Source organism: Flavobacterium cheonanense (assembly GCF_039539185.1).
Classification (GTDB): domain Bacteria; phylum Bacteroidota; class Bacteroidia; order Flavobacteriales; family Flavobacteriaceae; genus Flavobacterium; species Flavobacterium cheonanense.
Window position 1 is genome coordinate 634,387 of the sequence record NZ_BAABCT010000001.1, and the last position, 57,671, is coordinate 692,057.

The window sequence follows — 57,671 nt, forward strand, 5'->3', positions numbered from 1 at the left end:
ATCAAACAATATTTATTATAGTTTTAAGGATGGCGAATTTACAAGAAACGCACTCAATACTACTACAAATTTTAATCAAAATACTTCCATTGTAAATAACACTATTTGGATTTGCACTACCAATGGAATTATCAAAAATGATTTAGACTCTAAAGAAACTATAAGCTATTTTGCAGACCAAAATATCTCTTACCTTTTTAGAGATAATCACAAAAATTATTGGATTTCAACATTAAATAAAGGAATTTTATTTATTGAAGATTTCGAAAATAATTACATTGACATACAACCAAGACCGTTAACATTATCTCTTGGTAAAAACGAAATTTATATTGGAGCTGAGAAAGATTTAGTTTACAAATTGAATTTAAAAAAACTTGTAACAGAAAAAGTTTTTGAAACGGAAAACAATCATGCTACAGGTCAAATTTTTGCTGACACCATAACAAATAATCTTTTTTTTACTTCTTTTAAATTCAATATTTTAAAGAATAACAAAATAATAAGTGACTATGCTGTCGCTATTAAAGATGTTAAAAAAGTAGATCATAAATATTTTTCATTTGCAGCTAGCGGAATTTCTGGACTCTTTTATATTGATGAAAATTTAAAAAGTGATTGGGACATTATTTATAATAAAAATAAATCTAAAGAATCTTCTGGTTTTGGACAATCCATGTTAATAAAAAGAGTTAATGGAAAATCAACAGAGTATAATGCTGTAAATAAAACAATTTATTACGCTACAAATAACGGATTAATAGCTGTTACAAATGATGGAAAAAACGAAGAAATAAAATACAAAAACAAAACATTACATTTAATTAAAATTCAAAAATATAAAGACCAACTATATGGGCTTTCAACTTCTGAAAAAATGTATGTCATAAATTCATCTAATGAAGTTTCATCATTAAAATTACCCTATTTTTTATCTAACGAGAATTTCAATAAATTTTTTATTTGTAATCAATATTGCTATTTATTTACTTCTCATAGCGTTTATGAATTTAATTTTATCTCGGGTGAAGTTCAAAAGGTTTTGTCTTTAAGTAGTGACATTGAAGCCACAGATATAATTTTAAAAAACAACAAACTTTTTTTTGCTACTTCTAAAGGAATTGTAATTAAAAACAGAAAAGAAATTGGCAATTATCCAAAACCTAAATTATTCATAAATGAATTTCAAGTTAATGGAAAGCACAGAGAAGTTAATAAGTTTTTATTATTGCAACCCGATGAAAATGATATTAGTATTAACTTTTCAACACTTTCATTTATTCCTAACGAAAGTTATTCTGTATTTTACAAAATAAATGATTCTGATTGGAAAATACTTGATGCAGCTACCAAAAACTTAAAACTTTCTGCCTTATCATCTGGAAATTATACAATTCTATTAGCTTTAAATTACAATAACCAAAAAATTGATTTTCAGCAAATAAAGTTTGAAATTAAAAAACCCTTTTGGTTGAGTTATTTCTTTATTTTCATATCAAGTCTTCTATTGTTATTACTTTTCTTTACTTTTTATAAGTATCAGATTAGAAAAATTGAGAAACAAAATGAAATCTTATTACAAAAAAACGAGCTAGAAAAAAACCTTAACTTGTCGACATTAAAAGCCATAAAGTCTCAGATGAATCCGCATTTCTTTTACAATGCTTTAAACACGATTCAATCCTATATTTTAGCAAATGATAAAAAGCAAGCGGTTAATTATTTGTCAAAGTTTTCTTCTCTTACCAGAAATATCTTAGAAATGACTGAAAAAGAATTTATTTCTATAAATGAAGAAATTTTTACAATGAGTTTGTATCTAGATATTGAAAAAGCAAGATTTGATAAGGATTTTGAATACGAAATTAATACCGAAAATATTTCCGATTTAGAGCACAAAATTCCTTCTATGTTGTTGCAACCTTATATAGAAAATGCTGTTAAACACGGATTACTTCACAAAAATGGTTTGAAAAAACTATTAATTACTTTTTCTAAAAATGGCGATAAAATAAGAATTGAAATCGATGACAATGGTATTGGAAGACAAAAAAGTACCGAATTAAATGCCATAAAAAATAAAAATCATAATTCGTTTGCAACAAACGCCATGCAAAACAGAATTGACCTATTAAACAAGAATAATAAAAACAAAATAACAATTGATTTCATTGATAAGATGAACCAAAGTAAACAATCACAAGGAACAACAGTTGTTATTGAAATTCCAATAAATTAATATATTATGAAGGCTATTATAATTGATGATGAAAAAAGAGCTCGTGTGTCGCTTTCACTACTTCTACAAGAATATTGTCCAGAAGTTGAACTTGTTGCTGAATGCGAAAATTTACCTGAAGGAATAAAAGCTATTCGAAAATTTAATCCAGATTTAGTACTTCTTGATATTGAAATGCCCGGACATAGTGGATTGGAATTGGTAGATTTTTTTGATGAAAAAGAAATCAATTTTTCTATAATTTTTACAACTGCTTACAATGAATATGCTATACAAGCATTTAAACTATCAGCTTTAGATTATCTTTTAAAACCTATCATTCCTGAAGAATTAATAAATGCGATTTCAAGAATGGAACGTCAAAAATCACTTCAATTTAAAGCATTAGCAGAAAATATTCAAAACGAATTCTTTGAAAAAATTGCTGTTCCATCAGGAAATACTTTAATACTTATAAATATTTCAGACATTGTTTATATTAAAGGTGAAGGTTCTTACTCAGAGATTTATATGCAAAGTAAAATCAAGCATATGGTAAGTCGGAACTTGAAAAATTTTGAAGAGATATTATTAAAAGATAAACGTTTTTTAAGAACTCATAAATCTTACATTGTCAATTTTGATGAAGTTGTTTCGTTCAATAAATCGGATGGTGGCTGGTTGGATATGAAAAACGGCAATTCTATTCCAATTTCTTCAGAAAAAAGTAATTTAATTATGGAACGAATTCAAATTGTAAAACGTTAATTACACTTCTTCTAATTGAAAACCTATACTTTTTAAATCGTCCCAAAAAGTTGGATAAGATTTAGAAACGACTTCAGCATCTTGAATAATCAATGATGTTTTTAAGGCTAAAGGTGCGAATGCCATTGCCATTCTATGATCTTGATAGGTTGCAATTGCTATATTAGAATTTAGAGTGTTAGATTGTTGGATTATTAGAGAATCATCTGTCACAGAAATGTTTGCTCCTAACTTAGAAAGTTCTGTTTTTAACGCTTCTAATCTATCGGTTTCTTTAATTTTTAGTGTGTGCAAGCCTGTTAGATTGCAGCCAATTCCTAATCCAAAACAAGTTACTGCAATGGTTTGTGCGATGTCTGGAGAGTTGTTTAAATTACAAATTAAAGATTGCAGATTGCAGATTGCAGACTTTAAAATTGTAATTGATTTATTTTTATTGAAAATGGTTTCAACTCCGAAGTCTTTGTATATCTTCGATAATACCGAATCGCCTTGCAAACTATTTTGCTTGTAACTTGAAAGTGTAATTTGTGTTCCAATTTCTGAAAGTGCGACAATAGAATACCAATAGGAGGCTGATGACCAATCGGATTCAACAGATTGCAGATTGCAGATTGCGGATTGCAGCGGTTTTACAATTATTTTATTTTCTACAAATGAAGTTGTTGCGCCGATTTCATTTAGCAATGCTAAAGTCATTTTGATGTATGGAATAGATGTAATTTCTCCTTCTAAGATCAATTCCAATCCATTTTCTAATTTCGGAGCGATTAGTAATAATGCTGAAATGTATTGACTACTAACATTTGCTGGAAGTGAAACTTTACTTTTCGTTAATTTTTTTCCTTGAATTTTTATTGGAGGAAATCCCTCATTCTCTTCATAAGTTATTTCTGCTCCAAGTTGTTTAAGTGCTTCAACCAAAATCTTAATTGGACGTTCTTTCATTCTCGAAGAACCAGTTAAAACTACTTCTTTACCTTCTTGAATAGCAAAAAAAGCTGTAAGAAAACGCATGGCTGTTCCAGCGTGATGCACATCTATGATTAACGATTTTTGATTTTTGATTTTTGATTTAAGAAGTGCTTCAACCATAACTTCAGAATCATCGGAATTTGAGGTGTTTTCTAATGAAATATTTGGATACAAAGCTTGCAGCAATAATAACCTGTTGGTTTCCGATTTGGAACCAGTGATTTGAATTTGAAATTCGAAATTTGAAATTCGAGATTTTTGAAGTTTTAAATTCACAAATAAAAATATCTTAATACTATCTCAATTTATCATTATTATGATGTCTATCGTGATCGCGATTGGTTTTTAAATCCATTTTTTTATCAAAAGCGGCTTGAAGGTCTATTCCTGTTTGGTTGGCAAGACATAAGACTACGAAAACCACATCGGCAAGTTCTTCGCCTAAGTCTTTGTTTTTATCACTTTCCTTTTCGGATTGTTCTCCGTAGCGACGTGCAATAATACGTGCTACTTCACCAACTTCTTCGGTAAGTTGTGCCATATTAGTTAGTTCATTAAAATAGCGAACTCCATGGTTTTTAATCCAGTTGTCGACTTCTAGTTGGGAGTTTTTTAGGTTCATGGTTAAGCTTTTTTCATGATTATTTTTTCATTTTCTTTTTTAATAATTTCATCAAAAATAGCTTTTAATTCTTCGTAATATTCTGCAGAAATCATTGATTCATTTATATTTATTGAATAAATTAATTGAACTCGATTATCAGCACCACTAATTAAGTATTTAACATCTATTACTTTATCTGTCATTGGAATTGAAACTGAATTTGGAATTGACTCAAAAACATAACCTTCTGGAGTTGATATATTTACGATATATTTTAATTGTTTAGGATATATAAAGTCTATAGGGTATTTTCTATTTTCTTGTTTAAATGGATTTTCATTAGTTACAAAAAATAATAAGGGAGAAAAAATTAATTTATCACCAATTATTTCAACACTATTTGTGCTTTTAAAAGAATAATTTTCTACCACAGGTTTATCTAACTCTTTTTTATTAAGTATTTCATAATCATTAATTTCAATATTTTCCCTTCTCTTTTCTAATCCTTCCAAATAACTTTCTTTTGATAAATCACCATATTTTGTTCTAAAACGAAATGCATTATAATCAAAATGTTGCTCTCTAACTGAACCCTCAACTGATCCATCTTCAGCAATGGTCACCATAATGTTTGTATATAAATTTGAAATTTTCTTAGGAAATAAACTTATTTCTGCTGAAGATTCATTTTTTCTAATTATTCTACCTGTCCAATTTATTGCTCTTGTAGGTAATTGTCCAGAAACTGAATTTTTATCAGTTGCATCAAGAAGAATTACTTCATTTGCAATTTCAATACCGCAAATTACATAATCATAAGAAGTTCTACTTGGAAAAACTGTAACGCCGTTTTGTCTAGTACTCACTAAAATCGGGTTAGCCTCGATTTGTGCAAACCTCAACATAGAAGTTAACATAAGATTAATTTCAGCAACATTCCCAACACCATCTTTATATGCTCCTTTAACCCCATTACTTGAACAATAAACACCTCTATATTCATTCCACTTCACCTTAGATTTTACGAAATTGAATATTGTGTTAATTTTTTCTTCTTGAGTAGTTAGGTCTTTTAAAATCAATTTTAAATCTTCTTCATAATAACCATTTTTATTTAGTTCATTACCAAATCTATCGTTTGAATAAATGTTTTTAACAACACCTTCCCAATCCATTGCAAAATTTTCTAAAGGTTGATTTGGATATTGAATTGCCGCTAATTCATATTTAAGAATTGTAGAATAATTATCTATATTGTCAACATACTCCTCATCTTTCATTGCTGGAATATCTGCTTTAAAATATGATGATTTTATTTCTTCATAAGAACCAGATGATAATATTTCTGATTTGTTATTTATTTGCTCATAACCCGTAATTACTGTGTTATAATTAAAATATTTTGGTATGTAAGTGTAATATTCCACATAATCAGTAGGTATAGTAGTTTGAAATCTCCAATCGTCAAATGTTGAAATTAAAGAAGACTCTGAATCATAAGAAAATTCTATAATAGATCCAACCTTAACATTTGGTAATGTAATTTTCTTTTTTGACCAATTTTCATTAATTTTTTCTTTAAATTCTCCTTCAGATTTTAATTTAGTTTTTTCAATTTTACCATCAACTAAGTTATAAGTATATGCATTAGAAAAAAATACATTTTCATTATTACTTGCACTATAATAAGGCACGGAAAAATCTGCGAATTTTAATCCTTCTTTTTTATAAATTTTGATTTTGTATTTTACTGTAGTTCTAATAACCCATTTATCACCAGTTAGTGTTAATTTTGATACTCCACTTTTAAAAATAATTGAGGCACTAGCAGAAGAATCAACAGCATGAACTTTTTGATTTAGTTCTTCGATAGTAACTTTTCCTAATTCGCATTTTTTTTGAGCAAATGAAATTTGAAATAAAAAAACAATTAAAATAATTAGATAATTTTTCATGCGAATTATAGTTTTTTAGTTATTAATATTTTTGAAGCATCAGCTTTTGCTATTTGCTCTGCAAATTTTCTGTATGCTTCATATTCTGACTTATCGTAAATTCCTTTTTTCAATAAAAATGTTCTTTTGTATTTTAGAGTTGTTGAGTTTAAAACAATTAATTCTAATTTATATTCGCCAAACTTGTCATTAATAATTACATTATTTGGTTTAGCATCTATTATATAGTTTTCTGGCATTGTAATTTCTATTTCATCTTCATCAAAAAATCCTCTTTGAATTTCAAAAGGATTTTTTCTATCTCTATATCGCTGTGGCACATTTTGAAATTTATTGAACACATTAAGAGTAAACATTAAACTATTTCCTGAAATTTTAGCATAACTTGTTGCATTGCAATTAATTGTTTCTACAAATTCTAGTCTATCTTTATTGTTTTGAAATTTATAATTATCTATTTTTAAATATAACATTTCACTAAATACATTTTTATAATGTTCAATAATTTTATCTTTTTCTTTTAACTCAATTGGATATGCATTATCATAATAAATCCCTTTAGATACTGCTGTTATATTTGCAGAAATATCGCCATTTTCTTTAATTATGTAGGATGCATTTATTTTTTGATTGTTATTTTTTTCATTGTAGCTATTTGTTTTTACAATTTCTCCACCATCAGGTTTTATTACAAGAGCAAATCGATCGTCTGTAAAATCGCCTTCAAATCCAAAAGGTGAAGTTTGATTTGTACATTCTAAAAACTTATACTTTTCATTAATTGGATAAGCTAAAATTGCATGATTCCCTTGCATAGAAACAAAATCTGAGTCAATATTTCTTTTATCATTACCAGCATAAATTATTGTGTAATAAGCAGGAATGTTAAAATATTTTAATAAAGATCTGGTGTAATTAGAAAGCGCTTTACAATCTCCGTAACCTAGTCTATCTACGTCTTTAGCTAACATTGGTTTCCAACCGCCAATACCTAATTGCACACTAACATATCTTGTTTTATCTTGTAAATACTTATAAATTATTTTAGCTTTTGTTTCAGGATTTGTTTCTGTTCCAATTAATTTACTTACTTTTTCAATGGTTTCTGAATTAATTTCTTCCGTTTCTTTCAATAAATTATTATACATCCATAAACCAAAATCTTTCCAATTTGTTGCAACTCCATCATAACCTTCTAAATGAAATTTTTCTAATCCACATATTAACATGGGCGAAATAGAATTAAATGTAGGCGACATATCTTCATATCTATATGCTTTTATGTTTTCTGCCTGAAATGTCAAGCTACTCGTAGATTCTTTTTTAATAATATTTTCAGTAAAATTTTGTGTTTTATATTTAAATCCTAAATCATTAGGATAAGTTATTTTAATTGAGTTTTTCAAAACACTTTCATATGGATTTTCTACAGCAAACCATCTTGGTAAAAATGCGGTATTTGAAGATTCTGTTTCACTATAATAAATTAAAGTAAAAGGATATTCTGTTGGTGTATAATCTAAATAAACCATTCTATTATCTGTTAATACAGAAAATCCATCGGCTACACTAGTATCTTTGAAGTCTTTTTGTTTAAATGTTTTTATTTCTTTCCCCAAAAAATTATAAACAGTTACGTCAAGCCATTTTATTTTTAAAGATTTATTATAGTACTCAACAGCATCGATATTTTTCAATCCTAATTCATTAAAAACTCTAATAACTTTATAGATTTTTTTTGTGTAAGATTTTTGAGAATTAATAATTATTTCAACTTCTTGATTTAAGATTACAGAATTTGAATTTTCTTTTAAACTATCAGGTATTTGAAGTAGCGAATAATTTACAGATTGACTAAATGAAATTGAAGTGGATAAAACTAAATAAATAAATATAAGAGATTTCATGCAGTTACTTTTATTCAAATATAAAAAAAATTATTACTCTTTATTTTTTGTATCAATAATTATTGTCACTGGACCATCGTTTATAAGTGCTACTTTCATGTCGGCTCCAAACTGTCCTGTTTGTACTTTTTTACCTATTTCTAGTTCCATTTGAGCTATGAAATTTTCGTAAATTGGAATTGCAATTTCAGGTTTTGCGGCTTTTATGTAAGATGGTCGGTTTCCTTTTTTGGTTAAGGCATGAAGGGTAAATTGACTAACAATGATTACATCACCATCGATATCCTTAATGGATAAATTCATCACATCATTTTCGTCATTAAAAATGCGAAGATTGGCAATTTTGGAAGTTAACCAATTAATGTCTTCAATTGAATCTGCTTCTTCAATTCCGATTAAAACGAGAAGTCCATTTTGGATATTAGCAACTACTTTAGAATCAATTGAAACAAAAGATTGTAAGACTCTTTGAATAACAGTTTTCATTAAATACAACAAGTTTTAAAAAAAATTACTCATCAAAGGTAAAAGTTATCTTTTAGAATTCCTTACGGTTTTCCTCATTTTGAAAACTTTTTTTCTTTTTATGAAACTTTTGATTTTTGAAAACAAAAATAGGAAGTTAAGTTATTAACAGTTAGATAATTATTGCGTTTTTGGAGTTTTGTAAAATAAATAGATTATTACTTATTCCTAGTTGCATCACTTGCAATTCGGTCGTCATTATAAATATCAGTTCGATAATGTTCATCATCACCTTCTAATATTTTTAGGTAACTATTATAACGAGTCCAAGAGATTTCATCTTTTTCTAATGCATCTTTGATGGCGCATTTTGGTTCTTCTTTGTGTAAGCAATTATTGAATTTGCATTGATCTTTTAATTTAAAAAATTCTGGAAAATAGCCACTTATTTCCTCTTTTTCCATATCAACAATTCCGAAACCTTTGATTCCTGGTGTATCAATTATTTTTGCTCCAAAAGATAAATCATACATTTCAGCAAAAGTGGTTGTATGTTGACCTTGCATACTTTGCTCTGAAATAGTTTTTGTTTTTAAATTTAAACTAGGTTCCAATGCATTTACTAAAGTTGATTTGCCAACGCCCGAATGACCTGAAAACATTGTGGTTTTTCCAATCATTAAATTCTTAAGTTCTTCAATTCCTTTTCCTTCTGTTGATGAAACGCGCAAACATTTGTATCCAATTTGTTGATACACATGTTGCATATATAATTGTTCGTCTAATGTTTCGTCTTTTAAAGTATCAATTTTATTAAAAACTAAAATCGTTTCAATACCATAAGCTTCGGCTGTTACCAAAAATCTATCAATAAAATTGAAAGTTGTTGGCGGATTATTTACAGTGATTAACAGAAAAACATAATCTAAATTGGAAGCAATAATATGCATTTGATGCGACAAATTGACTGACTTCCTAACGATATAATTTTTTCTATCATGGATGTTGTTTATAACTCCAGTTGTAGTGTCTGATGATTCATCAAGTTCATAATCTACTACATCGCCAACAGCAATTGGATTGGTACTTTTAATACCTTTAATTCGGAATTTTCCTTTAATACGACATTCCATGAAATCTCCTTGTTCAGATTTTACGGTGTACCAACTTCCTGTAGATTTATAAACGATTCCTGTCATTTCAGTTTTCAGTTTTCAGTTTTCAGTTTTCAGCCAATTGCTGAAACATAAACCTTAATTAGTTACAAAAGTAGAAAAAAGAGTTTAGAAGTTTGATTTTACATGAACTGATTTTGTAACCTTTAACCACTTAAACTTCTAAACTAAATTATGAATTAAATATTTTCTCTTGATGCGTAATACTCTCTTGGTGAATGGCTTTGAAAAACTGAATGATAAATTCTTCACTTAATCCTTTTTGGCTTCCGTCATTTACCATTTTTTCTAGAATTTCGTTCCAACGTTTGTTTTGCAAAACAGCTACGTTTTTTTCTTTTTTTAAAGCTCCAATATCCTCAGCAACTTTCATTCTTTTTCCGATAACATCTAATAATTTAGCATCAAATTCATCTATTTTACTTCTCATTTTTGCTAATCTAGTTTGATAATCATCGGCATCATCAGTTTCTTTTCTGATGGTTAAATCAAAAATTATCTGTTTCAAACGCGTTGGTGTAACTTGTTGTGCCGCATCACTCCATGCGTTATCTGGGTCAATATGTGTTTCGATTATCATGCCGTCATAATTCAAATCCAATGCTTCTTGCGTAACTTGAAAAATCATGTCGCGATTTCCAGTAATATGAGATGGATCAATAATCAATGGTATATCTGGAAATTTATTCTGAAAATCAATAGCAATTTGCCATTCGGGATTATTACGATATTTTGTTTTTTCATAAGTAGAAAATCCTCTGTGAATCACTCCAAGATTCTTGATATTGGCATTGTACAAACGTTCCACACCACCAATCCACAAAGCCAAATCAGGATTTACAGGATTTTTTACCAATACAATTTTATCAGTATTTTGTAAAGCATCGGCAATTTCTTGCACTGCAAACGGATTTACTGTTGTACGCGCACCAATCCATAATACATCAATATCATGTTCTAACGCCAATTTTACGTGAGCAGCAGTTGCTACTTCGGTAGCCATTAATAAACCTGTTTCTGCTTTTGCTTTTTGCAACCATTTTAGTCCGATTTCGCCCACACCTTCAAATCCACCTGGACGCGTTCTTGGTTTCCAAATTCCAGCTCTATAAACTGAAACTTTAGAATCCTTCAATTCACGTGCAATTTTCAAAACTTGCTCTTCGGTCTCTGCGCTACAAGGTCCAGCGATTACTAGTGGATGTGGTAAATTGAAATTATTTAACCACGTTCTCATTTCTTTTTTATTTTCCATTTTTTCCTTTTTGAGAAAATAGAGAATAGAATAAAGAAAATAGACTTTAAAAGTGTCTATATTATTTTCTCTTTTTTCTATGTTCTATTTCAATATTTCTTTAATTCTATTCGTGTTTTGCATTTCGTTATAAACTTCTTCGTAATTATCATCTTCTAACAATTTCTTGAAATTAGATAAATTCTGAATGTATTCTTCTAACGATTTTATAACTTGTTTTTTATTTTGTTTAAAAATTGGTGTCCACATAGCTGGCGAACTTTTGGCTAATCTTACAGTACTTTCAAATCCGGAACCAGCCATGTCAAAAATATCTTGTTCATCTTTTTCTTTTTCAATAACAGTTTTTCCAAGCATGAACGAACTTATATGCGACAAATGTGAAACATAAGCTATATGTTTATCATGCGATTTTGGATCCATATATCGAATGCGCATTCCGAGTTTTTTGAACAAATCCTTTGCTTTTTCTTGTAATTTGAAAGTCGTTTTTTCAACTTCACAAATGATGTTTGTTTTGCCTTCATACAAACCTTTAATTGCTGCTTTAGGTCCTGAAAATTCTGTTCCTGCAATTGGATGACAAGCCATGAAATTTCTTCTTTTTGGATGATTTTCAATTGCTTCACAAATTGGATTTTTGGTTGAACCAACATCAAAAACCAAGGTTTGTTCTCCAATTTTATTCAAAATCTCTGGCAAAATTACTAAAGCAACATCAACTGGCACAGCAACGATTACTAAATCTGCGTTAATTAAATCATTCTCGGTTGCTTTTTGGTCGATGATTCCGAGATTTATTGCTTCTTCAAGATGTTTTTCGTTGGCATCAATTCCGAAAATCGTGGCATCATCATAAATAGATTTGATGTCCAATGCCATTGAACCGCCGATTAATCCAGTTCCGATTATGTAAATATTCATAAATTCCAATATTTAAATTCCAAATTCCAATTGTTTGATTAGAATTTTCAAAATGACAATTAACTAAATCTTTTTATTGCTTCAACTATATTTTCTTCTTTTACACACAATGAAAATCGAATATATCCATCACCGTTGCTGCCAAAAATGGTTCCTGGTGTTAGAAAAATATGTTTTTCGTATAATAAATTATCTATGAATTCTTCCGATTGAATTCCGGCTGGTAATTTTGCCCAAACAAACATTCCTACAGCGTTTTTATCGAAAGTACATATCATTTTTTCTGCTAATTCAAAAATCAAATTTCTTCTTTTGGTGTAAATTTCATTTTGACTTTCAAACCAATCTCTTCCTAATTTTAAAGCTGCAATAGCTCCTTTTTGGATTCCATAAAACATTCCCGAATCCATGTTACTTTTTACTTTTAGAACAGCATCAATTAAAATTGCATTTCCTGAAACCATTCCGACACGCCAACCAGCCATATTGAATGTTTTACTCAATGAATTTAATTCTAAGGCAATATCTTTAGAACCTTCAATTTGAAAAATGGACAACGGATTTTCGTTTAAAACAAAGCTGTACGGATTGTCATTCACAATTAAAATGTTATGCTTTTTTCCAAAAGCAATTAATTTTTGATACAATTCTAAAGTTCCGTTTGCACCAGTTGGCATATGTGGATACGAAACCCACATCAATTTCACTTTTGATAAATCGGTTTTTTCTAATGTTTCAAAATCTGGTTGCCAATTGTTGACTGCTTTTAAATCGTAATAAACTGCTTTTGCGTGAACCAATTCGGTCACAGAAGCATAAGTTGGATAGCCAGGATTCGGAATTAAAACTTCGTCGCCTTCGTTTAAAAACGCTAATGAAATATGCATAATTCCTTCTTTCGAACCCATTAATGGCAGAATTTCTGTATTTGTATTTAATTCTACGCTGAAATTGTTCTTATAAAAATCAGCAAAACCTTGACGCAATTCTGGCAAACCTTGATAGCTTTGATACTCATGTGCTTTTTCATCAAACATAGCCTTTTGAATGGCTTCAATTACAGAAGAATGTGGCGCCAAATCTGGACTTCCAATTCCCATATTGATGATTGGTTTTCCTTCAGACATGAGTTGTCGCACTTCTTTCAATTTTCTTGAGAAGTAGTACTCTTGAACGGTTTCTAGTCTTTTTGCTGTTGTAATCATATTTTAACACGAATTGCACAAATTTTCACGAATTCATACTTTTTAAAATTTCACTAATTGATTATTGCTATTGCTTTTTGTTTCTGTATTCTCCCAAAACCTTGAATTTATTGGTCATTATTTCTAAAACTTTAACCGCTTTTTCATAATGTTTGTATTTTTCAAAAACTACATCTACAAAGAATGAATATTGAAAAGGTGTTTCAATTATGGGCATGGATTGGATTTTGGTTAGATTTAATTTGCAATTGGTCATTACATTTAAAACTGTTGCCAAACTTCCTGGTGTGTCGTCTAACTCAAACTTTATGGATGCTTTATTAATTTCTTCTTTATTTACTTGACTTTTTTCTTTACTAATGATAAAAAAACGAGTCATATTATTGTTTACCTTTTGAATTTCTGGTGCGATTATGTTTAAATCGTATAATTCTGCTGCAACTTTACTTCCTATTGCTGCGATTCCTTTTATTTGATTTTGATGAATTCTTCGAGCTGTTTCGGCAGTATCTTTATCTTCAACTAATTTAATATTCGGATGTTTTTTTAAGAAATCCATACATTGTAACAATGCCATTGGATGGGAATGAACTTCTTGAATTTCTTCTAAATTTTGTCCGTTTAAAACCATTAAATTCTGAATAATATCTAAATAATATTCTCCAATAATGTGAAAATTATTCTTATCAATTAAAGCATAATTTGGAATAATCGAACCTGCAATAGAATTTTCAATTGCAATTACAGCTAATTGCGATTGATTGTTAATCAAACTATCCGCAAGTGCTTCAAATGACAAGCATTCATCAATAGCAACATTCTCTTGAAAATACTCCAAAGCTACTTGATGGTGAAATGATCCTTTAATTCCTTGTATGGCTATTTTTTCTTTCATTTTTGTTTTTTGAACCATTAAGGAATTAAGAAAAGTTAAGTTTTGAGCCACTTAATGAAACTTAATATCTTAATGGTTTAATTTAATTATAGTCAAAAAAAAATCCCGATTTGCATCGGGATTACTATTTATGTTTTCTATATAAATTACTTTTTTACATAACACAATAACAATCCCTGTCTCTTCCAAAAGAAGAAATAAGAAAAATTGTTATAATATGTTGCGAAAATTGTGCTCATTGTTGTTTTTATGTTTTGCTAAAGTAATAAATTTTCCTAAACCTTGACAAAAAATTTAAAAAAGTTACGGAAACGTTTTCGTGAATTTGTTTTAGCCACGAATTACTAAAATTAGCACGAATATATCTTAAAATAATATTAGCACGAAGTTTAAAATCATAAAAGTTTAATTTAAACGTTATTAACCTTATTGGTTTTAGATTTCCTTTAGTATTTATTACATTTGCTTCAAATATCAAATTATGTCAATAGAAGTTCAAAATATTTCAAAAAGTTATGGTGCTCAAAAAGCATTAGACAATGTTTCATTTTCGGTAAAAAAAGGAGAAATTGTTGGTTTTCTTGGTCCAAATGGTGCTGGAAAATCTACTTTAATGAAAATTTTGACGACTTATATCAATTCTGATGAGGGAAAAGCATCAGTAAATGGAAACGATGTAAACGAAAATCAGAAAGCTGTTCAGCAATCGGTTGGGTATTTGCCTGAGCATAATCCGTTGTATTTGGATTTGTATGTTCGTGAGTATTTAGAATTTAATGCTGATGTATACAAAGTTGCTAAATCTAGAATTGAAGAAGTAATCCAATTGACTGGTTTATCTTCTGAAAGCCATAAAAAAATCGGACAATTATCTAAAGGTTATCGTCAACGTGTTGGTTTGGCAACCGCTTTATTACATAATCCAGATGTCTTAATTTTGGACGAACCAACAACTGGATTAGATCCAAATCAGTTGGTTGAGATTAGAAATGTGATTAAAAACGTTGGTAAAAACAAAACCGTTTTTCTTTCTACACATATTATGCAAGAAGTAGAAGCGATTTGCGACAGAGTAATTATCATTAATAACGGAAAAATTGTTACAGATAAAACATTAGATAAATTGGTTTCAGATATTGTTGAACAAATTATTGAAGTAGAATTTGATAAAGAAATTAACGAAGCTTTATTTTCAAAAATATCAGATTTAAAATCATTCAAGAATACACACGATAAAGTTTGGGAATTAACTTTTGAAACTGAAGAAGACAAGCGTTCATCAGTTTTTGACTTTGCTCAAGAAAATGGATTACGTGCACTTCAATTGACCTTGAAAAGTAAAAATTTAGAACAGATTTTTAGAGAAAAAACAGCTAAGAAATAGGTTAATTATAAATAACTTGTCCTTGATATAATTCTTCTACATCGACAATTGGCGGATTATTTTTTAGAATTATATCTCCTGTACTTACCATTTTTCCAACAATACTTTGTATTGGTTTTACAATCATATCATTAGAACCTCTATGAAAAACTTTGATAGTTTGTGCTGTTAAATTTGGAGCCTCAATTCTTCCATCTCCAGCATAGAAATTAAAGAATGCTTGGTTTGTACTTCCTGAAATAAAATATCTAGCAACATTATTGTTTTCAATAACTAACTGGCTATTATTTATATTAATATAAAAATCACTTGTCCCTGCGCCTTCTTTTCCATCACCATCTTTATCTAGTGCATACAATCTTAAAATAGGATAAGTAAGTACACCATTGGATGAAATTTTTCGATCACTTTTAGAGTAAATATCTTCAATATTAGGCGCCGTGATATATACTTTGGTTTGTCCGTATTCTCTAACCCAATTGCAAGACGAATTTTCTTTTAGCTTCAAAACACTACCTTCTTGCTTAACCTCAACGTTTTCTATTATATTTTCACCAGTAACAATTTCTACTTTGTATTCCGTTCCTTGAGTTATGATAAGTTCAATACCAGTGTAAACTTCTACTCTTGTGAATGGTGTTACTTCTACAATTTTTGTAATAGTATTTCCAGCAGATTCTATACAATCACTTGGCTTTTCGCAGGAGATTAATGTTATAAATAATACTGTTGCAATTATTATTTTCTTCATGTTATAGTTATTTTATAAACGTACTCCAACTCCAAACTCCAATGCTTCGGCAAGAAACAGGTGGGTTTTTATTGTAAATCCGGCAAAAAATTTTTTGGTGATGTAATATTTCATTCCTACTCTATCATAAATAGGTATTTCATTTTTGAATGGATCATAAACATAATATCCTATTTGAGCTTCGAGTGAAATTCTATTAACAAACAATTCGTGACCAATAAAAACTCCAACTCTTTTGTAATCTGTATTTGGATCTAAATTTAAGTCAGGATAAGCAATAGATTTATATTTAATAAAATCTTTAAAGCTAGTAGTAAGAAATATTTCAGAACCAAATTGAATTGCGCTTTTTCTATTTAGTCTTTTATCAGCATAAACACCTATATGATAAAACGGATGTTGACCACTTCCAATAACAGCACTTTCATTAACACCAGATCTAAAAACTATATTATATTTTATTGGTTCTTTATATGTCTTTTTAATCATAGTTGAATCAACACTATTGGTTTTTGACTCCTCAAGATTGTAATTGATTCCTAGATTTAAACCATAAGTATTTATTCCACTATTAGGAGATTTTGTTCTTCCATTTGAATAATGCGTGAAAAGAATTCCTGCTTCAATTCCAAACCTATCAATAATATTTTCTTTTTTGTAGAAAAGCCCAAGATTAGTATTCGCCATTATCTTAGAACCAAAAGCTTTATTTTTACTGTTTTCTACTTTATCATAAGGTGTAGTTGTAAGCGCAACTCCTTGTGACAAAAGCAACTTTAAATTTCTATTCAAAAAATAAAAGTTATATAAAGCTCCAACTGAATAATTACTTCCTATGTAGGGATTATTAAAATTTTGATAAAGAAAAAAAGCACCGTACTCTGGATAATTGTAAGCTGCATGCCATTCGCTGTTGCCATGAGTTTGTTTTACAAAGTCAACCATCACCCCAGTTGGATGCCCTTTAAGATGTTCTAAATCTGGAGTATGCGGAAGAACATTACCTCTAAAATAAGTTACGCTTACAGAAGGTGTGTCTTGATTATTTTGCGAAAAACAACCTAAAGAAATCAATAAAAATAGATAGTAAAATCTCCTCATTTCAAAAAATTAATTCGCACAAATATAACAGAATAAGTTAAAGAATTAAATCTTTTTGATTTAGAGTAATTGTTGATTTCTTGATTATTCTATCTATTTTTAAAAAATCTCCTTAGCAATAGCTTTGATGTTTTCTGCTTTTCCCATAGAATAATAGTGTAAAACAGGAATTCCTGCCGCAACTAATTCTTTACTTTGGGCAATACACCATTCAATACCAATTTGTTTTACATGGTCGTTGTCTTTTGCTTTTACAACTGCCATAATCAAATCGTCTGGCAATTCTAAAGAAAAACGATGCGGAATTAAATTCAGCTGCTTCTTGGTTGCAATAGGTTTCAAACCTGGAATAATTGGAACTGTAATTCCTGCAGCTCGACATTTAGCCACAAAATCAAAGAATTTTTTGTTGTCAAAAAACATTTGCGTAATTATGTAATCGGCTCCATTTTTAATTTTTTGCTTTAAAAAGTGAATATCACTATCTAAACTTGGTGCTTCCATGTGTTTTTCTGGATAACCTGCAACTCCAATACAAAAATTAGTACAAGCTGAATTTTGCAAATCTTCATCCAAATAAATTCCGTTATTTAAATTATTGATTTGTAAAACCAAATCGGTTGCATATTCATTACCTTCTTTTTCAGGTTTAAAATAAGTTTCGTTTTTTAAAGCGTCTCCACGAAGTGCAACCACATTGTCAATTCCGAGAAAATCTAAATCGATTAGAAGATTTTCAGTATCTTCTTTGGTAAATCCGCCACACAAAATATGCGGAATAGCATCAACTGAATACTTATTTTGAATTCCGGCACAAATACCAACTGTACCTGGACGTTTTTTTACAATTTTCTTTTGCAAAAGTCCACTTGGTAATTCTTTAAATTCATATTCTTCACGATGATAGGTTACATCAATAAATGGTGGTTTAAATTCCATTAAAGGATCAATTCCATCATAAATAAATTGAATATTTTGCCCTTTCAATGGTGGAAGAATCTCAAAAGAGAATAAGGGTTTTCCTTTGGCGTTTTCTATGTGTTGGGTTACTTTCATTTTAATATGTTTATGGTTTTTGGTTCATTGTTTATGGTTGTAGAACTACAAACAATAAACTATAAACTTTCTAGTCTGCTATATTCGGCGCAAGCCATTTACTTGCTACTTCTGTTGAAATTCCTCTACGTTTTGCGTAATCTATAACTTGATCTTCTTTTATTTTTCCTAATCCGAAATATTTACTTTCTGGATTTGCAAAATAATATCCCGAAACCGATGCTGCTGGCCACATTGCCATACTTTCGGTTAAGGTTACTCCTATTTCTTGTTCTACATTTAAAATTTTCCAAATGGTTGGTTTCTCCAAATGGTCTGGACAAGCTGGATAGCCTGGTGCTGGACGAATGCCTTTGTATTCTTCATCAATCAAATCTTGATTACTCAAACTTTCATCAGAAGCATATCCCCAAATTTCTTTTCTAACTTTTAAATGCAAATATTCTGCAAATGCTTCTGCTAATCTATCTCCTAAAGCTTTTACCAAAATGGAATTATAATCGTCTAATTGCTTTTCGAATTCGGATGCTTTTTCATCTACTCCAAAACCTGTTGTTACACAAAAACAACCTATGTAATCTTGTTTTCCAGAATCTTTTGGCGCAATAAAATCGGCTAATGCAATGTTTGGTGCGCCTGCAGTTTTTTGAGATTGTTGTCTTAGAGTTAGAAAGGTTGCGAGTTGCGAGTTATGAGTTTCGGGTTCTGTATAAACTGCTATGTCATCATCGTTAATTGTGTTTACTGGAAAAATTCCAAGAATTCCTTTGGCTGTTAGCCATTTTTCTGAAACGATTTGATTTAGCATTTTTTGAGCATCATCAAATAAACTTGTGGCTTGTTCACCCACAACTTCATCAGTCAAAATCGCTGGAAATTTTCCATGTAATTCCCACGATTGGAAAAACGGTGTCCAATCGATGAAATCTACTAACTCAGAAAGTTCAACTTCTATGGTTTTTGTTCCAATGAAATTAGGTTTTGCTGGATTGAAATTATCCCAATCTAATTGCAATTTATTCTTACGTGCTTCTTCAATGGAAAGATAATTTTTATCGCGACTTCTACTTAGATAGCCTTCACGAAGTTTGTCATATTCTTCTCGAATGGCTTTTACATAGCCTTCTTTAGTCTCTTCTTGCAACAAGTTACTAGCTACAGTTACTGCACGTGAAGCATCGTTTACATGAACAACAGTTTCTTTATATTCTGGTGCAATTTTTACGGCTGTATGAGCACGTGAAGTTGTTGCGCCACCAATCATAATTGGAATTTTGATGTTTAATTTATCCAACTCTTTTGCTAAATAAACCATTTCGTCCAACGATGGCGTAATCAATCCACTCAATCCGATAATATCTACATTATGTTCAATGGCTGCTTGAATGATTTTTTCTGGTGGAACCATAACTCCTAAATCGATGATTTCAAAGTTATTACAACCTAAAACTACTGCTACAATATTTTTTCCAATATCGTGAACATCGCCTTTTACAGTTGCCATTAATACTTTTCCTGCTGATGAAGATTTTCCGTCTTTTTGTGCTTCGATAAATGGTAAAAGATAAGCAACGGCTTTCTTCATAACACGAGCTGATTTAACTACTTGCGGTAAAAACATTTTTCCGCTTCCGAATAAATCACCCACAACATTCATTCCTGCCATTAAATTGATTTCGATTACATCAATAGCTTTTTCTGAATTTACTCGAGCTTCTTCAACGTCTATTTCTATGAATTCATCTATTCCTTTTACTAAAGAATGTGTCAATCTTTCTTGAACAGAACCATTTCGCCATTCTTGAATTGCTTTTTCATTGGTTTTGAAATCTCCTTTGAAGGTTTCTGCTAAATCCAATAATCTTTCTGTAGCATCATCTCTTCTATTCAACAAAACATCTTCTACATGCTCTAATAAAATTGGATCTATTTCATCGTAAATCTCTAACATTTCTGGATTTACAATTCCCATAGTCATACCGTTTTTGATGGCATGATAAAGAAAAGCCGAATGCATTGCTTCACGCACTTTGTCATTACCACGAAACGAAAACGAAACATTACTCACACCACCTGAAATGTTGGCATAAGGAAGATTTTCACGAATCCATTTTGTAGCTCTAAAAAAATCTAATGCGTTTAATTTATGTTCGTCCATTCCTGTAGCTACAGGGAAAATATTTGGGTCAAAAATTATATCTTCTGCTGGAAAATGAACCTCATCAACCAAAATATCATAACTTCTTTTACAGATTTCGATTCTTCTTTCGTAAGTATCAGCTTGACCTTCTTCATCAAATGCCATTACGATTACAGCTGCTCCGTATCTTTTTATCAATTTGGCATGATGAATAAAAACTTCTTTCCCTTCTTTAAGTGAAATAGAATTCACCACACCTTTTCCTTGAATGACTTTTAATCCAGCTTCGATTATTTCCCATTTGGAGCTATCAATCATTACTGGAACTCGAGCAATATCTGGCTCTGCGGCAATTAGATTTAAGAACTTGGTCATAGCATAAACACCATCTAACATTCCTTCATCCATATTGACATCGATAATTTGGGCACCACCCTCTACTTGATTTCTTGCAATATCAAGTGCTTCTTCGTATTTTTCTTCTTTTATTAATCGTAGAAATTTACGTGAACCTGTAACATTAGTTCGTTCTCCAACATTAACAAAATTGGTTTCGGGTGTTACGATTAAAGGTTCTAATCCTGATAATTTTAGATATTTATTCTTTACTTCCGTCATTATATTGTTTCTAAAATTTGTCTTGGTTTGAATTCTTTGGCAACCTCTGCAATTGCTTTAATGTGCTCTGGTGTTGTCCCGCAACAACCACCAATAATATTTACTAAATTATCTTTTAGATATTCTCTAATTAAGGCTTGCATCTCTAATGGTGTTTGATCGTATTGCCCGAAAGCGTTTGGTAAACCTGCGTTTGGATGTGCAGAAATATTTAATTGCGTATTCATGGCTAAACGCTGTAAATAGGGTTTTAATTGGTCTGCTCCAAGTGCACAATTGAATCCGATGCTTAATAAATCTATATGTTGAATAGAAATTAAAAATGCCTCGACTGTTTGACCTGAAAGCGTTCTTCCTGAAGCATCTGTAATTGTGCCTGAAACCATTACTGGAATATCTAAATTTCGTTCTTCTTTTACTTCTTCAATAGCGAAAAGTGCAGCTTTGGCGTTTAGTGTATCGAAAATGGTTTCTACTAATAAAACATCGCAACCACCATCGATTAGAGCTTCTACTTGTTGACGATAGGCAGTTTTTAAATCATCAAAAGTCACGGCACGAAATCCTGGATCGTTTACATCTGGACTCATCGAAGCCGTTCTGTTTGTTGGTCCTATGGAGCCTGCTACAAATCTAGGTCTATCTGTGAATTCGTCAGCAACCTCTCTGGTAATTTTGGCTGATTCGTAGTTTAACTCGTAAACCAAATCTTCCATATGGTAGTCGGCCATTCCGATTGTTGTTCCAGAAAACGTGTTGGTTTCTACGATATCTGCTCCTGCTTGAAAATACAAACGATGAACTTGTTTTACGGCTTCGGGTTGTGTGATAGAAAGTAAATCGTTGTTTCCTTTTAAAGGATGTGGAAAATCTTTGAAACGTTGGCCGCGAAAATCTTCTTCAGAGAAATTGTTGCGTTGTAACATGGTTCCCATTGCTCCATCGAGAACTAGGATTCTTTCTTTTATTGCTTGGTTTATTTTTGACATATAAATAGCACAACTTCTAAAGTTGCTGTTGTTTAATTATATGTTATCATGGAAAGTGAGAGGAATTCTCGTGGTTATCTTTGCTTAAATTTACTTTAAACTAGAATGTAGCACCTTCTACAGTGTAGGGTTGCTAAGCTTTCATAGGGTCTATTCCCTCGGGCTTTCGTGATAACATCAATAAGTTTATGAACAGTGCAAAGTAATAACATAGAAACTTATTTTGCAAGTGTTTGTAAAAAAATAAAAACTATAACGATTTAGTGATTTTTCAAAAAAAAGTTGATAATAATTTGCAATTCAAATTGATTTCATACATTTGCACTCGAAATAAAGAGGAAAAATTTGAACTGATTGCAACCTCGTAAAAAAATGCTAAAGCAGAATACCTTCTTTAGCTTTTACTTGCAATTTTTCTTTTTTCTTCACTAAAATTAATTTTAAAATAAATTATATTATGGCTTATTTATTTACGTCAGAGTCAGTGAGTGAAGGACATCCGGACAAAGTAGCTGATCAAATTAGTGATGCATTAATTGATAACTTTTTAGCATTTGATGCTGAATCTAAAGTAGCGTGTGAAACTTTAGTTACAACTGGTCAAGTAATTCTTGCTGGAGAAGTAAAATCAGACACTTATTTAGATGTGCAAACAATTGCAAGAGATGTAATCAAAAAAATTGGTTACACTAAAAGTGAATATATGTTTGAGGCAAATTCTTGTGGTGTATTATCTGCAATTCACGAACAATCTGCTGATATTAATCAAGGAGTTGATAGAGCTAGTAAAGAAGAGCAAGGTGCTGGTGACCAAGGAATGATGTTTGGTTATGCAACTAATGAAACTGAAAACTACATGCCATTAGCTTTAGATATTGCACACGCTTTATTAATTGAATTGGCTAATATAAGAAGAGAGAATTCTGAAATTACTTATTTACGTCCTGATGCTAAATCGCAAGTAACTTTAGAATATTCTGATGATAATAAACCACAAAGAATTGATGCTATTGTAATTTCTACACAGCACGATGATTTTGCTGATGAAGCTACTATGTTGGCTAAAATTAAAAGTGATTTGATTTCAATTTTGATTCCAAGAATTAAAGCGAAATATCCTCAATATGCTCACTTCTTTAATGACAATATTACTTATCATATTAATCCAACTGGAAAATTCGTAATTGGTGGACCTCACGGAGATACAGGATTGACAGGAAGAAAAATTATTGTAGATACTTATGGTGGAAAAGGAGCTCACGGTGGTGGTGCTTTCTCTGGAAAAGATCCAAGTAAAGTAGACCGTTCTGCTGCTTATGCTACTAGACATATTGCTAAAAACTTAGTTGCTGCAGGTTTGTGTGACGAAGTTTTAGTTCAAGTATCGTATGCTATTGGAGTTGCAAAACCAACTTCTATCAACGTAAATACTTATGGAACTTCTAAAGTAAATATGACTGATGGAGAGGTTAGCAAAATTGTTGAAGGAATTTTTGACATGCGTCCTTACTTCATCGAGCAACGTTTGAAATTGAGAAACCCAATCTACAGCGAAACGGCTGCTTATGGTCACATGGGAAGAAAATCCGAAACGGTAACTAAAACATTTAAATTGCCAAATGGTGAATCTAAAACTGTAACTGTTGAATTGTTTACTTGGGAAAAATTAGATTTTGTAGATCAAGTAAAAGCTGCTTTTGGAATTTAACCACCAAGACACAAAGTTATATTGCGAAGTTCGCAAAGAAAAACCTGACTATTTCTAGTCAGGTTTTTTGTTTTATAAATTGTATTTCAAACTAAATATTAAATACCTTGGTTGAACTATATATTGCGATGTTCTTGTTGAAAATTGAGAAAAACTATCGTCGTTCAAAGATTTGGTATTCAAAATATTGGTAGCTGCAATTTTATATTCCCATTTGCTATCTTTTGTTTTTTGATAAATTAAACTTGCAGACAAGAAATCATATTCATTTTCGACCGTTTTATCCTTGTTGTAGTAGTGATAGAATTCATACTCTGAGACAAAAGAAAAACTCTTTAAGAAGTAATAATCTAATCTTACAAAAGGTTTATCGGTGAAGAATTTAGCATTATTGTAATCGTTTACAGTATAAGAATACCCTAATTCAATATTTGGTGCATTTTTATAATTTGTAGACGCTGTTAATGTATGAACTTGAGTAAAACTTTCTGCTGTAGCAAAAACACCATTTTGAAAATTATTAAACTTTGCCCAATTTAATCTTGTATTAAACGAAGCTTTATAGTTTTTTGAGAAAGAACGACCATAACTACCAAAACCAGATAAAGTTTCTTCTGCAAAATCAGTATTGAAAGGTGAAGAAGTTTGGTTTACACCAACGAAATTTGCTCTTGATTTTACAGCATCAATTGTTCTGGCATAAGTAATAAAACCAGTAATATTTTCAAAGTTGAACATATTATATTTAAAATAACGCAGCGAATGAGTTTGCTGTGTAGCATTTTCAAGCGTTCTACTTCCTCTAGACAAACTATTAAATCCGTTTAACACAAAACCTTCAGCTAACCTATTGATATCAGTAAAACTGTTGGTCATAGCATAATTATATGTCAATGTTTCTGCTTTTTTGATTTGATATAACGCTAAGAAATCTGGCAGTACTCTATAGAAATTTAGTGAAAAATCGGTTCCTAGTTGACTGTTTGTCATATTATATGCATGCAAACTTACTCCTGGAGTGAACGTGAATTTTCCAGTCAAAATTTTATAATGCAATCCAAGGAAAGCGTCATTAAAGTTATAATTTACATTATTGGTAGTACTGGCATCAGTCAAATTATTTTGGGTTCCGTTATCTAATATTTGATAGATTGATGAATCAAAGCTTTGAAATGAGTATGTATTTCCTAGAGTTATATTGATATTACTTTTAGCCGTCAGCATATAGTAATAATCTAGTTTTGTATCTAATTTATTAGTTCTTACAAAACGTGTTTGATTAATATCATTTCTATTTTGACCTGCTAAATAACCCGCAAAACTGAAAGGCTGTGTTTGTAAATTAGCATTGTAAAAAGGATCTTCATCCTGATACAAATGTTGCATTTCTAGTGCAAAAATATTTTTATCGTTGTGTGTATAATAAAAACTCAAATTCTGGTTTACAGATTTAGGATCTTGTCTTTTAGCTGTTAAAATATTTTCTGTATTTGATGAACTACCTACTATTGATTGTCTTAGCAAAGAATTATCTTCATCTTGTTTAGAAAACTTTGATAGAATGTCGTAGTCAAATTGAAATCTTGCGCTTGGTTTGTAGCTAGAACTTAATTTAAAAAGTGCTAAATTACTTTTTTGATGTGCCACTTCATTTCTGTTTTCTGTTGAAGCAACATTAGAAGAATTTGGTTGTAAAAAATTAGTTTGTGTCTTTGTTTCTAAATCGGTTATTGATGAAGAAAGTATTCCGAAACCACTTAAAGTCCAAGCTTTTGTTGGATTATATGAAAAGTTTGTAGCTCCAAATTGTGTTTCAATTTCTTTTGCACGATTATTTCTTAGTAATGAAATTCCTAAATCATTAGAGGCAACATTAAAGTTTGAACCACCTTTAGCCATCATACTTCTAAAACCACCTGTGAACTTAAAATAATCTTGCACCGTTAATGGTAATTCTCCAATATTATTAAAATTTGAAATCAAATTAATACTATATTTAGGATTGTAATAAAACAACTTAGGATTAATAAAATAGCGATCATAGTTATTATCATCGGCTGTTCCGCCACCTGCAGTCATGTCACCAAACCAAAAGTTTTTCTTACCTTCTTTTAGTTTGATGTTCATTGCTAAATTATCCTGATTATTTTCAACACCTTTTAGGATAGAATTTTCATTATAATTTCTTAGCACTTGAATTTTATCAATGGCATCTGCTGGAATATTTTTTACACCAAGTTTGGTATCACCATCAAAAAAGTCTTTGCCTTCAACCATTAATTTGGTTACTTTTTTACCTTCTACTTCTACTTCTCCATCAGCATTTACTTCTACTCCAGGAAGTTTTTTTAGAACATCTTCAAGCTTTCTTTCAGTACCAGATTTAAAAGAATCTGCGTTGTAAACAATAGTATCGCCTTTGATTGAAACTGGCATTTCACGAACAATTTCAACACCATCAAGCTGAATTCCGCCTGGTTCCATTGAAATATTTTGTGTTATATTTTCTGTTTTGGTTTCTACGGTGATTTGTTTGTTTTCCATTCCAATATAACTCAACTTAATTAAGTAGGTTGAATTTGGTTTTAGATTTAAAACAAATCTTCCTTTATCATTGGTTATTGCGTAACCATCCATTCCTTTTGTTGCTTGATTAACAGCCATAATATTAGCCATTTCAAGAGGTGCTTTTCCAGATTCTAAAACAACACCTTCAAATCGGATAGTTTGAGAAAAACTTACAGCACTTAATAAAAAAATTCCAAGAAATAATAATTTATTCATTTTTACATTTGATTGATGAAACAAATATGACTAAATAATAGAAGAAATGTTACCAAATTATTGTTAAATGTTAACATTTTTATTTCATTTTTATTTCGATAACTCCATCTTTATTCATCATACTCTTGATTTTTTCTTCCTCAATTTCTTTAAATTGCATTTGATTTATTTTTTTCCCGTTTGTTGGTTCCTTTATTTCAAATTTCTTTTCTGGGTTGAGAATTATTTTTGTGCACAAAAGGCTAGTAGTTCCATCATGCAATTCTAAAATTAGTCCTGGTAATCCCCAATATTTATCCGGTCCGTTTGAAATAGGAATTTCAGTTGTGTACCAAGCTTCAATTATTTGCTCTTTTGGTTCAGACATTTGAATAAAATTTGTTCTACCTTCATTCTTTTTCGTTTTAAACTCTTCATATTCTTTTTTATCTTTTTCAGAAACTGGGATTAAAAGTTGAGCTTTAGAACACGTATAATTTCCTATTTTCTTTTCTTCATTTATAAACTCCCATTTGAAAGTTTCTAGAGAATCTTTAACTAAAAACTCTTTTCCAAATAGGTCTTTTTCTTCTGAAAAATAATTGTTTTTTAAATTTTTATACAATTTTGAGCCAACTTGACCGCCAAATGAAACTTGTATTTGTCTTCCATCGACTGGTTTTGGTTTGTCTAATTTTTCTTCTTGCCTGTAAGTTGACTCAAAATTTTTAAATTCAAGCACATACGTTTTTTCAAATGCTTTTGATAGTTCTTCTTTCATCTCTTTTTGCTGAGCTTCAGTCATATTTGGACTTGAAAAGTTAAAATCTTTCATTTGAGTTTTGGAAAAATAATAAGCAACTCCCTGAAAATTTTGTGAATAACCAAACTCAACAACGCACAAAAACAATAAACCATAAATTAAATTTTTCATACTACTATATTTTAAAATTACAATTACAAATAAAATCAACTTAGTTTTAACCAATAGTAAATCTATGTTAACGTATGTTAATAGTAATTTTGACACTTAAAAACTTGTTATTTTTGACTTATGATACTAAATAAAAAGAAAATATTATTATTCATCACACTGATAATTTTTGGCACTATTGGTCTTCAGGTATATTGGAATTACAAAAATTTTAATTCTAATAAACTTAGATTAAAAAATGAGATTCAAATAGCATACGATAAAGCATTGGAACTTTATTTTAATGAAGAATCAAAAAATACATTGCTTAATATTTTTAGTAACGATTCTAGTGTTAGTACTAATGATATTATAAATAATTTTGACTTCAAAAAAAATATAAAAACAATTAATGATACGGTAATTAAATTTCAGCAAAGGACTCTAAAAAATACTAATTTAGAGAAAATAGATGTAAAAAACATTAAATCAATAACTGTTTTAAAGGGTAAAAAAGATATTGAAAATATTAATGGTATTGAAAATTTTCCAAATAGAATAACGATATCAATAGTTCAAGATAGTTTGAATTATAAAAAATTAGATTCCATCTTCAAAATCGAATTGAACAGAAAAGAAATATCGCTAAAATATTGTTTTGAACATTATAAAAATGATTCTTTAATACACGTATACAATGAAGTAAATGAAGAATTACCCTTCAAAGTAACCCCAAAATCAAGCTATTTCAACCCTTTTGAAAGACTAAATTTAAAATATAATTACACAAATACACTATTAATAAAAAGAATGGGAAGTGAATTAATTTTATCCCTCATTTTTGCATTAGCAGTTATTGGTTGCTTGTTTTTTCTTCTTCATATTATTAAACGACAAAAGAAAATAGATGAAATAAAAAACGATTTTATTAGCAATATTACACATGAATTTAAAACTCCTATTACTACAATTGCTTCTGCTCTTGAAGGAATGAGTAATTTTAATCCTACAAATGACGCAGAAAAAAACAAAAAATATATTTCTATTTCTAAAATCCAACTAAAGAAACTAGAGATAATGGTTGAAAAAATATTAGAAACTGCAGCGCTTAAAACTGAAAAAATGAATCTTTTAAAAGAGTCAATTGATTTAAATTTACTTTTAAAAACAGTTCAAGAAAAACATCAATTAGTAACGGACAAAAAAATAAATTTTATCTCTAATGGATCTGAAAAAATTATTGAAGGTGATGCATTTCATTTAGAGAATGCATTTTCTAATTTAATTGATAACGCTATAAAGTATGGCGGAAATACAATAACAATTTCAATTAATAAAATGAATGATAAAATTAGAATCGATGTAAAAGATAATGGAAAAGGAATAAACAAGAAAGAAGAAAAAGCAATTTTTGAAAAATTTTATAGAATCCCAAAAGGCAATCTACATGATGTAAAAGGATATGGAATTGGTTTATTTTACAGTAAAAGTATTATCGAAAAACATCAAGGAACTTTAGAATTAATTCAATCTACAGAAACCATATTTAGAAGTGTTTTTTACTCTGTTAATTCAATAAATGAAAAATGAAAAATCATATAAAAATATTACTAGCGGAAGATGAAATTTCACTTGGAACAATTATAAAAGATAGTTTAGAAAGTAGGGATTTCAAAGTTACATTTTGTGAAAATGGAGAAAATGCACTCGAAGAATTCAAGAAATCAGATTTTGATGCTTTAGTATTTGATGTCATGATGCCAAAAAAGGATGGATTTACACTTGCTAAAGAAATAAGATTGCTTAATAAAAACATCCCTATCCTTTTTCTATCTGCAAAAACACAAACACAAGATATTGTTGAAGGATTTAAAATTGGATGTAATGATTACATTAAAAAACCTTTCAGTATGGAGGAATTAATTGTTAGAATTATTGCTTTAATTGAAAGAAAATCTAATCTCACACTAGAGAAAAAACACCACATTGGAACCTATGTTTTTGATACAGATTCTCAAGTTTTATCTCATGAAAAAGTGACTTATAAACTAACACACAAAGAAGCTACTTTATTAGAATTTCTTTCACAAAACAAAGGTGAAATAATTGATCGTAGCACTATTTTAAATACACTTTGGAAAAGTGATGATTTCTTTAGTGGAAGAAGTTTAGATGTTTTTATAACCAAACTTAGAAAAAAATTAATCCTCGACCAATCGATTGAAATAATAAATCTCAGAGGTCGAGGATATAAATTGATTTGTTAAAAACTATCTTCCCATTCTCATTTGCATTCCTCCTCTACCTTGACCTTGATTCATTTCCATCATCTCTTCCATTTTCTTTGTTACAATATCATCATATTCTTTTTGTGTAACTACTTTACCATTATTTGGCGCTTTGATTTCTGTTTTTTCTTTAGGATTGATAACAATTTTAGAACATAAAATAGTTGTTTTTCCGTCGTTAACTTCAAGAATTAAACCTGGCAAACCCCAATATCCTTCTGGACCTTGATTTACTGGAATATCCATTGTGTACCAAGCTGTGATTGTGATTTCTTTTGGCAAATCTACTTCATCAAAAAAACTTGTTTTCTTTTCTTTTTTATCTTCTGCTTTTGCATCTGCACTTTTATTCTCACCTTCCTTTTTAGCTTCTTCTTCTTTTTTCTTTACATCTTCTTCTTTCTTAGGTCTGAAATTTCTAAAATCGGTTTTACTTGCAGGAATTACTGCAGTTGCTTTATAACACATATAACCACCAATTTCTCTAGTTTCACCTTCCATTTTCCAGTTGTAATTTCTTAGAGTATCTTTCACAAGAAATTCTTTTCCCATAAATTCTTTATCAACTGTAAATGTTTTTTCTTTTGCGTTTTTATAGTAAGTTCCACCGCCACCCATCATGGATGACATCATTCTAAAACCTCCTTGCCCTTGCCCAGGAGCGTCTAACTTTTCTTCTTCTTTGTAAATAGATGATGTTTTATCGAAATTAAGAATGAATGTTTTTTCAAACATCTTTTTCATTCGTTCTTCAATCATTTTTTGCATTTCTGGAGTAATATCTTTATTTCCAGACATTCTCGATTTGAAATCGGCAGTGCTTGTTTTTGATTCGTAAACAGCCATCCCTTGAAAATCTTTTTGAGCATTAGATGTAATACAAACTAATAAAAGTGCTAAAGTGAACGTTATTTTTTTCATTTAAAGTATCTTAATTATTTGACGTAACAAATATGACGATTGAATTTGTGTTTTGTTACCAAAGATTTGTTAAATATTTTAGTTTGACTTCTTAAATATCAAATAGTTTAATGTAATTTAGCATCACGATGAAAAGAATATTTTATATACTACTTTTATTATTAGCTACTAATGGCTATTCCCAAAATGAAAAACTATCTGTAACAAGATTAGATTCCATAGCAATAAATGCTGATGGTTTTGTTGGATTCGATGGATTTAATAATTGTATTTACATAAAAAACAATGTCTTATATAAAAAAGTAGACGGATCAATTTTACAATACCAAAATCTTGGATTGGGGAAAATAACCAAAGTTGATATTACAAATCCGCTTAAAATTATTATTTTTTACGAAGAATTTAATGCTGTAATTGTGTTAGATAATCAATTAAATGAAATACAAAAAATTGAGTTTTCAAGTTTAGAAACACCAATTTTAGCAACAGCAATTGGTATCTCTGGACAAAATAAATTATGGGTTTTTAATAATTTAAATCAACAAATAGGATTGTATGATTTGAATTCAAATACTTATGAAAACAAAAGTATTCCTTTAAATGAAAGCATTACATACTATCAAACAGATTTCAATTATTTTCAGTGGATTGACAAACAAAACAATTGGTACACCTCAACCATTTTCGGTAGAATTGTCAGTAACGGAAAAGTTGAAATAACTAATGACTTACAATTACTTCCTCAAAACAAAATACTTTTTTCTAAGGATAGCAAGTTGTTTCTAAGAGATCGCAACATCAACAAATTGTATGAAATTGAAATTGTTGAGAAATCGTTTAAAAATTTTTATTACAAAGAACAAATTTTATCTATTTTTACCGACCAAGGAATTACAAATTATAAAATTACAATACCATAATGCATATAGCAGTAGCAGGAAATATAGGTGCAGGAAAAACAACTTTAACTCGTTTTTTGGCAAAACATTTTAAATGGGAACCTCATTTTGAAGATGTAGTTGACAATCCGTATTTGGACGATTTTTATCATCAGATGGAACGTTGGTCGTTTAACTTACAGATTTACTTTTTAAATAGTCGTTTTAGACAAGTTTTGCAAATTCGTGAAAGTGGTAAAAAAATCATTCAAGACAGAACGATTTATGAAGATGCGCATATTTTCGCTCCCAATCTTCACGCTATGGGATTGATGACCAATCGTGATTTTGAAAACTATTCTTCCTTATTTGAATTAATGGAAAGTCTTGTGGAAGCTCCAGATTTGTTAATTTATTTGAGAAGTTCTATTCCAAATCTTGTTGGTCAAATTCACAAAAGAGGTCGTGAATATGAAAACACCATTTCGATTGACTATTTAAGCAGATTGAATGAAAGATATGAAGCTTGGATTACAACTTACAATAAAGGAAAATTATTAATCATTGATGTTGATGATATTGATTTCGTAAATAACCCAGAAGATTTAGGAATGATTATCAACAGAATCGATGCCGAAATAAACGGATTATTTTAAAATACAAAGCACTTCAATCGAGGTGCTTTTTTTATTCATTTAACATATCAAATAAAGAAACCATCTTTATGTTTTCTGATGGTTTATCAGTCTTGATGATTTTGGGAATTCCGGGCAATAAATCAAAATAGTTTTCTTTAAAAAAACTATCATTGGATTGTAAATACAAATTTTTAACTAGCGTATTTGTTTTAAGTTCAATTAATGTTTCACCTACAATTTTCATTTCAATAGTTGGCTTTTCTAGTTGTAGTTCTTTTGGTTTAACAAAATAATGATAGGCAACAGTTTTCTTGTTTTTGCATATAAATTCTAATTGTAGTACCGTTTTTTCTTTTGCAAATTTTGGTAATTCAGTAAAAAGAATATCCATACAATTTGTGTTTATTTCAGAATTAAGTTCGCATTCTTTTGAAGACGTCCAAAGTTCTTTTCCAGAAAAATCAATTAACTTAGCATTTAGTGTCCCTTTTTGTACTTCGAGATTATCATTACTACTAATAATTGAAAATCCGTTAGTGCTTTCTGTTACCATTAAAAGTGTGGGTGCAAAACTTTCCTTTACTTGGTAATGAGATGCTTTCCAATTTTCATAATAATCTAAAGTGCTCCACGAAGTCACTGGCCAACAATCATTCAATTGCCAATACAAAGAGCCCATACAATAAGGTTTTGCAAGACGATGCGCTTCTATAGCAGTTTTCATTCCGTAAGCTTGCAAAATTTGCGATACATAATTGTATTTTTCTAAAGATTTTGGAATCGGAAAATCTCGTGCCATATATTCATTTATGGTTTCAAAACCTGTTGGATGCTTTTGATGATTTTTAAAGGCTTCGGAAGTAAAATTCAAGTCTTCTTTTCGGATGACTTTTTCTAATGTTTCTAAATTTGGCATTCCTTGAAAACCGTATTCACTCATAAAGCGACCTACTTTTTGTTTGTAAATTTCAAAAGATTCTTTGCCCCACCAAACACCCCAATAATGGGAATCGCCTTGAGTCAAACTCTCCTTTTTACCCCAACCAATTGATGGTGATGAAGGCCAATATCGATTCTCTTTTTTGGACAATAAACTATCTAAAGTTTGCGGAATTAATTGATGAAAAAGTTTTTCATAATCGTTCCAAATTTGAATAGAATCTTGCTTTGAATAATTGAATTGTTTTTGCCAACCCCAATTTTTCCAGCCTTCGTCATTTTCATTATTACCACACCAAAGCGCAATACTTGGATGGTTTTGCAGACGAGTTACATTGTCAATTACTTCATTTTTAACATTATCAAGAAATTCCTCATCGCCAGGATACATGGCGCATGCAAACATAAAGTCTTGCCAAACCAATATTCCGTTTTTATCACATTCATCATAAAAAGTATCTTCTGCATAAACGCCTCCACCCCAAACTCTCAACATGTTCATATTAGCATCAACTGCATTTTGTACAATGTCTTTATATGTAGAAGTTGATGCATTTGGTAAAAAACTATCCGGCGAAATATAATTGGCACCTTTCATGAAAACTGGTTTTCCGTTTAATTTAAAATAAAAACTTTTACCTATGCTGTCTTTTTCTTGAACTAACTCGATGGTTCTTAATCCAATATTTAATTTTTTAAGAGATAATTGAACTTTACTTTTGGATAAACTAATTTCTAATGGATAGAGGTTTGCTTTTCCTAAACCATTCGTCCACCAAAGTTTTGGGTTTTTAATTTCATAAGGGAAATCTATAGAATTTATTCCTTTTTTTAACTCAAAAGCTTTTTGAACTCCATTAATTTTTAAATCATAATTTCCTGCAAGTTGGCAATCTATAGTTACATTAAAATTCAATTTTGCAATAACTTCATTTAATTCTTCTTGTTCATATTTTACATTTTCTATTTTGGCATTATTCCAAAAAAGAAGTTTTATTGGTCTATAGATTCCTGATGTTACAAATCGTGGTCCCCAATCCCAACCGAAATGATATTGTGCTTTTCTTGAAAAAATTCGCTCTTTTTCAGTTAATGTATAAGGTAACTTTTGAGCTTTTGCTTTACCAATTTCAACAGCCGATTTGAAAACAATTTTTAGATTATTTTTACCAACTTTCAAATTATTTTTCACATCAACTTTCCAAGTGCGAAACATGTTGTTGGCATCTAAAATCTTTTCATTATTCAAAAAGACTTCGGCATAAGTATCTAATCCTTCATATTGTAAAATGGTGTTTTGATTTTTTAATTCTTCTTTTGAAATTTTAAAACTTGTTTGATATTCCCAAGTTTCGTTTTCTATCCATTGCAATTCCTTTTCGTTATTTCCGAAGAAAGGATTTGGGATAATTTTGTTATTGTATAAATCGGTGTGAACCGTTCCAGGAACTTTCGCAGGAAGCCAATTGGAATCCGATATTTTTTTGAAACTCCAATTTTCAGAATTCAAATTTCGTTCAGAATTTTGCGACCAAAAGATTAATGGTAACAGCATTAGAATTAAAAATTTAAATTGGATTTTCATTACTTTAAATTACTTTTTAATTTGAAAATTTCTTCTGGATTTGCAATTTGACTTCCATCTGTAATTGCTGAAGAATGATAGAAAGTGGCTTGTGTAACTTCTTGAATATGATTGATATTTGTAGAGCGTAATCCACCACCAGGCATAATTGTAATTCTATTTTGCGCTTGACTAACCAACTTTTTTAAAACATCAATTCCATCGATAACATTGGAGTACGTTCCTGAAGTTAAAATGGTCGAAAATCTACAAGAAACAACATCTTCCAATGCTTGTTTATAATCTACAACCTCATCAAAAGCACGGTGAAACGTACATGGAAATGGCTTGGCTAAATTCACCAATTCAGTGTTTCTTTCAATATCTATTTTATTATTTTCATCTAAAATTCCAAAAACAAAACCATTCACTTTTAGTGATTTAAAGTGTAAAATATCCGATTTCATTTTTTTAAACTCTTCATTAGAATAAACGAAATCTCCACCACTTGGTCGAATCATTACATTCAAATCGATATCGATTAATTGTCTTACTTTAGTGGTGACTTCAAAGTTTGGAGTTGTTCCGCCAACTTCAATTCCGTCACACAACTCCACTCTATCAGCACCATTTTGTTGTGCTATTACGGCTGATTCTAAATTAAAACATGCAATTTCTAATTTGTTCATTACTTCAAATAATAAGCAGCGTCAATTAATTTATTTCCAGAATTATCGTTAACTGCATAATTAAATCCGCTTTGAATACAATAAGAACCGTATTGTCCTTTCTTATTTAAAGCAATAAAACCTACTTGAATATCTTTGAGTTCTTTACCTCGATTTTTAGTCAATTTTACAATTCTAGCCACAGCTTCTTCACAAGCTTTTTGTGGTGACTTTCCTTGACGCATCAATTCTACTACAAGATGACAACCTGTAATTCGTATCACTTCTTCTCCGTGACCTGTTGCCGTTGCTGCACCAATTTCGTTATCTACATACAATCCAGCGCCTATAATTGGTGAATCTCCAACTCTTCCGTGCATTTTATAAGCCATTCCGCTTGTCGTACATGCTCCAGATAAATTTCCGTGAGCATCTAAAGCAATCATTCCAATAGTATCGTGATTTTCGATGTTTGCTTTCGGTAAATACTCACTTGTTTTAAGCCATTCTTTCCATTCTTTTTCTGATGCTTCTACTAACAAATTTTCTTTTTTGAATCCTTGAGAAAGGGCAAATTGCAGTGCGCCATCTCCTACTAACATAACGTGTGGCGTTTTTTCCATAACAGCTCTAGCCACAGAAATTGGATGTTTAATGTGCTCCAAACAAGCAACCGAACCAATATTTGAAAACTCATCCATTATGCATGAATCTAGTGTCACTCTTCCATCTCTGTCTGGTCTTCCTCCATAGCCAACACTTCTTTCGTTTGGATCGCCTTCAGGAATTTTCACTCCAGCTTCGACAGCATCTAAAGCTCTTCCATTATTTTTTAGGATTTCCCATGCGGCTCCATTGGCTTGAACTCCGAAATTCCATGTCGAAATAACAACTGGTTTATTTATTTTTCCTTCATCAAATAAAACCTCCTCTTCTTTTGATTTGAACGAATTCAAAGCAATGGCTACCGAACCAATAGCAGCAGTTTTTATAAAATTTCTACGATTTGCCATACTTATGTTTTTTTATTCCACACCAATTTCATCAATAAACAACCATGCATTAGAACCTGCGCCTGGATTTCCTTCCGGAATTTTACCCAAATTTGAAGCAACTACTTTAATGAATTTTGCTTTTTTGGAATTTACTTCAATTGTAATTTCTCCTCTTTTTTCAATAATCTCTTTAGCTGAAATTGATTGCAAACTTTTGAAATTTACACCATCATCGGATAGCAAAAACTCAATACTTTTTGGAAAATAAATCCAACTTCCTTCATTAGCTAAACTACTTATTGAAACTTTATTTATAACTTCAACTTTTCCTAAATCAATTATTGCAACCATATCTTTACCTGAAAATCCGAGCCAATCTCGACCAAACTTTTGTCTATCACCAATAACACCATCAACTAATGTAAAAGCGCCATTTGCTGTATAACTTTCGCTTGGTTGATTTTGTAAAGAAATCTTTTTGCCAGTTGCTTTATTGATAAAAAATGATTGTTCAATGGTTGCACTTTTTTGTTCTCCGTTTTCAAAATAAGCAGCTTTAATTGTTTGACTTTTTGTAATTGCAATTGGATTTTGATAGCTATTAGAATTTAAACTAGGATTAGAACCATCGGAAGTATATCTGATTCCTTCTTGGTTTTTAGAGGATTTTATTGAAAATAAAATGTTTTTATCAATTTCAGACTGGCTTATTTTAGAAGTTAATTCGAAAATCGCCTTACTATAATTGATTTTATTTTCTTCAAAATATTGAAAATGCTGTATCATTCTATCTTGAAAATCTTTATATTTTTCAGTATTAGATGTGCCCCAAAGCACTTCTGAAAGCGCCAACATTCTTGGGAAAATCATATATTCAACTTTATTCGCATCTTCCATGTATTCGGTCCAAACATTTCCTTGAGCTCCCAAAATATAGTTGGCTTCGTTTTTATTTAGAGTTGTTGGTGTTGGATTAAAACCATACACTTTTTCAACTGTTGTGAAACCTCCAATTGCCAGAGGTTCGTTTTTTGGTTCACCTTGATAATGATCAAAATAGCAATGTGATCCTGGTGTCATTACTACAAAATGATTTTGTTTAGCCGCTTCAATTCCGCCTTTTGTTCCGCGCCAACTCATTACAGCTGCATTTGGTGCCAAACCACCTTCGAGAATTTCATCCCAACCCATTATTTTTCTTCCTCTGCTGTTTACAAATTTTTCAATTCTTCGAATAAAATAACTTTGTAGTTCATGCTCGTCTTTCAAACCTTCTCTTTTTATCACAGATTGGCAATTTGCACATTTTTTCCAACGAGTTTTCGGACATTCATCGCCACCAATGTGAATATATTCCGATGGAAATAAAGTTATCACTTCTGATAAAATATTTTCTAGGAATTCGAAAGTTTCTTCTTTTGGACAAAACACATCATCTAAAACACCCCATTTCAAAGCAACCTCAAATGGTCCACCAGTGCAGGAATATTGAGGATATGAAGCTAATGCAGCTACTGCATGCCCAGGCATTTCAATTTCTGGAACTACGGTAATGTGACGTTCTGTTGCATAAGCTACAATTTCTTTAATTTCCTCTTGGGTGTAGAAACCACCATAAGGTTTATCATCAAATTTTTGTTCTCTGTAGTGACCAATCATCGAACCTTTTCGCCATGCTCCGATTTCGGTAAGTTTTGGATATTTCTTTATTTCAATACGCCAACCTTGATCATCGGTTAAATGCCAATGGAAAACATTCATTTTGTATCTAACGAGATAATCAATGTACTTTTTAATAAACTCTTTTGGAAAGAAATGTCGGCTTACATCAAGGTGCATTCCGCGCCATTTGTATTTTGAGTAATCATTTATCTGTAAACAAGGTATTGAGATTTTATTCTTTTTATCAGAAGGAATTAATTGTAAAAGTGTTTGAATTCCATAAAAAATACCTTGATTTGAAAATGATGTTATTGTAATTTTACTATTTGAAACATTTAATTCATAGTGTTCTTTATCAAAATTTATAGTGTCTGGAAGTTTCATTATAAGCTGAATACTATTTGAACTATAAACTTCACTTATACTTAAATCTAATCCTGATTTTGATTTAAGTATTTCTTTCAAATATTTTGATTCAAAAGAATTTCCAGAAGCTTGTATTGTAGTTTTATCATTAAGTACAAAACTTCCTGAGCCTAACTCTACTTGAGAAGGATAGGGAATTATAGGTAATTGATTTTGTGAAAAAACAGTGTTGAATATCAATAGTAGTAAAAATAGAAATTTCTTTTTCATGCAATTTTGAATTTATCAATGGCTAAATTTACATAAAAAAAGTCAAAAAAAATGCCCCACTTTCGTGAGGCATTTTATATAAAACATTTTATTCTATTATTTTAAAGCATCAACTTTAGCTTTTACTTCAGCTTCAGTTCCTTCGATAATTTCTTCAGTTACTTTACCATTGTTTGTTTTAGTGACAGTAGCTTTAACTTTATCATTACTTACTTTTTCCATGATAACTTTAACTGAAATATTTTCTTTTACTTCACCTTTAAATTTACCATTTTCATCGTACATAGCCATACATTTAGCTTTGTCTTCTGCAGAACAACCATTTTCGTCACACATTGCTGCACATTCTTCTTTGGTCATTGTAGCACATTTGCTCATATCACATTTTCCAGCAGCTGCACCTTTAACTTCGCATGAAGCGTTTGTACATCCTTTTTCTTCACACTCTTCTTTGCTCATTGAAGCACATTGTTCAGTAGCAGCACAACATGATGCTTTATCAGTTGCTGCACCTACTGTATGCCCACCTAAAATTGGAGCTATTACTAAACCAATTAAACAAGTTAATTTGATTAAGATGTTCATCGATGGACCAGAAGTATCTTTGAATGGATCTCCAACAGTATCTCCAGTTACAGCAGCTTTGTGAGCATCAGAACCTTTGTAAGTCATTTCACCATTGATTTCAACACCAGCTTCGAAAGATTTTTTAGCATTATCCCAAGCACCACCAGCATTGTTTTGGAACACAGCCCAAAGTACACCTGAAACTGTTACTCCAGCCATATAACCACCTAACATTTCAGCGATTAATTGGTTGTTATCTCCGTAAACTAATTTACCTAAAAGTACAATTGCAATTGGGAAACCGATAGTTAAGATTCCTGGCAACATCATTTCACGTAATGCAGCTTTTGTAGAAATTTCAACGCATTTACCATATTCAGGTTTTCCAGTTCCTTCCATAATTCCTGGAATTTCTTTGAACTGACGACGTACTTCATATACCATGTCCATTGCAGCTTTACCAACAGAATTCATTGCTAAAGCAGAGAAAACTACAGGAATCATACCTCCAACAAATAACATTGCTAATACTGGAGCTTTGAAGATGTTGATACCATCAATTCCAGTAAAAGTTACATAAGCAGCAAATAAAGCTAACGATGTTAATGCAGCAGAAGCGATTGCGAAACCTTTTCCTGTTGCAGCAGTTGTGTTACCAACTGAATCTAAAATATCTGTTCTTGTACGAACTTCTTTTGGTAATTCACTCATTTCAGCGATTCCACCAGCGTTATCAGAAATTGGTCCGAAAGCGTCAATTGCTAATTGCATTGCAGTTGTAGCCATCATTGCAGAAGCTGCAAGAGCTACACCGTAAAAACCAGCGAAAGCATAAGAAGCCCAAATAGCACCAGCAAATAATAATACTGTTGGGAAAGTAGAAATCATACCAGTAGCTAAACCAGCAATTACGTTAGTTCCTGCTCCAGTAGAAGATTTTTGTACAATTGCCAAAACTGGTTTTGTACCTAAACCTGTGTAATATTCAGTTACAGAAGAGATAACTCCACCAACTACTAAACCTACAATTGTTGCATAGAAAACTCTCATTGAAGAAATTTCTTTTAATCCTTCACCATAGAATTCCATTTGCATAACTTCAGGTAACATATATTTTACCAAAGCAAAACATGATACAGCTGTTAAAGCAATAGAAACCCAGTTTCCAACGTTTAAAGCACCTTGAACTTGTTTTTCTTTAGCATCATCACTTGATATTTTCACTAACATAGTACCGATGATTGAGAATAAGATTCCGAAACCAGCGATAGCCATTGGTAATAAAATTGGTCCGATTCCGCCAAAAGCGTCTTCGATTTTACCACCCATATCTTTAATTACATAGTTACCTAAAACCATTGCAGCAAGAACTGTTGCAACATAAGAACCAAATAAATCGGCACCCATACCAGCAACGTCACCTACGTTATCTCCAACGTTATCTGCAATTGTAGCAGGATTTCTTGGATCATCTTCTGGAATACCAGCTTCTACTTTACCTACTAAGTCAGCACCAACATCGGCAGCTTTTGTATAAATACCACCACCAACACGAGCAAACAAAGCGATAGATTCTGCTCCAAGAGAGAAACCAGCTAGAGTTTCAAGAACGATAGTCATGTCTTCTGTAGAAGTCCAAACACCTTTCATGAAATATTGGAATAATATAATAAAGAAACCTGTTAAACCAAGAACTGCTAAACCAGCAACTCCTAATCCCATAACTGTTCCACCACCAAAAGAAACTTTTAATGCTTGTGGTAAACTAGTACGAGCTGCTTGTGTAGTTCTTACGTTAGTTTTTGTAGCAATTTTCATTCCCATGTTTCCTGCTAAAGCAGAAAAGAAAGCTCCAAAAATAAATGCAACTACGATTAATATATGTGTTGTTGGAACTATAAAAGAAATTCCAGCTAACACAATACTTGCTCCAACTACGAAGAAAGCTAATAATCTGTATTCCGCTTTAAGGAAAGCTAAGGCACCTTCGTAGATGTAATCTGAAATTTCTTTCATTTTTCCATCTCCAGCGTCTTGTTTTAATACCCAAGATCTTTTGATTGCCATAAAAGCTAATCCTATTAATGCCATGACTATTGGCACATAAATCATAAATTCATTCATAATAAACTAATTAGATAGGTTGTTAATGTTTGTTACTATTTATTAATGTTAACAAACATATAAAAAAAAAGACAATTTAAATTTATCTAAATTGTCTTTTATTAATAATGTTATTAACTTTTTATACTGAATAATCCTTTTGGTCTATCAGGGATTGCTTCAAAACGATCTACACATTCTCTAATGATTCTGTAGGCTTCTTTAACATCACCCCAACCTTCTACATCTACTTGCTTGTTTTCTAAATCTTTATAAACTTGAAAGAAATGCTCAATTTCCTTTAATAAGTGTGGATTGATATCAGATAAATTTTCTAAAGTATTCCATATTGGATCAGAAACAGGAACACAAATTATTTTTTCATCTGGGCCTTTATCATCAGCCATATGGAAAACTCCTATAGGTTTTACTTCGATTACACAACCTGGAAAAGTTGGTTCGTTTATTAAAACTAATACATCTAACGGATCGCCGTCTAATGCTAATGTTTGAGGAATAAATCCATAATCTGCTGGATACATCATTGATGAAAATAACATTCTATCAAAACGCATTCTTTTTATAGCAAAATCATATTCATATTTATTTCTACTTCCTCTTGGAATTTCGATTAAAACATCGAATGTTTTCAATTTATCTGCAGTCATTTTACTTTCTTTTTTTAAAGGGTCGCAAAGGTAAGTAATAAAAGAAAAAAGCAAAAGAAATGTATAGTAAATTTACAATTTAATTTTGTTCCTTTTAACCAAATAGTAATGCCATAAAACAAAGGATGCAAAGGTTCTGTATGGTTTCCATTCATTAGAAACTTGTTCCATTTCTTCTAGTGATTGACAATTGTATAACTCTATTAATGTGTTTTTAATTGCAATGTCGCCAAGCGGTACAACATCTGGTGACTGAAGACAAAACATTAAATAAACTTCAATACTCCAATTGCCGACTCCTTTGACTTTGATTAATTCTTGTCGGATTTGGGTTTCTGTTTTGGATGAAAAGCTATCGAAATTAATTTCGTTGGAAAGTACTTTGGATGCTAAATCTTTGAGATAAACTATTTTTTGTCGTGACAAACCGCATGATTTTAATTCATAATCTGAAGAATAATAGATATTTTCTGGTGTGATTTTCTTGAAATATTTTTCTAATTTAACATAACATGCTTTGGCAGATTCTATTGAAACTTGTTGCTCTAATTATAATGTGACACATGGAAGCAAATCCTTCTTGGCGCTTTTGAATAATTGGATGACCGTAAGTATCAAGAATAAATTTTAAAGTTTCATCTTTAGAAGTCAGAAATTCAACAACTTGCTCCATAATTAAAGAAACTAGATTGAATTAAAAATAGAAACCAAATTCTCCTTTAATTGTAAAATTATTTGTTCCCGGAATATCTCTGTAATTTCCTCTCCAGCTAGCATCAATTCGGAAAACTTTAAATATGTTTCCGATTCCTACACTGTATTCCCAATAAGGTTGCTTTGGTGCTTTATATACTAATCCTGAGGCATTAATTAATTGATTTTCATTTGAAATAGAACCATAAACTCCTCTTACTCCAATAATTTCTCTCCAATTAAGTTTTCGCATCAATGGAATTCTAGATAGTAATCTTCCTTGAAAATTATGATCCCATTGTAAAGTAGCATATTCGTCGGAAACAAACTCGTAAAAATTTAAATTATTAAAGGTGTTGCCAATAATGAAATAAGTTTGATTTCCGGGAATTACACTCATCAATCCAAGTGGCACTTGTCCGAAAGTTTTACCTAGTTCCATAGTTAAGTTTGTTCTTCCTAATGGTCCTATTGTTATTGGTTGTTTATAATATAATTGTAGTTTACTATAATCAAAATCACTATCTATTAATCCTTTAAATCCTTGACTGTAATTTACAAAAAAGCGACTATACGGACTATCTACACTAAGACGTTCTACTCCGTAACCTACTGTTTTTCGTCCAGGAGTATATTCTACTTGAAGATTAACCTCAGATTGTTTTACTTCACTTTTAGTTGTTGTATAAGTATCATCAGAATAATAATCTAAACTAAATGTTGGTGAGGCTGATTCTAAGGTACGATAAGAAAATCCTGTTTTAAAAATTAAATTTTTTATAGGCTCTATTTCAACAGAAGCCATGGTAAGATTGATATTAGTTAATTTTCCATTATTCCCAGAAGCAAATAAAGCAGAAGATGCAAAACTTCTTCCTAAAACATCATTTGTTGTTGTTAAACTGGCTCCAATTTGCTCTACATCTCTTCTATTTCCGGCCTCAACAATAATTCGTCTTTTAGAATCCACCATCCATTTTCCTGACAAACCATATTTGAATTTATTATCATCAAATCCGTAAGCAGTATAACCCTGGAAACGCCATTTATCGTTTGGTCCGAAATAGGTTCTTCCACCAACACGAACACGAATTCCTTCTACAACATTAAATCCGAATGTTGAAAAAATAGGTCCGAAATCTATATTTCCTTTTTGTATATATCCGCTTCCTAAAATGGTTACAAGATTATACATTTGTTTGAATTTTTTAACCGTTTTTAAGGTGTCAAGCATTTTGTAAACTCCAATTTCATCTTTATTTAGTTTCTCAAATCGGTTTTCTTCCCAATATTCATCTGACTTGGTGTAAACTGCATTATCAATAAAATTGACTTCTTCTTTATAAAACTTATCAGGTTTTACTTCGTTAAATTTATGATTTCTCACTAAAGTTGTTCGTTTTCCATAAACACCTTTAGATTCTTCTTTTTTGTTGATTGCAAAATCTGACATCATGTAATCTCTTGTAAGGAGAAAAACAGAATCACTTACTACTTCAAATTCTTGCTCAATATAAATATCTTTTACCCAGTTAATATTAGCACTTTTAGAAACTGCCATATTGATGGTTTTGATAGCATAAGTAGAATCATTAACCCAAAAATCTCCTTTAAAAGTTAATTCATTTTTTCTTCTTGGATAAAACACAATGTTGTAACACCATTTATTATCAATAAAGGAGCTGTCTCTTAATACATAATTATAAACATCTATCCCAGTTGTTGATAATGGACTTGTAAAGCTTTTATCAAAAAAAGTTAAGTGATTATTATAGATATTGTAATCGTTGTAAAGGTCTTTAATGAAAGTGTTTACACCATCTCCATTTCCTAAACCTGAGTTTTTGTTGGCTTTGATAATTGATTTTTCCTTCTTTAATTTATTGTCACCATAAACATCATACATAGATTCATTGATGAAAATAGGCAAATAGGTTTTCCCTGTGACTTTAGAAGTATCTACTTTATTGAAAACAAACTCCATTCCTTTGAAGATTTTTTGCTTCATAAAAGCACTATCTATGGTATTCAAATCAAATTCAACTTTCTCGTATTTTTCGTATTGATATTGATCAAACATACGTAAGCCATTTTTCCTTTTTCTTTCCCAGATTTTTCTCAGAATATCTAATGCTGGATTGTTTTTCTTTGATGTTTTTCCTTTATAAATAACAACTTCTTGCAACATTTCTTCTTCATTCAAAACCACTTTCATATTGTAAGTTACCAGCTTTTCTAAATCTACATCTTTAGTAGTAAAACCAACGAAAGCCACTACTAATGTTGTATAATTTTTAGTTGATTCTAAATAAAACTTACCGTTTTCATCACTAACAGTTCCTTCGTTAGAACCTTTAAACACGATATTTGCATAGGAAACTGGTTGGTTTTTCTTATCAACAACAACTCCACTTACTTTTGTTTGAGAAAAAACAAAAGAAGAAAAAAGAAGAAAAAGAACTATAGAAAAAGATATTTTTTTAAGCATAATACGATTTGCGAATTTTTGGTAAAAAAAAAGCTTCATCAAGATTTCTCCGATGAAGCTTCAAATATAATAGAATATATTATTTGTACATTACTTTTTTTACTGCTTTAACAACATCTTGAGCATTTGGCAACCATTCTTTCAATAAAGTTGGTGAATAAGGCGCTGGAGTGTCAGCAGTTGTGATTCTTTGAACTGGGGCATCAAGGAAATCGAATGCTTTATCTTGAACCATATAAGTTATTTCTGAAGCCACACTTGCAAAAGGCCAAGCTTCTTCAAGAACTACTAAACGATTTGTTTTCTTAACAGAATTGATAATCGCATCATAGTCCATTGGGCGAACCGTTCTTAAGTCGATAATTTCACAAGAAATACCTTCTTTAGCTAATTCGTCAGCAGCAATGAAAGCTTCTTTGATGATTTTACCAAAAGAAACGATAGTTACATCAGTTCCTTCTCTTTTAATATCGGCAACTCCTAATGGAATAATGTATTCTCCATCTGGCACTTCACCTTTATCTCCGTACATTTGTTCTGATTCCATGAAAATAACAGGATCATTATCACGGATTGCAGCTTTCAACAAACCTTTAGCATCATAAACTGTAGATGGAACTACTACTTTTAAACCAGGCGTATTAGCAAACCAATTTTCAAAAGCTTGTGAATGCGTTGCTCCTAATTGTCCAGCAGAAGCTGTTGGTCCACGAAAAACCATTGGCATTGGAAACTGTCCAGCCGACATTTGACGCATTTTAGCAGCGTTATTTATAATTTGGTCAATTCCAACTAATGAAAAGTTGAAGGTCATGTATTCTACAATTGGACGACAACCGTTCATAGCTGAACCAACTGCAATTCCTGCAAAACCTAACTCGGCAATTGGAGTATCAATTACTCTTTTTGGACCGAATTCGTCAAGCATTCCTTTTGATGCTTTGTAAGCACCATTGTATTCGGCAACTTCTTCACCCATTAAATATACGGCTTCATCGCGACGCATTTCTTCACTCATCGCTTCGGCAATCGCTTCTCTAAATTGTATCGTTCTCATATATATTTTTTCTTAAAATCTATTTTGGATAGCAAAAGTAAAAATTAAAAATGATACTATTATTTTTTTAGTCATATTTTATATTTTGTTTTTAACGAAAACGATGTAATACATTATTTTAATAACCTCAATAAGTTTTAAAACAATTACTCAGAAAATTATTAGTCTAAAGAAATCAAAAAAGAAAACTTTAATTAAGTGATTAATTTATTAGATTTGTTTTGATATAAAATTTGTGCACGGATTGAAAATCCGCGCTATCGGAATCAAAAAAGAAAACTTTAATTAAGTGATTAATTTATTAGATTTGTTTTGATTTGGAATTTGGGCACGGATTGCAAATCCATGACAACAAATTAAAAATATAGGCTGAAGTAAGATAATAAGTTTGCTATGAAAAAATTTAAATTTTGGTTTACGTACTTTATTTTTTTTGGTATTTATGTTTTTCAACTTTGGATATTTATTTCTATTACATCTGATAAAATAATTGGTACCTTTTTTAAAGATAAAGGATATCTTTATCATATATTATTCATATTCATGCTAATTTTTTTACCAATTCTTTTTAAAAAAACAAATTTGTTCTTACCCTATTTAATCTTCATAAATATTTTATTACTATTACTAAATCAAAATTATGGTAATTATCATTTATGGTAATATTTCAATTTTAGTAGTGCTTTTTTTTCAAAGCCAGCTGCGCATTTTATGATAAAAACAATACAAAATGAAAAAAATTATAATTATTTTAATTTTAAGTTTTTGTTCTTGTAAAGTACAGAAGACAAATGAAGGAGATATTAAAAATTTAGTGTATGCCATAGATAATGAATCTATTAGAATTACTTTTAATTACATTGCAAAATATTCGATAGATGAAAAAGCCAATTATATTTTAAATATAAATAATAATAGAAAACTAAACTATTTATTTGAAAATTTGCAAGAGGAGGACAAAATAATAATCAGCCATATATTGCTAACAAAAATATTAGAACCTAATAAAGATAATTTTACTATTGAAAATATACAAGATGACAAAGGTGATATTCAAAGTGTGATCCTAATATACAATAATTTAAAATGTAAATATGTTGGCAATAAATTAAAAATTTTGGACAATAATAATACTGATGCTATATCTAATTACTGGAAGAATAAATTAAAGATGAAATAGTTAGAAATTAATATAAACTATCACAACTGCGCAAAGATTTCCTATGAAAAGCTGTGCAAATGTCTGAGCTGAAAACTTCAAAAGAAGACAGACTACTATAAAAAATTAATAGCTATGAAGAATATATTAATATTGCTACTAATTTCTTTTTTATTATTTTCTTGTAAAGAGAAAATAAAACAAGAAATAAAAATAGAAAGGGACAACTCAAATATAAAACTTGTTTTCCCGGATACAGTCTACATCAATGAGGGTTATGATGGTGAAATTAAGTATAAGAATCATTTAGATACTATCACTACAACTCTTGATGATGTAAAAAAATATCGATATATTGAGTACTATTTTTTAAAAACAAAAAACATAAATTATGATGAAACCTATTTAAAGACAATTATAAAAGATACCGCTTATGCAGATAACAGCAAAGTAATTCCTTTGTTATATGTTAAATTTGATAAATTGGGACAAAATTACATTGATGGTATCATAACTGATAAAGTGAGTATAGTAAACGGCGGTAAATTGGTGGGTGGAAAGCCAGGTACTCGCATTATTACTAATCAGTTTAGGGTTACTAAAGGTGTTTATGTTATTGAAAAGCCAAAAAAGGCAAAGTAACCACAGCTGCCGCGCGAAACTCCAATCTCGCGGAATTACATTCCATGCCGACAATAAAGTAATTTCAAATAATAATCATGTTTTTTAATATTTTAGAGCAAAAATACCATCTAAAATTACTTAAATAGAAAACTACTTCATTTCAACTCCATCTGAATTCTTCGAAATTTCAATTCAACAAAAGTTAAATCTTCTGTTTTGGTTTCAAGTAATAGTAGCGAAATCGATATAATACTGACTTTTTTTAAAAAAATAGTATGCACGCATACAAATATTCGAAATATATTTTATACTTTTACGCTCAGAAAAAACTTTTTAAAAAATATATAATGAAAATATTAGTTTGCATCAGCCATGTGCCTGATACTACCTCAAAAATCAACTTCGTGAATGGCGATTCTGAATTTGATACCAACGGAGTTCAGTATGTTATCAATCCAAATGATGAATTCGGATTAACTAGAGCCATTTGGTTTCAAGAACAACAAGCAGCTAACGTAACAGTTGTAAATGTTGGCGGACCAGATACAGAACCAACTTTAAGAAAAGCATTAGCTATTGGAGCGAACGAAGCTATTCGTGTAAACGCAACTCCAACTGATGGTTTCTTCGTTGCAAAACAATTAGCAGAAGTTGTAAAATCTGGTGGATATGATTTAGTAATCTGCGGAAAAGAATCCTTAGATTATAATGGTGGAATGGTTCCAGGTATGCTAGCAGGATTACTAGGTTACAACTTTGTAAATTCAGCTGTTGAAATGACTGTTGATGGAACTTCTGCAAAAGTAGGAAGAGAAATTGATGGTGGAAAAGAAATCGTTTCTGCATCGTTACCATTAATTGTAGGTGGACAAAAAGGCTTGGTTGAAGAAAAAGACATACGTATTCCAAATATGAGAGGAATTATGACAGCAAGAACTAAAGTTTTAACTGTACTTGAGCCAGTAGCAGCTGACAATAACACTAAAGCTGTGAAATTTGAAAAACCAGCAGCAAAATCGGCAGTAAAATTATTTTCAGCTGACGATTTAGACGGATTAGTTAGCGCATTACACAACGAAGCAAAAGTTATTTAAGAATTAGGATTCTGGAATTGGGATTTAAAATCCTTAATCTAAACTCCTAACTCTCAAAATCCTTAATAAAAAAATCCTTAATCCTAAATTATTATGTCAATATTAATATATGCAGAATCAGCAGACGGAAAATTCAAGAAAGTAGCTTTCGAATTAGCGTCTTATGCAAAAAAAGTTGCCGAATCACTTGGCACAACAGTAACCGCTGTAACAGTTAACGCAGGAAATGTTTCTGAGTTATCTAAATATGGCGTAGATAAAGTTTTAAAAGTAACTAACGATAAGTTGGCTAACTTTAACGCAAAAGCTTACGCAGATGTAGTAAAACAAGCTGCACAAAAAGAAGGCGCAAAAGTAATTGTACTTTCTTCAACAACAGACAGTTTATACCTTGCTCCTCTTGTATCTGTTGGATTAGAAGCAGGTTTTGCTTCAAATGTTGTTGGATTACCACTATCAACTTCACCATTTCAAGTAAAAAGAACCGCTTTTTCAAATAAAGCATTCAATATCACTGAAATTTCAACAGATGTAAAAGTACTTTCAATTAGCAAAAACTCTTTTGGTTTAGTTGAAACTGCTTCCTCTTTATCTGAAGAAGATTTTGCACCAACATTAAACGATGCTGATTTTTCAGTGAAAATTGAATCTGTAGAAAAAACTACAGGAAAAGTAACTATCGCAGACGCTGACATCGTTGTTTCTGGTGGACGCGGAATGAAAGGTCCAGAAAATTGGGGAATGATTGAAGAATTAGCTTCTGTTCTTGGAGCTGCAACTGCATGTTCTAAACCAGTATCTGATATTGGATGGCGACCTCACAGTGAGCACGTTGGTCAAACAGGAAAGCCAGTTGCAAGTAATTTATATATTGCAGTAGGAATTTCTGGTGCAATTCAACATATCGCTGGAATCAACTCTTCTAAAGTAAAAGTGGTTATCAACACTGATGCTGAAGCGCCATTTTTTAAAGTAGCTGATTACGGAATTGTTGGTGATGCTTTAGATATTGTTCCAAGATTGACTCAAAAATTAAAAGAATTTAAAGCAAATAATAGCTAGTAAAATTCCAAAAAAAGAAATTCCAAATTCCAATTGGAATAAAAAATAAAACTAACTCAAACGTGATAAGCTATCTGAAATTATTTTTAGGTAGCTTATTTTTTTTGTTTAAAAAAGAGAAAGTTTTTTGTTACTTTGCAATCAATAGAAATACAAAGTATTATTGTTTTCCAAATTTGATAAAATATAAAAATGAGTTTAGTAAAACTTACCATAAAAGGAATTTCGTACAGTCAAACCCAAAATGGAGCTTATGCCTTGATTTTAAACGAAGTTGATGGAGAAAGAAAACTACCAATCGTTATTGGAGCTTTTGAAGCACAATCCATCGCAATAGCTTTAGAAAAGGAAATCAAACCACCAAGACCATTAACGCACGATTTATTTAAAAGTTTTGCAGACCGATTTGATATAGTAGTTAAACAAGTCATCATTCATAAACTAGTTGATGGTGTGTTCTATTCAAGTATCATTTGTGAAAGAGACAAAATTGAAGAGATTATTGATGCTAGAACTTCTGACGCTATTGCATTAGCATTGCGTTTTTCTGCACCGATTTTTACCTATAAAAACATTCTTGATAAAGCCGGAATTTATTTAAATGCAAATCCATCTGAAACCGAAAACACAGAAGATGAAGGAGCACTTTCAACTCCAGAAACTTTCGGAATTGAAAGCGATTCAAATACTGAAAATTCTTATGCTAAACTAAGTTTATCTGAACTTCACGAACTTTTAGAAAGCGCTGTTCAAGACGAAGATTACGAAAAAGCAGCAAGAATAAGAGATGAAATTTCTAAACGCGAATCTTAACTCATAAACTTTTAAACACATAAACTTTTAAACCTTTTTTCAAAGTGAAACAATACCACGATTTAGTAAAACACGTTTTAGAAAACGGAACTCAAAAAGGCGACCGCACAGGAACAGGAACCAAAAGTGTTTTTGGTTATCAAATGCGTTTTGATTTAGCTGAAGGTTTTCCGATGGTTACCACTAAAAAGTTGCATCTAAAATCGATAGTTTACGAATTACTTTGGTTTTTGAAAGGTGATACCAACATTGGCTATTTAAAAGAAAATGGCGTAAAAATTTGGGACGAATGGGCTGATGAAAACGGCGATTTAGGTCCAGTTTATGGTCACCAATGGCGCAATTGGAATAGCGAAGAAATTGATCAAATCACCGAATTAATCGATACTTTAAAAACCAATCCAAACAGCAGAAGAATGTTAGTTTCGGCTTGGAATCCATCGGTTTTACCTGATACATCCAAATCATTTTCTGAAAATGTTGCCAATGGAAAAGCGGCTTTACCTCCATGTCACGCTTTCTTTCAGTTTTATGTTGCTGACGGAAAATTATCTTGTCAATTATATCAAAGAAGTGCCGATATATTTCTTGGTGTTCCTTTTAATATAGCATCTTATGCATTATTTACCATGATGATAGCACAAGTTTGTGATTTACAAGTTGGCGAATTCATTCACACTTTTGGAGATGCACACATATACAACAATCATTTTGAACAAGTGGAATTGCAATTGTCTCGCGAACCAAAACCTCTTCCGAAAATGATTTTAAATCCGAATATCAAAAACATATTTGATTTTACATTTGAAGATTTCACTTTAGAAGGTTATGACCCACATCCACATATTAAAGGAATTGTTGCTGTATAAATTTATATTATGAAATCGCCACTAACAACAAGTTTGTTGCAAACAAACACCAATGATTAAAAAGGCGATACCATATGTTAACTCTAAAAAATAAAATTTAAACATATGAAAAAAATTATTCTTTTCTTCCTGCTTTTTTCAAAAATGGCTTTTGGACAAGAAATGTCTGCAATTAAATATCTTGATTCCTTAGGAAAACCAGCTACCAAAGAAAATTTTTTCAAATATGAAGTGTTCAAAAAAGAAAATTTGGAGCAAGAGAAGTATACTTTACAAACATTTGACAAAGAAAACCATTTAATTCAAAGTTACACTTACTCCGATGCCGAAGCACAAAAACTTAATGGCGAATCCATCACCTATTACAAGAACGGAAATAAGCGAATTTTAATTACTTATGATAACGGAAAACCTGTAGGTACTTTTTTTACATGGTATGAAAATGGAAATCCAAAAGAAGAAAGTTCCTATTTTGATGTCTCTTGGGGCTCAGCAAAACATCAAAAAATGATTAATTACTGGAATGAAAAAGGAGAAAAAACAGTTGACAATGGTAATGGCTTTATAGAATCTAAAGATGATTATTTAACTGAAAAAGGAAATTATAAAAACGGTTTTAAGGATGGAAAATGGACTGGAAATTCATTAAAAAACACATTCAGTTATGAAGAAACTTATACTGATGGTGAATTAGTTTCTGGAGTTAGCATTGAGTCTGATGGTACTAAAAATGAATATACAAGTCTTGAAGTGAGGACAGAGCCAATTAAAGGAATGGAACACTTTTATAAATACATAGGTAATAATTTTACAGCACCAAATAGTGCTTATAAAAACAAAATACAAGGCAAAATAATTGTGACTTTTGTTGTAGATAAAGAAGGCAAAATAGTTGAGCCAAAAATTACTAGAAGCCTTGGAACTGAATTAGACAATGAAGCAATCAGGATTTTAACAAATTACGAAGGATGGAAACCTGCACTCCAAAAAGGCAGAAAAGTAAGATGTTCTTTCAGCATTCCTATTAAATTAGATTTTAGTAGATAAAAAAAATCCGCTTAACAAAATTGCCAAACGGATTTTTAAACAAACAAACAAACTAAACCTATACTTCTAAAACGCTGTTTTCAGCATTTGCGAATTCATTCCAACGATAGCTATCTGCCTCTGGTTCGTTTACATAAGAACCATCAACGATGTATCTAAATTCAAATGAATTATCTTTTGGTAAATCGAACGCCGCTTTGAACGTTCCGTTTTTTAACTTAGATAATTCTCCTTCTGATGGATTCCAATTATTGAAATCACCAACAACAGCAGCTGTATTTGCTTCTTTTGCTTCTAGTGAAAAAGTAACTTTACAAACTGGTTTTGTTTTTATAAATTGTTTCTTAATTGCCATAACTATTTCATTTATAGATTAATGCAACAAAGTAAAGGAATAAAAATATAGATTTTACATCGAAATGACGAATTATTATTTTATCATATTTGCTCAAAAAAACAAGATACATTCTTAATTTTTAAGCAGTTAAATTTTAATATTAAAATAAGAAAACGTTTTCTTAATAAATAATATCCATTTGCCATTTTTATAATTTCAAAAATATTTGTATCTTTAAATTCAAATTTTCGACTTATGAATACAGAACAACATGAAATGTATGAATACGCACGAAGAAGAATTAAACAAAAAAAAGGCTTATATTTTCATTTTGTTTTATTTTTCCTTGGAGGCATTTTTATATTTGCATTGAATAAATGGATGAATGTTGGAGAACCAACAAATTGGTATATTTGGGTTATAACAGCATGGTTTTTCATGTTTATTTTGCACTTCATCAAAGTCTTTATAACTGACAGTTTTATGAACAAAAACTGGGAACGAGAACAGATTAATCGTTTGATGACCATGCAAGAAAAAAAAATAGAACAACTTAAAAACGAAGTTGAAAATAAAAAAATTGTTTAATGATAACTCTCATAGCAGCTGCGGCTGAAAATAATGCTTTAGGAAAAGACAATCAGTTAGTTTGGCACTTACCTAACGACTTTAAACGTTTCAAACAAATAACTTCTGGTCATTATATCATTATGGGAAGAAAAACATTTGAAAGTTTTCCTAAACCATTACCAAATAGAACGCACATCATCATTACAAGACAAAGAAACTACAGAGTTGAAGGCTGTCACGTAGTAAATTCAATAGAAAAAGCAATTGAAATTAGCCCAAAAGACGAAGAAGTTTTTATAATTGGCGGTGCCGAAATCTACAACCAATCTATTGATTTTGCTGACAAAATTGAACTTACAAGAGTTCATGCTAATTTTGATGCAGATGCTTATTTTCCGGAAATCAATCTCAACGAATGGGAATTAATTTTTGAAGAATTTCACACCAAAGACGAAAAACATAATTTTGACTTTACCTTTCAAACTTATGTAAAGAAGTAGTTTACTCAGAAGCAAATAATTTTAACACAAAAGTCACAAAAGTTTTTGTCCTTAATTTTATTCGATTCTACTAAGTAAATTTATTTTAGTCAATAAGAAAATATCCTTATGTGACTTTTGTGTTTAAAAAATCTATAACTTTAAATTGTATTTTGTTTAATGCACTTTCAATTTTTATTATTTGTACTTTTGCACCCTAAAAAGCGCTGAAAATGTCAAAAAATGTTACTCCATATAAAGATTCTACTTTAGGAAAAAAAGAACAAGTTACTCAAATGTTCGATAACATTTCAGGAAATTATGATGGTTTAAACCGTGTAATTTCTTTTGGAATTGATGTGAAATGGCGTAAGAAAGTTTTAGACCTTGTAAGTGCTAAAAATCCTGAAAACATTTTAGATATCGCCACAGGAACTGGTGATTTAGCGATATTAATGACCAAAACTAAAGCCAAAAAAATTATTGGATTAGACATTTCTGCTGGAATGCTTGAAGTAGGAAAAAAGAAAATTGCGGAAAAAAAATTAGAACATATCATTGACATGGTAATTGGCGATTCTGAAAACATGCCTTTTCCCGACAATCACTTTGATGCAATAACAGTTTCATTTGGAATTAGAAATTTTGAAACACTTGAAAAAGGGCTTTCAGAAATCTTAAGAGTACTGAAACCACAAGGGATTTTTGTTATTTTAGAAACTTCTGTTCCAGAAAAAACACCTTTCAAACAAGGATATAATTTTTATAGTAAAAATATTTTACCTATCATTGGAAAACTTTTCTCGAAAGACAATGTTGCCTACGGATATTTATCTGAATCTGCTTCTGTTTTTCCTTATGGTGAAAAGTTAAACAATATTTTGAGAAAAATTGGGTTTATAGATGTTGAAGCAATGCCACAAACATTTGGAGTTGCAACCATTTACAAAGCATCAAAAAAATAAAAATAGGTACGTTTGATTAAGTTCAAGCCAAATTAAAATGAAGAAACTACTTTATATTATACTATTATTACTTAGCATTACGACGTACTCGCAATCTAAAGGAATTTTTTCTAAAAACCCGATTTTGAATTTAGAAAACTTCGACAAACAGCGAGTTCATTGGGGTTACTTTTTAGGATTTAATATCTATGATTTTAAAATTGATTATTTAGACACACCAGATGTTGATATTGCAGTAAAACGAAATACTGGTTTTAATGTTGGTTTAGTAGGAAACCTGAGACTTCATGAGCACATTGATTTGAGATTTGAACCAGGTCTTTATTATTCACAAAGGAATCTAACTTACTCTGGTTTTATCAAAAAACTTGATGCTGAAAGAGAAGTTAGGTCAACTTATATTGATTTTCCGCTTTTAGTGAAATTTTCTTCATTAAGAACTGGAAATATAAGACCTTATCTTGTAGGTGGAGTTTCTGCAACATTAAACCTTGCAAGTAATTCAAAATCTTTGGACGATAACTACCAACAGCGTTTTAGAGTAAAACCTTGGACACAAAACTATCAAATTGGTTTTGGAGTTGATTTATATTTAGAATATTTCAAATTCTCACCATCTATTAGAGGTGTTTTTGGCTTGAATGACGAGCTAATTCGTGATAATAACCCGAATAGTCCTTGGACAGGAAACATCAAATCTATGCAGTCTCGTGGAATTTTTGTGAATTTTACGTTCCACTAAGAATTCCTTTTAAACTCACTTAAAAAAATTGCGGTTGCTGTTGCTACATTCAAACTTTCTGTTTGTTGTAAATCACCAAATCTTGGAATAGCCAATCTATCGGAAACTAATTTTTCTATTTTTTCAGAAATTCCGTTGGCTTCATTACCTAAAACTAAAATTCCTTCTTGAGGTAAATTTTCTTTGTAAACGTTTTTTCCATCCATAAAAGTTCCAAAAATTGGAGTGCTTGCTCTTTTTAGGTATTTCTCTAAATCCAAATAAGCTACAGAAACTCTCGAAATCGAACCCATTGTTGCCTGAACCACTTTTGGATTGTAAACATCAACTGTTTGTTCACTACAAATCATTTGATCAATACCATACCAATCACACAATCTAACAATTGTACCTAAATTTCCAGGGTCTCTAATATCGTCTAATGCAACTATTAAACCCTTGTCGTTTCTTGGTTTTTGTTCCGGAATTTGAAATAATGCCAAACAATTATTAGGCGTTGACAAACAAGATATTCTTTTCAAATCTTGATCCGAAATTTGTGTTTTTTTATCAGAACTTATTGTTTCAAAAATATTCTGTGTTACATACAAATGTTCTAGCACAAAATTTGATTGTAAGAGTTCTTGGATTACCTTTACACCTTCAGCAATAAACAATTGATGAATTTGTCTGAATTTTTTTTGTTGTAAACTCGTAATTAGCTTTATTTGGTTTTTACTAACCATAAAAAAATGTACTTTTGAATTAAATTTTCCAACCCATTGAAAAAACACGTTACAAAAATATCATTATTTATTTTAATCGGACTCATAATTGTCTCTTGTAATGTCACAAAAAAAGTGCCTGCTGGAAAACGACTTCTTGTTAAAAACGAAATAACCGTTGACAATAAAGAGACCAAGCAAGAAGATGTCTTTATTCAATTGTATCAAAAACCCAATAGTTCCATACTTGGTTATCGTTTGCGTTTAAATTTATTCAATCTCGCTAAGAAAAACGCCGACACTTCTTATGCAAAATGGTTGGCAAAAAAAACTAATCGTAGAAAAAATCTAGCCAAATTGCTTTCTGAAAAACAAGTTGATCGTCTTGGAAAATCATTTCTAGTTTCTGGATTTAGTAATTTTTTAATGAAAACTGGTGAAGCTCCAGTGGTTTTTGATAGTGTTAGTACAAAAAAATCACTCAGAAGATTAGAATCTTTCTATTACAACAAAGGTTATTTTGATGTCAAAGCAAATTACACAAGAGATACTAGTGTTTCCAAAAAAATTGGGATTAAATATAATGTTGATTTAAAAAAACCTTACATAATTGATTCTCTAAAAACCGTAATTGAAACACCGGCGCTAGATTCGTTATATCAAACAAGAAAA

General features: G+C 30.5%; 50 protein-coding genes and 1 riboswitch (2 of these 51 only partly in view). Of the genes, 20 read left to right on the forward strand and 30 right to left on the reverse strand.

The window, feature by feature from the left end; all coding sequences use genetic code 11:
• Together ABD766_RS02940 and ABD766_RS02945 are read left to right on the forward strand one after the other, a co-directional pair.
• On the forward strand, window positions 1–2,239 hold the 3' portion of the coding sequence (locus ABD766_RS02940) for a sensor histidine kinase (protein WP_344815294.1). It extends 632 nt beyond the left edge of the window; only the last 2,239 of its 2,871 coding nucleotides appear in the window; its start codon lies off the left edge, out of view; it ends in the stop codon at window positions 2,237–2,239.
• Between the two features lie 6 nt (window positions 2,240–2,245).
• A complete protein-coding gene (locus tag ABD766_RS02945; protein WP_344815295.1) occupies window positions 2,246–2,986 on the forward strand; it encodes a LytR/AlgR family response regulator transcription factor in 741 nt (246 codons plus the stop codon).
• On the opposite strand, the gene aroA is transcribed toward ABD766_RS02945, so the two are convergent.
• From aroA to ABD766_RS02995, 10 genes are all read right to left on the reverse strand, one after another.
• Complete coding sequence (aroA, locus tag ABD766_RS02950) at window positions 2,987–4,237, reverse strand: 3-phosphoshikimate 1-carboxyvinyltransferase (RefSeq protein WP_344815296.1); 1,251 nt, start codon at window positions 4,235–4,237, stop codon at window positions 2,987–2,989.
• A gap of 19 nt (window positions 4,238–4,256) precedes the next feature.
• Window positions 4,257–4,583: a nucleotide pyrophosphohydrolase gene (locus ABD766_RS02955; protein ID WP_344815297.1), complete on the reverse strand. Its 327-nt coding sequence runs from the start codon at window positions 4,581–4,583 to the stop codon at window positions 4,257–4,259.
• A 2-nt stretch (window positions 4,584–4,585) separates the two neighbouring features.
• Window positions 4,586–6,520, reverse strand: coding sequence for a DUF3857 domain-containing protein (locus tag ABD766_RS02960; protein WP_344815298.1), 1,935 nt, complete (start codon window positions 6,518–6,520; stop codon window positions 4,586–4,588).
• Window positions 6,521–6,525: 5 nt separating this feature from the next.
• Entirely contained in the window at window positions 6,526–8,427 is a 1,902-nt protein-coding gene (locus ABD766_RS02965) for a DUF3857 domain-containing protein (protein ID WP_344815299.1), read from the reverse strand.
• A 33-nt stretch (window positions 8,428–8,460) separates the two neighbouring features.
• Entirely contained in the window at window positions 8,461–8,913 is a 453-nt protein-coding gene (gene dtd, locus ABD766_RS02970; protein WP_344815300.1) for a D-aminoacyl-tRNA deacylase, read from the reverse strand.
• A 197-nt stretch (window positions 8,914–9,110) separates the two neighbouring features.
• The gene (gene rsgA / locus ABD766_RS02975; protein ID WP_344815301.1) at window positions 9,111–10,091 is read right to left on the reverse strand and encodes a ribosome small subunit-dependent GTPase A; all 981 of its coding nucleotides are present in this window, start codon (window positions 10,089–10,091) and stop codon (window positions 9,111–9,113) included.
• 148 nt (window positions 10,092–10,239) lie between these two features.
• A complete protein-coding gene (locus ABD766_RS02980; RefSeq protein WP_344815302.1) occupies window positions 10,240–11,322 on the reverse strand; it encodes a chorismate mutase in 1,083 nt (360 codons plus the stop codon).
• Between the two features lie 84 nt (window positions 11,323–11,406).
• Window positions 11,407–12,246: a prephenate dehydrogenase gene (locus ABD766_RS02985; protein WP_344815303.1), complete on the reverse strand. Its 840-nt coding sequence runs from the start codon at window positions 12,244–12,246 to the stop codon at window positions 11,407–11,409.
• 59 nt (window positions 12,247–12,305) lie between these two features.
• The gene (locus ABD766_RS02990; protein ID WP_344815304.1) at window positions 12,306–13,451 is read right to left on the reverse strand and encodes a pyridoxal phosphate-dependent aminotransferase; all 1,146 of its coding nucleotides are present in this window, start codon (window positions 13,449–13,451) and stop codon (window positions 12,306–12,308) included.
• Between the two features lie 67 nt (window positions 13,452–13,518).
• Window positions 13,519–14,346 (reverse strand): prephenate dehydratase, encoded by an 828-nt coding sequence (locus ABD766_RS02995; RefSeq protein WP_344815306.1) that lies wholly within the window; start codon window positions 14,344–14,346, stop codon window positions 13,519–13,521.
• A gap of 481 nt (window positions 14,347–14,827) precedes the next feature.
• Here ABD766_RS02995 and gldA point away from each other — a divergent pair, with 481 nt between their 5' ends.
• Window positions 14,828–15,730 (forward strand): gliding motility-associated ABC transporter ATP-binding subunit GldA, encoded by a 903-nt coding sequence (gldA, locus tag ABD766_RS03000; protein WP_344815307.1) that lies wholly within the window; start codon window positions 14,828–14,830, stop codon window positions 15,728–15,730.
• A gap of 1 nt (window position 15,731) precedes the next feature.
• Here the strand turns inward: gldA and ABD766_RS03005 are convergent, their stop codons facing one another.
• From ABD766_RS03005 to ABD766_RS03025, 5 genes are all read right to left on the reverse strand, one after another.
• Window positions 15,732–16,481, reverse strand: coding sequence for a head GIN domain-containing protein (locus ABD766_RS03005; protein WP_344815308.1), 750 nt, complete (start codon window positions 16,479–16,481; stop codon window positions 15,732–15,734).
• Window positions 16,482–16,493: 12 nt separating this feature from the next.
• Entirely contained in the window at window positions 16,494–17,582 is a 1,089-nt protein-coding gene (locus tag ABD766_RS03010) for an acyloxyacyl hydrolase (protein WP_344815309.1), read from the reverse strand.
• A gap of 99 nt (window positions 17,583–17,681) precedes the next feature.
• Window positions 17,682–18,638, reverse strand: coding sequence for a methylenetetrahydrofolate reductase [NAD(P)H] (gene metF / locus ABD766_RS03015; protein WP_298303687.1), 957 nt, complete (start codon window positions 18,636–18,638; stop codon window positions 17,682–17,684).
• A gap of 70 nt (window positions 18,639–18,708) precedes the next feature.
• Window positions 18,709–21,396, reverse strand: coding sequence for a methionine synthase (gene metH / locus ABD766_RS03020; protein WP_344815310.1), 2,688 nt, complete (start codon window positions 21,394–21,396; stop codon window positions 18,709–18,711).
• Window positions 21,396–22,385 (reverse strand): homocysteine S-methyltransferase family protein, encoded by a 990-nt coding sequence (locus ABD766_RS03025; RefSeq protein ID WP_344815311.1) that lies wholly within the window; start codon window positions 22,383–22,385, stop codon window positions 21,396–21,398. The genes metH and ABD766_RS03025 overlap by 1 nt, the downstream gene beginning before the upstream one ends.
• 71 nt (window positions 22,386–22,456) lie before the next feature.
• Window positions 22,457–22,563, reverse strand: a riboswitch (SAM riboswitch).
• Window positions 22,564–22,842: 279 nt separating this feature from the next.
• Between ABD766_RS03025 and metK the strand changes: the two genes are divergently transcribed.
• Window positions 22,843–24,093: a methionine adenosyltransferase gene (gene metK, locus ABD766_RS03030; RefSeq protein WP_344815312.1), complete on the forward strand. Its 1,251-nt coding sequence runs from the start codon at window positions 22,843–22,845 to the stop codon at window positions 24,091–24,093.
• Window positions 24,094–24,165: 72 nt separating this feature from the next.
• Here the strand turns inward: metK and ABD766_RS03035 are convergent, their stop codons facing one another.
• Both ABD766_RS03035 and ABD766_RS03040 read right to left on the reverse strand, forming a co-directional pair.
• Window positions 24,166–26,877: a carboxypeptidase-like regulatory domain-containing protein gene (locus ABD766_RS03035; protein WP_344815313.1), complete on the reverse strand. Its 2,712-nt coding sequence runs from the start codon at window positions 26,875–26,877 to the stop codon at window positions 24,166–24,168.
• Window positions 26,878–26,956: 79 nt separating this feature from the next.
• Complete coding sequence (locus tag ABD766_RS03040) at window positions 26,957–27,790, reverse strand: GLPGLI family protein (RefSeq protein WP_344815314.1); 834 nt, start codon at window positions 27,788–27,790, stop codon at window positions 26,957–26,959.
• Window positions 27,791–27,910: 120 nt separating this feature from the next.
• On the opposite strand from ABD766_RS03040, the gene ABD766_RS03045 reads away from it, so the two are divergent.
• Both ABD766_RS03045 and ABD766_RS03050 read left to right on the forward strand, forming a co-directional pair.
• On the forward strand, window positions 27,911–29,359 hold the full coding sequence (locus tag ABD766_RS03045; protein ID WP_344815315.1) for a sensor histidine kinase: 1,449 nt from the start codon (window positions 27,911–27,913) through the stop codon (window positions 29,357–29,359).
• Window positions 29,356–30,036, forward strand: coding sequence for a response regulator transcription factor (locus ABD766_RS03050; protein ID WP_298303703.1), 681 nt, complete (start codon window positions 29,356–29,358; stop codon window positions 30,034–30,036). The genes ABD766_RS03045 and ABD766_RS03050 overlap by 4 nt, the downstream gene beginning before the upstream one ends.
• Before the next feature lie 3 nt (window positions 30,037–30,039).
• Here ABD766_RS03050 and ABD766_RS03055 read toward each other — a convergent pair whose 3' ends face one another.
• Window positions 30,040–30,978, reverse strand: coding sequence for a GLPGLI family protein (locus tag ABD766_RS03055; protein WP_344815316.1), 939 nt, complete (start codon window positions 30,976–30,978; stop codon window positions 30,040–30,042).
• A 128-nt stretch (window positions 30,979–31,106) separates the two neighbouring features.
• On the opposite strand from ABD766_RS03055, the gene ABD766_RS03060 reads away from it, so the two are divergent.
• Together ABD766_RS03060 and ABD766_RS03065 are read left to right on the forward strand one after the other, a co-directional pair.
• Window positions 31,107–31,898, forward strand: coding sequence for an NHL repeat-containing protein (locus tag ABD766_RS03060; protein ID WP_298303707.1), 792 nt, complete (start codon window positions 31,107–31,109; stop codon window positions 31,896–31,898).
• Window positions 31,898–32,512 (forward strand): deoxynucleoside kinase, encoded by a 615-nt coding sequence (locus ABD766_RS03065; RefSeq protein WP_298303709.1) that lies wholly within the window; start codon window positions 31,898–31,900, stop codon window positions 32,510–32,512. Before ABD766_RS03060 ends, ABD766_RS03065 begins: the two co-directional genes overlap by 1 nt.
• A gap of 31 nt (window positions 32,513–32,543) precedes the next feature.
• On the opposite strand, the gene ABD766_RS03070 is transcribed toward ABD766_RS03065, so the two are convergent.
• The 10 genes from ABD766_RS03070 to ABD766_RS03115 form a co-directional block, all read right to left on the reverse strand.
• Entirely contained in the window at window positions 32,544–35,018 is a 2,475-nt protein-coding gene (locus ABD766_RS03070) for a beta-mannosidase (protein ID WP_344815317.1), read from the reverse strand.
• Complete coding sequence (locus ABD766_RS03075; protein ID WP_344815318.1) at window positions 35,018–35,686, reverse strand: copper homeostasis protein CutC; 669 nt, start codon at window positions 35,684–35,686, stop codon at window positions 35,018–35,020. The genes ABD766_RS03070 and ABD766_RS03075 overlap by 1 nt, the downstream gene beginning before the upstream one ends.
• Entirely contained in the window at window positions 35,686–36,678 is a 993-nt protein-coding gene (locus tag ABD766_RS03080; RefSeq protein WP_344815319.1) for an isoaspartyl peptidase/L-asparaginase family protein, read from the reverse strand. The genes ABD766_RS03075 and ABD766_RS03080 overlap by 1 nt, the downstream gene beginning before the upstream one ends.
• Window positions 36,679–36,690: 12 nt before the next feature.
• Entirely contained in the window at window positions 36,691–38,958 is a 2,268-nt protein-coding gene (locus ABD766_RS03085; RefSeq protein ID WP_344815320.1) for a glycoside hydrolase family 20 protein, read from the reverse strand.
• 96 nt (window positions 38,959–39,054) lie between these two features.
• Window positions 39,055–41,649, reverse strand: coding sequence for a sodium-translocating pyrophosphatase (locus ABD766_RS03090; RefSeq protein WP_344815321.1), 2,595 nt, complete (start codon window positions 41,647–41,649; stop codon window positions 39,055–39,057).
• Between the two features lie 113 nt (window positions 41,650–41,762).
• A complete protein-coding gene (locus ABD766_RS03095) occupies window positions 41,763–42,296 on the reverse strand; it encodes an inorganic diphosphatase (protein WP_298303720.1) in 534 nt (177 codons plus the stop codon).
• Window positions 42,297–42,368: 72 nt separating this feature from the next.
• Entirely contained in the window at window positions 42,369–42,827 is a 459-nt protein-coding gene (locus ABD766_RS03100) for a DNA-3-methyladenine glycosylase family protein (protein ID WP_344815396.1), read from the reverse strand.
• Window positions 42,799–42,969, reverse strand: a complete 171-nt coding sequence (locus tag ABD766_RS03105; RefSeq protein ID WP_344815322.1) for a hypothetical protein — start codon at window positions 42,967–42,969, stop codon at window positions 42,799–42,801. The genes ABD766_RS03100 and ABD766_RS03105 overlap by 29 nt, the downstream gene beginning before the upstream one ends.
• 21 nt (window positions 42,970–42,990) lie before the next feature.
• Window positions 42,991–45,477 (reverse strand): DUF5686 and carboxypeptidase-like regulatory domain-containing protein, encoded by a 2,487-nt coding sequence (locus ABD766_RS03110; protein WP_344815323.1) that lies wholly within the window; start codon window positions 45,475–45,477, stop codon window positions 42,991–42,993.
• 79 nt (window positions 45,478–45,556) lie between these two features.
• Window positions 45,557–46,534 carry a pyruvate dehydrogenase complex E1 component subunit beta gene (locus ABD766_RS03115; RefSeq protein WP_298303726.1) on the reverse strand — a complete coding sequence of 326 codons (978 nt, stop codon included), beginning with the start codon at window positions 46,532–46,534 and terminating at the stop codon, window positions 45,557–45,559.
• Between the two features lie 730 nt (window positions 46,535–47,264).
• On the opposite strand from ABD766_RS03115, the gene ABD766_RS03120 reads away from it, so the two are divergent.
• The 7 genes from ABD766_RS03120 to ABD766_RS03150 all read left to right on the forward strand — a co-directional run bounded on the left by ABD766_RS03120 (window position 47,265) and on the right by ABD766_RS03150 (window position 53,202).
• Window positions 47,265–47,714, forward strand: a complete 450-nt coding sequence (locus ABD766_RS03120) for a hypothetical protein (RefSeq protein WP_344815324.1) — start codon at window positions 47,265–47,267, stop codon at window positions 47,712–47,714.
• A 114-nt stretch (window positions 47,715–47,828) separates the two neighbouring features.
• Window positions 47,829–48,335 carry a hypothetical protein gene (locus tag ABD766_RS03125; RefSeq protein WP_344815325.1) on the forward strand — a complete coding sequence of 169 codons (507 nt, stop codon included), beginning with the start codon at window positions 47,829–47,831 and terminating at the stop codon, window positions 48,333–48,335.
• A 329-nt stretch (window positions 48,336–48,664) separates the two neighbouring features.
• A complete protein-coding gene (locus ABD766_RS03130; RefSeq protein WP_344815326.1) occupies window positions 48,665–49,411 on the forward strand; it encodes an electron transfer flavoprotein subunit beta/FixA family protein in 747 nt (248 codons plus the stop codon).
• 93 nt (window positions 49,412–49,504) lie between these two features.
• Entirely contained in the window at window positions 49,505–50,473 is a 969-nt protein-coding gene (locus ABD766_RS03135) for an electron transfer flavoprotein subunit alpha/FixB family protein (protein ID WP_344815327.1), read from the forward strand.
• Window positions 50,474–50,665: 192 nt separating this feature from the next.
• Window positions 50,666–51,286 (forward strand): bifunctional nuclease family protein, encoded by a 621-nt coding sequence (locus tag ABD766_RS03140; RefSeq protein ID WP_298302924.1) that lies wholly within the window; start codon window positions 50,666–50,668, stop codon window positions 51,284–51,286.
• A gap of 44 nt (window positions 51,287–51,330) precedes the next feature.
• On the forward strand, window positions 51,331–52,155 hold the full coding sequence (locus ABD766_RS03145) for a thymidylate synthase (RefSeq protein WP_344815328.1): 825 nt from the start codon (window positions 51,331–51,333) through the stop codon (window positions 52,153–52,155).
• A gap of 105 nt (window positions 52,156–52,260) precedes the next feature.
• Window positions 52,261–53,202, forward strand: a complete 942-nt coding sequence (locus ABD766_RS03150; protein ID WP_344815329.1) for a TonB family protein — start codon at window positions 52,261–52,263, stop codon at window positions 53,200–53,202.
• 58 nt (window positions 53,203–53,260) lie between these two features.
• Here ABD766_RS03150 and ABD766_RS03155 read toward each other — a convergent pair whose 3' ends face one another.
• The gene (locus tag ABD766_RS03155; RefSeq protein ID WP_298302934.1) at window positions 53,261–53,557 is read right to left on the reverse strand and encodes an isoamylase early set domain-containing protein; all 297 of its coding nucleotides are present in this window, start codon (window positions 53,555–53,557) and stop codon (window positions 53,261–53,263) included.
• A 237-nt stretch (window positions 53,558–53,794) separates the two neighbouring features.
• On the opposite strand from ABD766_RS03155, the gene ABD766_RS03160 reads away from it, so the two are divergent.
• The 4 genes from ABD766_RS03160 to porT all read left to right on the forward strand — a co-directional run bounded on the left by ABD766_RS03160 (window position 53,795) and on the right by porT (window position 56,295).
• Entirely contained in the window at window positions 53,795–54,127 is a 333-nt protein-coding gene (locus tag ABD766_RS03160; RefSeq protein WP_298302935.1) for a 2TM domain-containing protein, read from the forward strand.
• Window positions 54,127–54,609, forward strand: a complete 483-nt coding sequence (locus ABD766_RS03165) for a dihydrofolate reductase (protein ID WP_344815330.1) — start codon at window positions 54,127–54,129, stop codon at window positions 54,607–54,609. Before ABD766_RS03160 ends, ABD766_RS03165 begins: the two co-directional genes overlap by 1 nt.
• 212 nt (window positions 54,610–54,821) lie before the next feature.
• Window positions 54,822–55,553, forward strand: coding sequence for a bifunctional demethylmenaquinone methyltransferase/2-methoxy-6-polyprenyl-1,4-benzoquinol methylase UbiE (ubiE, locus tag ABD766_RS03170; RefSeq protein WP_298302941.1), 732 nt, complete (start codon window positions 54,822–54,824; stop codon window positions 55,551–55,553).
• A 37-nt stretch (window positions 55,554–55,590) separates the two neighbouring features.
• Window positions 55,591–56,295 carry a type IX secretion/gliding motility protein PorT/SprT gene (gene porT, locus ABD766_RS03175; protein ID WP_344815331.1) on the forward strand — a complete coding sequence of 235 codons (705 nt, stop codon included), beginning with the start codon at window positions 55,591–55,593 and terminating at the stop codon, window positions 56,293–56,295.
• Here the strand turns inward: porT and ABD766_RS03180 are convergent.
• Window positions 56,292–57,020: a TrmH family RNA methyltransferase gene (locus tag ABD766_RS03180; protein WP_344815332.1), complete on the reverse strand. Its 729-nt coding sequence runs from the start codon at window positions 57,018–57,020 to the stop codon at window positions 56,292–56,294. The two genes, porT and ABD766_RS03180, sit on opposite strands and share 4 nt — an antisense overlap.
• Before the next feature lie 36 nt (window positions 57,021–57,056).
• Here ABD766_RS03180 and tamL point away from each other — a divergent pair, with 36 nt between their 5' ends.
• Window positions 57,057–57,671, forward strand: partial view of a translocation and assembly module lipoprotein TamL gene (gene tamL, locus ABD766_RS03185; protein WP_344815333.1) — the beginning only. Its footprint extends 1,932 nt past the window's final position; the window shows 615 of its 2,547 coding nt (coding positions 1–615); the start codon lies at window positions 57,057–57,059; the stop codon falls past the right edge of the window.

Excerpts from the sequence above, each read along its gene's own strand:
- ABD766_RS02945 (WP_344815295.1), top strand. The coding sequence starts at position 2,246 with ATGAAGGCTATTATAATTGATGATGAAAAAAGAGCTCGTGTGTCGCTT.
- ABD766_RS02955 (WP_344815297.1), bottom strand. The coding sequence starts at position 4,583 with ATGAACCTAAAAAACTCCCAACTAGAAGTCGACAACTGGATTAAAAAC.
- ABD766_RS02960 (WP_344815298.1), bottom strand. The coding sequence starts at position 6,520 with ATGAAAAATTATCTAATTATTTTAATTGTTTTTTTATTTCAAATTTCA.
- ABD766_RS02965 (WP_344815299.1), bottom strand. The coding sequence starts at position 8,427 with ATGAAATCTCTTATATTTATTTATTTAGTTTTATCCACTTCAATTTCA.
- dtd (WP_344815300.1), bottom strand. The coding sequence starts at position 8,913 with ATGAAAACTGTTATTCAAAGAGTCTTACAATCTTTTGTTTCAATTGAT.
- rsgA (WP_344815301.1), bottom strand. The coding sequence starts at position 10,091 with ATGACAGGAATCGTTTATAAATCTACAGGAAGTTGGTACACCGTAAAA.
- ABD766_RS02980 (WP_344815302.1), bottom strand. The coding sequence starts at position 11,322 with ATGGAAAATAAAAAAGAAATGAGAACGTGGTTAAATAATTTCAATTTA.
- ABD766_RS02985 (WP_344815303.1), bottom strand. The coding sequence starts at position 12,246 with ATGAATATTTACATAATCGGAACTGGATTAATCGGCGGTTCAATGGCA.
- ABD766_RS02990 (WP_344815304.1), bottom strand. The coding sequence starts at position 13,451 with ATGATTACAACAGCAAAAAGACTAGAAACCGTTCAAGAGTACTACTTC.
- ABD766_RS02995 (WP_344815306.1), bottom strand. The coding sequence starts at position 14,346 with ATGAAAGAAAAAATAGCCATACAAGGAATTAAAGGATCATTTCACCAT.
- gldA (WP_344815307.1), top strand. The coding sequence starts at position 14,828 with ATGTCAATAGAAGTTCAAAATATTTCAAAAAGTTATGGTGCTCAAAAA.
- ABD766_RS03005 (WP_344815308.1), bottom strand. The coding sequence starts at position 16,481 with ATGAAGAAAATAATAATTGCAACAGTATTATTTATAACATTAATCTCC.
- ABD766_RS03010 (WP_344815309.1), bottom strand. The coding sequence starts at position 17,582 with ATGAGGAGATTTTACTATCTATTTTTATTGATTTCTTTAGGTTGTTTT.
- metF (WP_298303687.1), bottom strand. The coding sequence starts at position 18,638 with ATGAAAGTAACCCAACACATAGAAAACGCCAAAGGAAAACCCTTATTC.
- metH (WP_344815310.1), bottom strand. The coding sequence starts at position 21,396 with ATGACGGAAGTAAAGAATAAATATCTAAAATTATCAGGATTAGAACCT.
- ABD766_RS03025 (WP_344815311.1), bottom strand. The coding sequence starts at position 22,385 with ATGTCAAAAATAAACCAAGCAATAAAAGAAAGAATCCTAGTTCTCGAT.
- metK (WP_344815312.1), top strand. The coding sequence starts at position 22,843 with ATGGCTTATTTATTTACGTCAGAGTCAGTGAGTGAAGGACATCCGGAC.
- ABD766_RS03035 (WP_344815313.1), bottom strand. The coding sequence starts at position 26,877 with ATGAATAAATTATTATTTCTTGGAATTTTTTTATTAAGTGCTGTAAGT.
- ABD766_RS03040 (WP_344815314.1), bottom strand. The coding sequence starts at position 27,790 with ATGAAAAATTTAATTTATGGTTTATTGTTTTTGTGCGTTGTTGAGTTT.
- ABD766_RS03045 (WP_344815315.1), top strand. The coding sequence starts at position 27,911 with ATGATACTAAATAAAAAGAAAATATTATTATTCATCACACTGATAATT.
- ABD766_RS03050 (WP_298303703.1), top strand. The coding sequence starts at position 29,356 with ATGAAAAATCATATAAAAATATTACTAGCGGAAGATGAAATTTCACTT.
- ABD766_RS03055 (WP_344815316.1), bottom strand. The coding sequence starts at position 30,978 with ATGAAAAAAATAACGTTCACTTTAGCACTTTTATTAGTTTGTATTACA.
- ABD766_RS03060 (WP_298303707.1), top strand. The coding sequence starts at position 31,107 with ATGAAAAGAATATTTTATATACTACTTTTATTATTAGCTACTAATGGC.
- ABD766_RS03065 (WP_298303709.1), top strand. The coding sequence starts at position 31,898 with ATGCATATAGCAGTAGCAGGAAATATAGGTGCAGGAAAAACAACTTTA.
- ABD766_RS03070 (WP_344815317.1), bottom strand. The coding sequence starts at position 35,018 with ATGAAAATCCAATTTAAATTTTTAATTCTAATGCTGTTACCATTAATC.
- ABD766_RS03075 (WP_344815318.1), bottom strand. The coding sequence starts at position 35,686 with ATGAACAAATTAGAAATTGCATGTTTTAATTTAGAATCAGCCGTAATA.
- ABD766_RS03080 (WP_344815319.1), bottom strand. The coding sequence starts at position 36,678 with ATGGCAAATCGTAGAAATTTTATAAAAACTGCTGCTATTGGTTCGGTA.
- ABD766_RS03085 (WP_344815320.1), bottom strand. The coding sequence starts at position 38,958 with ATGAAAAAGAAATTTCTATTTTTACTACTATTGATATTCAACACTGTT.
- ABD766_RS03090 (WP_344815321.1), bottom strand. The coding sequence starts at position 41,649 with ATGAATGAATTTATGATTTATGTGCCAATAGTCATGGCATTAATAGGA.
- ABD766_RS03095 (WP_298303720.1), bottom strand. The coding sequence starts at position 42,296 with ATGACTGCAGATAAATTGAAAACATTCGATGTTTTAATCGAAATTCCA.
- ABD766_RS03105 (WP_344815322.1), bottom strand. The coding sequence starts at position 42,969 with ATGGAGCAAGTTGTTGAATTTCTGACTTCTAAAGATGAAACTTTAAAA.
- ABD766_RS03110 (WP_344815323.1), bottom strand. The coding sequence starts at position 45,477 with ATGCTTAAAAAAATATCTTTTTCTATAGTTCTTTTTCTTCTTTTTTCT.
- ABD766_RS03115 (WP_298303726.1), bottom strand. The coding sequence starts at position 46,534 with ATGAGAACGATACAATTTAGAGAAGCGATTGCCGAAGCGATGAGTGAA.
- ABD766_RS03120 (WP_344815324.1), top strand. The coding sequence starts at position 47,265 with ATGAAAAAAATTATAATTATTTTAATTTTAAGTTTTTGTTCTTGTAAA.
- ABD766_RS03125 (WP_344815325.1), top strand. The coding sequence starts at position 47,829 with ATGAAGAATATATTAATATTGCTACTAATTTCTTTTTTATTATTTTCT.
- ABD766_RS03130 (WP_344815326.1), top strand. The coding sequence starts at position 48,665 with ATGAAAATATTAGTTTGCATCAGCCATGTGCCTGATACTACCTCAAAA.
- ABD766_RS03135 (WP_344815327.1), top strand. The coding sequence starts at position 49,505 with ATGTCAATATTAATATATGCAGAATCAGCAGACGGAAAATTCAAGAAA.
- ABD766_RS03140 (WP_298302924.1), top strand. The coding sequence starts at position 50,666 with ATGAGTTTAGTAAAACTTACCATAAAAGGAATTTCGTACAGTCAAACC.
- ABD766_RS03150 (WP_344815329.1), top strand. The coding sequence starts at position 52,261 with ATGAAAAAAATTATTCTTTTCTTCCTGCTTTTTTCAAAAATGGCTTTT.
- ABD766_RS03155 (WP_298302934.1), bottom strand. The coding sequence starts at position 53,557 with ATGGCAATTAAGAAACAATTTATAAAAACAAAACCAGTTTGTAAAGTT.
- ABD766_RS03160 (WP_298302935.1), top strand. The coding sequence starts at position 53,795 with ATGAATACAGAACAACATGAAATGTATGAATACGCACGAAGAAGAATT.
- ABD766_RS03165 (WP_344815330.1), top strand. The coding sequence starts at position 54,127 with ATGATAACTCTCATAGCAGCTGCGGCTGAAAATAATGCTTTAGGAAAA.
- ubiE (WP_298302941.1), top strand. The coding sequence starts at position 54,822 with ATGTCAAAAAATGTTACTCCATATAAAGATTCTACTTTAGGAAAAAAA.
- porT (WP_344815331.1), top strand. The coding sequence starts at position 55,591 with ATGAAGAAACTACTTTATATTATACTATTATTACTTAGCATTACGACG.
- ABD766_RS03180 (WP_344815332.1), bottom strand. The coding sequence starts at position 57,020 with ATGGTTAGTAAAAACCAAATAAAGCTAATTACGAGTTTACAACAAAAA.